The sequence below is a fragment of the Variovorax sp. OK605 genome, assembly GCF_900115445.1.
Lineage (GTDB): Bacteria > Pseudomonadota > Gammaproteobacteria > Burkholderiales > Burkholderiaceae_C > Variovorax.
Map to the genome: position 1 here is coordinate 192170 of NZ_FOWL01000003.1, position 57671 is coordinate 249840.

Annotated in this window: 46 protein-coding genes (2 of these 46 running past the window's edge); 20 read left to right on the forward strand and 26 right to left on the reverse strand. The window is 65.5% G+C overall.

The window, feature by feature from the left end; translation table 11 throughout:
- The 8 genes from yjfF to BM013_RS09165 form a co-directional block, all read right to left on the reverse strand.
- Positions 1-13, reverse strand: the beginning of a protein-coding gene (gene yjfF, locus BM013_RS09130; protein WP_093125673.1) for a galactofuranose ABC transporter, permease protein YjfF. Its footprint begins 1034 nt before the window's first position; 13 of the gene's 1047 nt are visible here — the first part of the coding sequence; its start codon is at positions 11-13; its stop codon lies off the left edge, out of view.
- Positions 10-1044, reverse strand: a complete 1035-nt coding sequence (locus tag BM013_RS09135; protein ID WP_093126755.1) for an ABC transporter permease — start codon at positions 1042-1044, stop codon at positions 10-12. Before BM013_RS09135 ends, yjfF begins: the two co-directional genes overlap by 4 nt.
- Before the next feature lie 649 nt (positions 1045-1693).
- A complete protein-coding gene (locus BM013_RS09140) occupies positions 1694-3217 on the reverse strand; it encodes a sugar ABC transporter ATP-binding protein (protein ID WP_093125675.1) in 1524 nt (507 codons plus the stop codon).
- Between the two features lie 6 nt (positions 3218-3223).
- Positions 3224-4444 (reverse strand): multiple monosaccharide ABC transporter permease, encoded by a 1221-nt coding sequence (gene mmsB / locus BM013_RS09145; RefSeq protein WP_093125678.1) that lies wholly within the window; start codon positions 4442-4444, stop codon positions 3224-3226.
- Positions 4431-5957 (reverse strand): multiple monosaccharide ABC transporter ATP-binding protein, encoded by a 1527-nt coding sequence (gene mmsA, locus BM013_RS09150; protein ID WP_093126758.1) that lies wholly within the window; start codon positions 5955-5957, stop codon positions 4431-4433. Before mmsA ends, mmsB begins: the two co-directional genes overlap by 14 nt.
- Before the next feature lie 41 nt (positions 5958-5998).
- Entirely contained in the window at positions 5999-7069 is a 1071-nt protein-coding gene (gene chvE, locus BM013_RS09155) for a multiple monosaccharide ABC transporter substrate-binding protein (RefSeq protein WP_093125680.1), read from the reverse strand.
- A 12-nt stretch (positions 7070-7081) separates the two neighbouring features.
- Entirely contained in the window at positions 7082-8047 is a 966-nt protein-coding gene (locus tag BM013_RS09160; RefSeq protein ID WP_093125683.1) for an ABC transporter substrate-binding protein, read from the reverse strand.
- Between the two features lie 59 nt (positions 8048-8106).
- On the reverse strand, positions 8107-9573 hold the full coding sequence (locus tag BM013_RS09165) for an aldehyde dehydrogenase family protein (protein ID WP_093126760.1): 1467 nt from the start codon (positions 9571-9573) through the stop codon (positions 8107-8109).
- Positions 9574-9716: 143 nt separating this feature from the next.
- On the opposite strand from BM013_RS09165, the gene BM013_RS09170 reads away from it, so the two are divergent.
- A complete protein-coding gene (locus BM013_RS09170; protein ID WP_093125685.1) occupies positions 9717-10676 on the forward strand; it encodes a LysR family transcriptional regulator in 960 nt (319 codons plus the stop codon).
- Between the two features lie 47 nt (positions 10677-10723).
- The gene (locus tag BM013_RS09175; protein WP_093125688.1) at positions 10724-11230 is read left to right on the forward strand and encodes a DUF4274 domain-containing protein; all 507 of its coding nucleotides are present in this window, start codon (positions 10724-10726) and stop codon (positions 11228-11230) included.
- A gap of 30 nt (positions 11231-11260) precedes the next feature.
- Here BM013_RS09175 and BM013_RS09180 read toward each other — a convergent pair whose 3' ends face one another.
- Complete coding sequence (locus BM013_RS09180; RefSeq protein WP_093125690.1) at positions 11261-12034, reverse strand: SDR family NAD(P)-dependent oxidoreductase; 774 nt, start codon at positions 12032-12034, stop codon at positions 11261-11263.
- Positions 12035-12194: 160 nt separating this feature from the next.
- Here BM013_RS09180 and BM013_RS09185 point away from each other — a divergent pair, with 160 nt between their 5' ends.
- Positions 12195-13160, forward strand: a complete 966-nt coding sequence (locus BM013_RS09185) for an SMP-30/gluconolactonase/LRE family protein (RefSeq protein ID WP_093125693.1) — start codon at positions 12195-12197, stop codon at positions 13158-13160.
- 118 nt (positions 13161-13278) lie between these two features.
- A complete protein-coding gene (locus BM013_RS09190; RefSeq protein ID WP_093125695.1) occupies positions 13279-14268 on the forward strand; it encodes an AraC family transcriptional regulator in 990 nt (329 codons plus the stop codon).
- Here BM013_RS09190 and BM013_RS09195 read toward each other — a convergent pair.
- From BM013_RS09195 to BM013_RS09215, 5 genes are all read right to left on the reverse strand, one after another.
- Complete coding sequence (locus tag BM013_RS09195) at positions 14252-15331, reverse strand: aldose epimerase family protein (protein ID WP_093125697.1); 1080 nt, start codon at positions 15329-15331, stop codon at positions 14252-14254. The two genes, BM013_RS09190 and BM013_RS09195, sit on opposite strands and share 17 nt — an antisense overlap.
- Positions 15332-15417: 86 nt before the next feature.
- Positions 15418-16359, reverse strand: coding sequence for an alpha/beta hydrolase family protein (locus tag BM013_RS09200; protein ID WP_256219754.1), 942 nt, complete (start codon positions 16357-16359; stop codon positions 15418-15420).
- Positions 16356-21200, reverse strand: a complete 4845-nt coding sequence (locus BM013_RS09205) for a CapA family protein (protein ID WP_093125700.1) — start codon at positions 21198-21200, stop codon at positions 16356-16358. Before BM013_RS09205 ends, BM013_RS09200 begins: the two co-directional genes overlap by 4 nt.
- A 74-nt stretch (positions 21201-21274) precedes the next feature.
- The gene (locus tag BM013_RS09210) at positions 21275-22093 is read right to left on the reverse strand and encodes a HoxN/HupN/NixA family nickel/cobalt transporter (RefSeq protein WP_093125703.1); all 819 of its coding nucleotides are present in this window, start codon (positions 22091-22093) and stop codon (positions 21275-21277) included.
- Between the two features lie 134 nt (positions 22094-22227).
- Positions 22228-23106: a LysR family transcriptional regulator gene (locus BM013_RS09215; protein ID WP_093125705.1), complete on the reverse strand. Its 879-nt coding sequence runs from the start codon at positions 23104-23106 to the stop codon at positions 22228-22230.
- A gap of 150 nt (positions 23107-23256) precedes the next feature.
- Between BM013_RS09215 and BM013_RS09220 the strand changes: the two genes are divergently transcribed.
- From BM013_RS09220 to BM013_RS09230, 3 genes are all read left to right on the forward strand, one after another.
- Positions 23257-24249, forward strand: coding sequence for a DMT family transporter (locus BM013_RS09220; RefSeq protein WP_256221436.1), 993 nt, complete (start codon positions 23257-23259; stop codon positions 24247-24249).
- Entirely contained in the window at positions 24246-25403 is a 1158-nt protein-coding gene (locus BM013_RS09225) for an NADH:flavin oxidoreductase/NADH oxidase (protein ID WP_093125708.1), read from the forward strand. The genes BM013_RS09220 and BM013_RS09225 overlap by 4 nt, the downstream gene beginning before the upstream one ends.
- Positions 25404-25518: 115 nt before the next feature.
- Positions 25519-26166, forward strand: coding sequence for a CPBP family intramembrane glutamic endopeptidase (locus BM013_RS09230; RefSeq protein WP_218153641.1), 648 nt, complete (start codon positions 25519-25521; stop codon positions 26164-26166).
- 40 nt (positions 26167-26206) lie between these two features.
- Here the strand turns inward: BM013_RS09230 and BM013_RS09235 are convergent, their stop codons facing one another.
- Both BM013_RS09235 and BM013_RS09240 read right to left on the reverse strand, forming a co-directional pair.
- A complete protein-coding gene (locus tag BM013_RS09235; protein ID WP_093126771.1) occupies positions 26207-26743 on the reverse strand; it encodes a GNAT family N-acetyltransferase in 537 nt (178 codons plus the stop codon).
- 32 nt (positions 26744-26775) lie between these two features.
- Entirely contained in the window at positions 26776-27363 is a 588-nt protein-coding gene (locus BM013_RS09240; protein WP_093125710.1) for a helix-turn-helix domain-containing protein, read from the reverse strand.
- A gap of 182 nt (positions 27364-27545) precedes the next feature.
- Between BM013_RS09240 and putA the strand changes: the two genes are divergently transcribed.
- Positions 27546-31286, forward strand: a complete 3741-nt coding sequence (gene putA, locus BM013_RS09245; RefSeq protein ID WP_093125712.1) for a trifunctional transcriptional regulator/proline dehydrogenase/L-glutamate gamma-semialdehyde dehydrogenase — start codon at positions 27546-27548, stop codon at positions 31284-31286.
- A 15-nt stretch (positions 31287-31301) separates the two neighbouring features.
- Here putA and BM013_RS09250 read toward each other — a convergent pair whose 3' ends face one another.
- Both BM013_RS09250 and BM013_RS09255 read right to left on the reverse strand, forming a co-directional pair.
- Positions 31302-31694, reverse strand: coding sequence for a carboxymuconolactone decarboxylase family protein (locus BM013_RS09250; protein WP_093125714.1), 393 nt, complete (start codon positions 31692-31694; stop codon positions 31302-31304).
- 66 nt (positions 31695-31760) lie between these two features.
- A complete protein-coding gene (locus BM013_RS09255) occupies positions 31761-32948 on the reverse strand; it encodes an MFS transporter (RefSeq protein WP_093125717.1) in 1188 nt (395 codons plus the stop codon).
- 129 nt (positions 32949-33077) lie between these two features.
- Between BM013_RS09255 and BM013_RS09260 the strand changes: the two genes are divergently transcribed.
- Positions 33078-33503: an ArsR/SmtB family transcription factor gene (locus BM013_RS09260; RefSeq protein WP_218153642.1), complete on the forward strand. Its 426-nt coding sequence runs from the start codon at positions 33078-33080 to the stop codon at positions 33501-33503.
- 30 nt (positions 33504-33533) lie between these two features.
- Here BM013_RS09260 and BM013_RS41740 read toward each other — a convergent pair whose 3' ends face one another.
- The gene (locus BM013_RS41740; RefSeq protein WP_256221469.1) at positions 33534-33851 is read right to left on the reverse strand and encodes a hypothetical protein; all 318 of its coding nucleotides are present in this window, start codon (positions 33849-33851) and stop codon (positions 33534-33536) included.
- Here BM013_RS41740 and BM013_RS41180 point away from each other — a divergent pair.
- Complete coding sequence (locus BM013_RS41180; RefSeq protein WP_256221464.1) at positions 33744-34325, forward strand: MarR family transcriptional regulator; 582 nt, start codon at positions 33744-33746, stop codon at positions 34323-34325. The two genes, BM013_RS41740 and BM013_RS41180, sit on opposite strands and share 108 nt — an antisense overlap.
- Here the strand turns inward: BM013_RS41180 and BM013_RS09270 are convergent.
- Complete coding sequence (locus tag BM013_RS09270) at positions 34315-35208, reverse strand: LysR family transcriptional regulator (protein WP_093125720.1); 894 nt, start codon at positions 35206-35208, stop codon at positions 34315-34317. The two genes, BM013_RS41180 and BM013_RS09270, sit on opposite strands and share 11 nt — an antisense overlap.
- A 102-nt stretch (positions 35209-35310) precedes the next feature.
- On the opposite strand from BM013_RS09270, the gene BM013_RS09275 reads away from it, so the two are divergent.
- Both BM013_RS09275 and BM013_RS42185 read left to right on the forward strand, forming a co-directional pair.
- Positions 35311-36327 (forward strand): tripartite tricarboxylate transporter substrate-binding protein, encoded by a 1017-nt coding sequence (locus BM013_RS09275; RefSeq protein WP_093125724.1) that lies wholly within the window; start codon positions 35311-35313, stop codon positions 36325-36327.
- 267 nt (positions 36328-36594) lie between these two features.
- On the forward strand, positions 36595-37482 hold the full coding sequence (locus tag BM013_RS42185; RefSeq protein WP_093125727.1) for a TniQ family protein: 888 nt from the start codon (positions 36595-36597) through the stop codon (positions 37480-37482).
- Here BM013_RS42185 and BM013_RS09285 read toward each other — a convergent pair.
- A complete protein-coding gene (locus tag BM013_RS09285) occupies positions 37456-37851 on the reverse strand; it encodes a hypothetical protein (RefSeq protein ID WP_093125729.1) in 396 nt (131 codons plus the stop codon). The genes BM013_RS42185 and BM013_RS09285 overlap by 27 nt on opposite strands.
- A gap of 395 nt (positions 37852-38246) precedes the next feature.
- Between BM013_RS09285 and BM013_RS09290 the strand changes: the two genes are divergently transcribed.
- The 4 genes from BM013_RS09290 (at position 38247) to BM013_RS09305 (ending at position 43302) form a co-directional block, all read left to right on the forward strand.
- Positions 38247-38507 carry a DNA-binding protein gene (locus BM013_RS09290; RefSeq protein ID WP_093125732.1) on the forward strand — a complete coding sequence of 87 codons (261 nt, stop codon included), beginning with the start codon at positions 38247-38249 and terminating at the stop codon, positions 38505-38507.
- A 322-nt stretch (positions 38508-38829) separates the two neighbouring features.
- Positions 38830-39738 carry a PDDEXK family nuclease gene (locus BM013_RS09295; RefSeq protein WP_093125735.1) on the forward strand — a complete coding sequence of 303 codons (909 nt, stop codon included), beginning with the start codon at positions 38830-38832 and terminating at the stop codon, positions 39736-39738.
- Complete coding sequence (locus BM013_RS09300) at positions 39726-42014, forward strand: transposase (protein WP_177225445.1); 2289 nt, start codon at positions 39726-39728, stop codon at positions 42012-42014. The genes BM013_RS09295 and BM013_RS09300 overlap by 13 nt, the downstream gene beginning before the upstream one ends.
- Entirely contained in the window at positions 42004-43302 is a 1299-nt protein-coding gene (locus BM013_RS09305) for an AAA family ATPase (RefSeq protein ID WP_093125740.1), read from the forward strand. Before BM013_RS09300 ends, BM013_RS09305 begins: the two co-directional genes overlap by 11 nt.
- Here BM013_RS09305 and BM013_RS09310 read toward each other — a convergent pair.
- The 4 genes from BM013_RS09310 to BM013_RS09325 all read right to left on the reverse strand — a co-directional run bounded on the left by BM013_RS09310 (position 43299) and on the right by BM013_RS09325 (position 49111).
- Positions 43299-45065: a TnsD family Tn7-like transposition protein gene (locus BM013_RS09310; protein ID WP_093125743.1), complete on the reverse strand. Its 1767-nt coding sequence runs from the start codon at positions 45063-45065 to the stop codon at positions 43299-43301. The genes BM013_RS09305 and BM013_RS09310 overlap by 4 nt on opposite strands.
- Positions 45066-45774: 709 nt before the next feature.
- Positions 45775-46239 (reverse strand): gamma-glutamylcyclotransferase family protein, encoded by a 465-nt coding sequence (locus BM013_RS09315; RefSeq protein ID WP_093125745.1) that lies wholly within the window; start codon positions 46237-46239, stop codon positions 45775-45777.
- A 444-nt stretch (positions 46240-46683) separates the two neighbouring features.
- Positions 46684-46983: a hypothetical protein gene (locus tag BM013_RS09320; RefSeq protein WP_256221437.1), complete on the reverse strand. Its 300-nt coding sequence runs from the start codon at positions 46981-46983 to the stop codon at positions 46684-46686.
- Positions 46970-49111, reverse strand: a complete 2142-nt coding sequence (locus BM013_RS09325; RefSeq protein ID WP_143098249.1) for a PHP domain-containing protein — start codon at positions 49109-49111, stop codon at positions 46970-46972. The genes BM013_RS09320 and BM013_RS09325 overlap by 14 nt, the downstream gene beginning before the upstream one ends.
- A 623-nt stretch (positions 49112-49734) precedes the next feature.
- Between BM013_RS09325 and BM013_RS09335 the strand changes: the two genes are divergently transcribed.
- Positions 49735-50133: a hypothetical protein gene (locus BM013_RS09335; RefSeq protein ID WP_093125751.1), complete on the forward strand. Its 399-nt coding sequence runs from the start codon at positions 49735-49737 to the stop codon at positions 50131-50133.
- A 132-nt stretch (positions 50134-50265) separates the two neighbouring features.
- On the opposite strand, the gene dsr1 is transcribed toward BM013_RS09335, so the two are convergent.
- Entirely contained in the window at positions 50266-54063 is a 3798-nt protein-coding gene (dsr1, locus tag BM013_RS09340) for an anti-phage defense-associated sirtuin Dsr1 (RefSeq protein ID WP_093125753.1), read from the reverse strand.
- Positions 54064-54664: 601 nt separating this feature from the next.
- Between dsr1 and BM013_RS09345 the strand changes: the two genes are divergently transcribed.
- The 3 genes in view from BM013_RS09345 to BM013_RS09355 are tightly spaced (each overlapping or abutting the next) and all read left to right on the forward strand, a layout consistent with a single transcriptional unit that may run on beyond the window.
- Complete coding sequence (locus BM013_RS09345) at positions 54665-55741, forward strand: ABC-three component system protein (RefSeq protein ID WP_093125755.1); 1077 nt, start codon at positions 54665-54667, stop codon at positions 55739-55741.
- Entirely contained in the window at positions 55738-56232 is a 495-nt protein-coding gene (locus BM013_RS09350; RefSeq protein WP_093125758.1) for an ABC-three component system middle component 2, read from the forward strand. The genes BM013_RS09345 and BM013_RS09350 overlap by 4 nt, the downstream gene beginning before the upstream one ends.
- Positions 56223-57671, forward strand: the 5' portion of a protein-coding gene (locus tag BM013_RS09355) for a hypothetical protein (RefSeq protein ID WP_143098250.1). The gene runs 423 nt beyond the window's last position; the window shows 1449 of its 1872 coding nt (coding positions 1-1449); the start codon lies at positions 56223-56225; its stop codon lies off the right edge, out of view. Before BM013_RS09350 ends, BM013_RS09355 begins: the two co-directional genes overlap by 10 nt.

Sequence of the window (57671 nt, forward strand, 5' to 3'; positions counted from 1 at the left end):
TCACCGCGCTCATGCCCGTCCCCCTTCATGCGCCGGCCGCTGCACCAGCGACCTTACCTCCGCCCTGAACTCCGGCGACTGCAGCAGCATCACCGCGAACACCACGCCCGCCTTCACGACCAGGTTGATCTCCGGCGGCACGCCCAATGAATAGATCGCATAGGTCAGCGTCTGGATGATCAGCGCGCCGATCACGCTGCCCACCAGGCTGAAGCGCCCGCCGGTCAGCGCCGTGCCGCCCAGCGTCACGGCCAGGATCGCGTCGAGCTCGATGAGCTGGCCCGCGTTGTTGCCGTCCGCGCTCTTCACGTTGGAGCTGATCAGCAGCCCCGCCACGCCGGCGCACGCACCGCAGAACGCATAGGCCCCGACGACCAGCCGCCGCGCCTGCACGCCCGCCACGCGCGCGGCCGTCGGGTTGATGCCCACCGCCTGGATGAACAGGCCCAGCGCCGTGCGCGTGATCGCCAGGTACAGCAGCACGAACACCGCCGCCACGATGAACAGCGAGAACGGCAGGCCCAGCAGGTAGCCGCTGCCGAGGAAGAAGAAGGGCTTGTAGTAGATCGTGATGATCTGCCCGTCGGCAATGAGCTGCGCGATGCCGCGGCCGGCCACCATCAGGATCAGCGTCGCGATGATCGGCTGCATGCCCACCTTGGCCACTAGCAGGCCGTTCCACAGGCCGCACAGCAGCGCGATGCCGATGGCCGCGAGGATGGCGAGCGGCATCGGGAAGCGGCTCACGTCGTTGGCCACCGAGCCGCCGATCATCCAGGCCGCGAGTGCCGCCGCGATGGCCACCACGGCACCCACCGAGATGTCGATGCCGCGCGTGGCGATCACCAGTGTCATGCCCAGCGACACCAGCACCAGCGGCGCCGCGCGGTTGAGGATGTCGATCAGGCTGCCGTAGAGATGGCCGTCTCGCCATTCGAGGTGCAGGAAGCTGGCGTTGAAGGCGGTGTTGACCGCGAGCAGGAGCAGCAGCGTGACGATGGGCCAGGCGAGCCGATGGCTCATGAGCGATGAGATGCGTGTCATGGATTTGCTCCTTCCCCTTCCGGGGGAAGGCTGGGATGGGGGCAAGCGGCCTTCACCGCCGCGCAATGTTGGAGGCCGCGCGCCCCCACCCCGACCCTCCCCCGGGAGGGGAGGGGGAAAGACAGGGACAGGCGGTGACCCATGAGCAATGAGATGCGTGTCATGTTTTCGGCCTTGCTCCTTCCCCTTCCGGGGGAAGGCTGGGATGGGGGCAAGCGGCCTTCACCCCCGCGCAATGTTGGAGGCCGCGCGCCCCCACCCCGACCCTCCCCCGGGAGGGGAGGGGGAAAGACAGGGACAGGCGGTGACCCATGAGCAATGAGATGCATGTCATGTCTTCGGCCTTGCTCCTTCCCCTTCCGGGGGAAGGCTGGGATGGGGGCAAGCGGCCTTCATCGCCGCGCGGCGTTGGAGGCCGCGCGCCCCCACCCCGACCCTCCCCCGGGAGGGGAGGGGGAAAGACAGGGACAGGCGGTGACCCATGAGCAATGAGATGCGTGTCATGTCTTCGGCCTTGCTCCTTCCCCTTCCGGGGGAAGGCTGGGATGGGGGCAAGCGGCCTTCACCGCCGCGCAATGTTGGAGGCCGCGCCCCCACACCCCGCCACTCCCCCGGGAGGGGAGGGAGACAGACAGGAAGACGGCGCGTTTCATGCGGCTGCAATCATTTCGTAGACCTCGTCCTCCGAACTGCCGCCCGGCAGCTCGCCCACCTTCTTCCGGTCGCGCAGCACCACGATGCGGTGCGCCACGCGCACCACTTCGCTCATTTCCGACGAGATGAAGATCACCGCCATGCCCGCCTTCGCGAGCCGCAGGATCTCTTCCATGATTTCCTGCTTGGCTGCCACGTCGATGCCGCGCGTGGGCTCGTCCAGGATCAGCAGGCGCGGCTCGGTCGCGAGCCAGCGCGCGATCATGGCCTTCTGCTGGTTGCCGCCCGAGAGCAGGCCGATGGGCGTTTCGACGCTCGCGGTCTTGATGCCCAGCGACTTGACGAAGCGCTCGGCCATCTCGGTCTGCTCGGCATGCGACAGGAAGCGCCTGGTGCCAAGGCGCGCCTGCAGTGCCAGCGCGATGTTCTCGCGCACCGACAGTTCGGAGACGATGCCGTCGGTCTTGCGCTCTTCGGGGCACAGCGCCAGGCCTTCACGAATGGCGTCGGCGGGGTTCGAGAAACCGACCGAACGGCCGTCGACCTTCAGCACGCCGCGGTCCGGTGTTTCGAGGCCGAACAGCAACCGTGCCAACTCCGTGCGGCCCGCGCCCAGCAGGCCGGCGATGCCGACGACCTCGCCCGCGCGCACACGCAGGTCGGTCGCCTGCAGCTGGCCGGCCTGGCCCAGGCCTTCGGCCTGAAGCAATGCCGGCGCCGCTTCATCGAACGCGGGCAATGCCGCCGGGCGTGCCGACTGCGCCGCCAGCTCGCGCCCGAGCATCGCCGCGATCAACGCCTGCGGCCCCAGGTCCGCCGCGCGCCATTCGCCGATCCAGCTGCCGTTGCGCAACACCGTGATGCGGTCCGACACCGCGTACATCTGGTTGAGAAAGTGCGTCACGAAGACGATGGCCAGCCCTTCGCCGCGCAAGCGCCGCAGCACCTCGAACAGCTTCTCCACCTCGTCGTCGTCCAGGCTCGAGGTCGGCTCGTCGAGGATCAGCACCTTCGACGACACGCCCAGCGCGCGCGCAATGGCCACCATCTGCTGCACCGCCACCGAGTAGCTCGACAGCAGCCGCGTCACGTCGATGTCCAGGCCGATGCGCGCCAGCAGCTCCTCGGCGCGCCGGTTCACCGCGGCCCAGTCGATGCGAAACCCCTGCGCCACGCCGCGGCGCGGATAGCGCCCTGCGAACACGTTCTCCGCCACCGACAAATTGGGGCACAGGTTCACCTCCTGGTAGACCGTGCTGATGCCCAGCTTCTGCGCATCGAGCGGCGAGGCCGGGTGGATCGGCCGGCCGTCCAGGGCGATCTCGCCGCCGCTGGACGGCAGCACGCCCGTCAACACCTTGATGAGCGTCGACTTGCCGGCGCCGTTCTGCCCCATCAGCGCGTGGATCTCGCCGGGGTACAGGTTCAGCTGCACGTCGCGCAGCACCGGGATGCCGCCGAACTGCTTGTGGATGCCCCGAAGCGCGAGCACGGGGCGGTTGGCGGTGCCGTCGGTCATGCGCTGCTACTTGTTCTTGTTGTAGACGTCGATGAACACCGCCGCCAGCAGCACCAGGCCCTTGATGACCTGCTGGTAGTCGATGCCGATGCCCAGGATCGACATGCCGTTGTTCATCACGCCCATGATGAAGGCGCCGATGACCGCGCCCATCACGCGGCCCACGCCGCCCGAGGCCGATGCGCCGCCGATGAAGCAGGCCGCGATCACGTCGAGCTCGAAGCCCAGGCCCGCCTTGGGCGTGGCCGTGTTGAGCCGCGCCGCGAACACCAGCCCGGCCAGCGCCGCGAGCGCGCCCATGTTCACGAAGGTGAGGAACGCGAGACGCTGCGTCTTCACGCCCGACAGCCGCGCCGCCTTCTCGTTGCCGCCCAGCGCATAGATGCGCCGGCCGATGGTGGTGCGGTTGGTGACGAAGTCGTACACCACGATCAGCACCGCCATCACGATGAGCACGTTGGGCAGGCCCTTGTAGGTCGAGAGCAGGTAGCTGAAGAACAGGATGATGGCCGCGAAGAACAGGTTCTTCACCAGGAAGAACGCATACGGCTCCTGCTCCATGCCGTGCGCCGCCAGCTTGGCGCGCCCGCGCAGCTTGAAGAACACCAGCGCCGCGGCGGCCAGCGCGCCGACGACCAGCGACGTGGTGCGCAGGCCGCCCGCACCGCCGCCGCCCAGCGGATCGGGAATGAAGCCCGAGCTCAGCCGCTGGAACGCCTCCGGAAACGGTCCCACCGACTGCCCCGCCAGCAGCGCCAGCGTGAGCCCCTTGAACACCAGCATGCCCGCGAGCGTGACGATGAACGACGGGATCTTGCGAAACGCCACGAACCAGCCCTGCGCCGCGCCGATGACGGCGCCCGCCAGGATGCTCACGATGGCCGTGGGCACGAAGTGCCACTCGTACTCCACCATCAGCACCGCCGCCAGCGCGCCGATGAAGCCGCACACCGAGCCCACCGACAGGTCGATGTGCCCGGCCACGATCACCAGCAGCATGCCCAGCGCCATGATGACCACGTAGCTGTTCTGCAGCAGCAGGTTGGTGAGGTTCAGCGGGCGCAGCAGCGTGCCGTCGGTCAGCACCTGGAACAGCACCATGATCGCGACCAGCGAGATCAGCATGCCGTACTCGCGCAGGTTGTTCTTCAGGAAGCCGGCATGCAGCTTCGGCGCATCGGTCAGTGGCACGGCGGCCTTCACCGCGTTGACTTCAGGCTGCTGCATGGACACTGCTCCCCGCGCTCACGATGGCGTGCATGATGCGTTCCTGCGAGGCTTCGGCCGCCGTGAACTCGGCCACGAAGCGCCCCTCGTTCATCACGTAGATGCGGTCGCACATGCCGAGCAGTTCCGGCAGTTCCGAAGAGATCATGAGAATGCCTTTGCCCTCGCTCGCGAGCTGGTCGATGATGGTGTAGATCTCGTACTTGGCGCCCACGTCGATGCCGCGCGTGGGCTCGTCGAGAATCAGCAGCTCGGGCTTGGTGAAGAGCCACTTGCTCAGCACCACCTTCTGCTGGTTGCCGCCCGACAGGTTGACCACCAGCTGCTCGACGCCCGAGCAGCGGATGTTGAGCGCCTTGCGGTACTCGTTGGCCACCTTGAACTCGCGGCCGCTGTCGATCACCGACGAATCGGCGATCGCGTCCAGGTTGGCCAGGCTGATGTTCTTGCGGATGTCTTCCTCCAGCACCAGCCCCAGGCCCTTGCGGTCTTCGGTCACGTAGGCAATGCCGTGGTCGATGGCCTTGCGCACGGTGCTCACGTCCACCGGCTTGCCGTGCATGTGCACCGAGCCGCTGATGCGCTGGCCGTAGGACTTGCCGAACACGCTCATGGCCAGCTCGGTGCGGCCCGCGCCCATGAGGCCAGCAATGCCCACGATCTCGCCCTGGCGCACGGTCAGGCTCACGCCCTTGATCTGTTCGCGGTCGGCGTGCAGCGCGTGGTGCACGCGCCAGTCGCGCACCTCGAACACGGTGGCGCCGATCTTCGGCGCGCGCTGCGGATAGCGGTGCGCCATGTCGCGCCCCACCATGCCGCGGATGATGCGGTCCTCGCTGATCGGCTGGCCGCGGCAGTCCATGGTCTCCACCGTGGCGCCGTCGCGCAGCACCGTCACCGAGTCGGCCACCTTGGCGATCTCGTTGAGCTTGTGCGAGATGAGGATCGACGCGATGCCCTGGCGCTTGAGCTCGAGCAGCAGCATGAGCAGCGCGTCGCTGTCGTTCTCGTTCAGGCTGGCGGTGGGCTCGTCCAGGATCAGCAGCTTCACCTCCTTGGCCAGCGCCTTGGCGATTTCCACCAGCTGCTGCTTGCCCACGCCCAGGTCGGTCACCAGCGTGGTGGGCGGCTCCTTCAGGCCCACCTTGGCGAGCAGCTCGCGCGTCTTCGCATAGGCGGCGAACCAGTCGATCACGCCGCCGCTGGCGATCTCGTTGCCCAGGAAGATGTTCTCGGCAATCGACAGCAGCGGCACCAGCGCCAGTTCCTGGTGAATGATGATGATGCCGAGCTTCTCGCTGTCCGCAATGCCCCGGAAGCGGCGCACCTCGCCCTCGAAGTGGATCTCTCCCTCGTACGAGTCGCACGGGTAGACGCCGCTCAGCACCTTCATGAGCGTCGACTTGCCCGCGCCGTTCTCGCCGACCACCGCGTGGATCTCCCCGGCGCGCACGCCGAGGTTGACGTTGCTCAGCGCCTTCACGCCGGGAAAGGTCTTGGTGATGCCGCGCATCTCGAGGATGGCGCCGGCACCCGCGCTGCTTCCTTCGTTGCTCACTTGATCTGGCTTTCCTTGTAGTAGCCGCTGTCGACCAGCACCGTCTTCCAGTTCGAGGCGTCCACGCTCACCGGCTTCAGCAGGTACGACGGCACCACCTTGATGCCGTTGTTGTAGGTCTTGGTGTCGTTCACCTCGGGCGTCTTGCCCGAGAGCATCGCGTCCACCATGGCCACCGTCACCTTCGCCAGCTCGCGCGTGTCCTTGAACACGGTGGAGGTCTGCTCCTTGCGCAGGATCGACTTCACCGAAGGCACCTCGGCGTCCTGCCCCGACACGATGGGCATCGGCTGCGAGGCCGAGCCGTAGCCCACGCCCTTGAGCGACGACAGGATGCCGATGGACAGCCCGTCGTAGGGCGACAGCACGGCATCCACGCGGTCCTTGGTGTAGTAGGCCGACAGCAGGTTGTCCATGCGCGCCTGCGCCACCGCGCCGTCCCAGCGCAAGGTGCCGACCTTCTCCATGCCCATCTGCTTGCTGCGCACCACCAGCTTGCCGCTGTCGATGTAGGGCTTGAGCACCGAGAGCGCGCCGTTGTAGAAGAAGAAGGCGTTGTTGTCGTCGGGCGAGCCGCCGAACAGCTCGATGTTGAACGGGCCCTTGCCGCTCTTGAGCCCCAGCGCGTTCTCGATCGACTGCGCCTGCAGCACGCCGACCTGGAAGTTGTCGAAGGTGGCGTAGTAGTCGACGTTCTTCGAGCCCTTGATGAGCCGGTCGTACGCGATGACCTTCACGCCCTTGTCGGCCGCCTTCTGCAGCACGTCGGACAGCGTGGTGCCGTCGATGGCCGCGATCACCAGCACCTTGGAGCCCTTGGTCACCATGTTCTCGATCTGCGCGAGCTGGTTCGGGATGTCGTCGTCGGCGTACTGCAGGTCGGTCTTGTAGCCCTTGTCCTTGAAGTACTTGGCCATGTTGGCGCCGTCGGCGATCCAGCGTGCCGACGACTTGGTAGGCATCGAGATGGCGATCAGGCCCTTGTCCTGCGCATTGGCCAGGGGCGTGAAGCCGACGATGGCCAGTGCCACGCCCGCGAGCGACGCCTTGAGGAAGTTGCGTTTCATGTCGGGTCTTCCTCAGTACTTGCGGTTGGGGAACTCTTTGGCAGCGACTTCCATGGGGAAGATGCTTTCCACCGTGACGATGCGCTTGGGCAGCGTCTTGCCGTCCTTGATGTCCTTCACCGCCTGCATCAGCTGCGGCCCGAGCAGCGGGCTGCATTCGACCGACACGTTGAGCTTGCCGGCGATCATGGCTTCGAAGGCGCCCTTCACCCCGTCGATCGAGATGATGGTGATGTCCTTGGCCGGCTTCAGGCCCGCTTCCTCGATGGCCTGGATCGCGCCGATGGCCATGTCGTCGTTGTGCGCGTAGAGCACGTTGATCTTCTTGCCCTCGGCCTTCAGGAAGGCTTCCATCACTTCCTTGCCCTTGGCGCGCGTGAAGTCGCCGGTCTGCGAGCGGATGATCTTGAACTTCGGGTCGGCCTTGATGATTTCCTCGAAGCCCTTCTTGCGGTCGATGGCCGGCGCCGAGCCCACGGTGCCCTGCAGCTCGACGATGTTCACCTCGCCCTTCTGGTCCTTCATCTTCTCGACCAGCCAGCGCCCGGCCTTGCGGCCTTCCTCGGTGAAGTCCGAACCCATGAAGGTCACGTACAGCGAGTCGTCCTTGGTGTTGACGGAGCGGTCGGTCAGCACCACCGGGATCTTGGCGGCCTTGGCCTCGCGCAGCACGGTTTCCCAGCCCGACTCGACCACGGGCGAGAAGGCGATCACGTCGACCTTCTGCGCGATGTACGAGCGGATGGCCTTGATCTGGTTTTCCTGCTTCTGCTGCGCGTCGGAGAACTTCAGCTCGATGCCCGCGTCCTTGGCGGACGACTTGATCGACTCGGTGTTGGCGGTGCGCCATTCGCTTTCGGCGCCGACCTGCGCGAAGCCCAGCACGAGCTTCTTCTGCGCGAGGGCGGACACGGGCAGCAGGCCGCTCAAGGCGGCAGCGGCGAGCGCGGTGTTGAGGGTGCGGCGATTCATGGTCATGGGATGTCTCCTTCTGTTGACTTGCTTGTTGAGAACCGATCGAGAACCGTTGTGGTGGGTCAGGCCAGCATGTAGCCGGTCTTCACCGTCGTGTAGAACTCCGCGGCGTGGCGACCTTGTTCGCGCGGCCCGTAGCCCGACCCCTTGCGTCCGCCGAAGGGCACGTGAAAGTCGACCCCCGCGGTCGGCAGGTTGACCATCGTCATGCCGACCACGGCATGGCGCCTGAAGTGCATGGCGTGCTTGAGCGAGTTGGTGCAGATGCCCGCGCACAGGCCGAAGGGCGTGTCGTTGCACAGTGCCAGCGCTTCGTCGTAGTCGTCGGCGCGCAGCACGCAGGCCAGCGGGCCGAAGATTTCCTCGCGCGCGATGCGGTGCGCGGGCTTGGCCAGGAACAGCGCGGGGCTCATGTAGTGGCCGGCGGTGGCGCGCTGCAGCGCCTCGCCGCCCCACACGTGCTCAGCGCCCTCTTCGCGCGCGATGCCGACCCAGGCCAGGTTCTGCGCCAGGCGCTCTTCGTCGGCCACCGGGCCGATGTCGACGCCGCGCTCCAGCGCGTGGCCGATCGTCAGCGTCTTCAGGCGCTGGCGCAGCCTGGCGACGAAGGCGTCGTGCACCGCGGCCTCGACGATGAGCCGGCTCGACGCCGTGCAGCGCTGGCCGGCGGAGAAGTAGGCGCCCTGCACCGCGCAGTCGACGGCGCGGTCGAGGTCGGCGTCGGCCAGCACCACCAAGGCGTTCTTGCCGCCGGTTTCGAGCTGCACCTTGGCGCGCCGCGCGGCGGCCGCCTGCAGCACGCGCTCGCCGTTGGCGGCCGAGCCGGTGAAGCTCAGGGCATCGACCAGCGCGCTGTCGACCAGCGCCTGCCCCACTTCGCGGCCGCTGCCCATGACCAGGTTGAACGCGCCGGCCGGCAAGGCGGCGCGGCTGATGATCTCGGCCAGCGCCCAGCCGCAGGCCGGCACCAGTTCGGCCGGCTTGAACACCACGCTGTTGCCATGGGCCAGCGCGGGCGCGATCTTCCAGGCGGGAATGACGAAGGGCGAGTTCCACGGCGTGATGAGCCCGACCACGCCCACCGGTTCGCGCGTGACGTCGACCTGCACGCCCGCGCGCGCCGAGGCCACGTTCTCGCTGCCTCCGCCGCCGGCGCCGCCGCGAAAGGCTTCGCCCGCGAAGAACTTGAAGATCTGGCCCGCGCGCGCCACCTCGGCCACGGCCTCGGGCAGTGTCTTGCCCTCCTCGCGTGCCAGCAGCAGGCCCAGGTCGTCCTTGCGGGCGAGCAACTCGGCGCCGATGCGGTCGAGCACGTCGGCGCGCCGCTGCGGCGTGCTGTGGCTCCAGTGCGGAAAGGCCTCGGTGGCGGCGCGAATGGCGAACTCGGCCTGGCGGCGGTCGGCGCGTGCGTACTCGGCCACCACTTCGCTGGTGTCCGAGGGATTGGCGCTCACACCGGTGGTCGCGCTGGTTTCCCAGCGGCCGTTGATGTACTGCCGCACGTTCTGATGGATCTCGCCGTGAATCACCGTGGCGTGGCCCTTGTCTCTGTTGTTCTGGATCTGAGGCAAGTCTAGGAACAGAATCGATATCGATCCAATCGTTTTTTCGACAAAATGCATATCGATCGCCGGATTCTGGAAAACCCGGTCAGACCTTCGTTTTCACAGAAATGACCAACTACAACCACTGGTTCATCCGCGCCCGGCTCAAGACCCGGCAACTGCTGTTGCTGGTCGCGCTGGCCGAGGAAGGCAACATCCACCGCGCCGCGCAGGTGCTCAACATGACGCAGCCCGCGGCCTCCAAGCTGCTGAAGGACCTGGAGGACGTGCTGGAGGTGCCGCTGTTCGACCGGCTGCCGCGCGGCATGCGTCCGACCTGGTACGGCGAGACCATGATCCGCCACGCCCGCGTGGCGCTGGCCAGCCTGAACCAGGCGCACGACGAGCTCACCGCGCTGAAGGCCGGGCGCTTCGGCCAGGTGAGCGTGGGCACCATCACCGCGCCGGGCCTCACGCTGATGCCGCCGGCCGTGGCCATGGTCAAGCGCGAGCAGCCCGACCTGCGCGTGTCGCTGGAGATCGAGACCAGCCCGGTGCTGATCGAGCGGCTCGAGCAGGGCAAGCTCGACATCCTGGTGGCGCGGCTGTTCGCCGAGCACGACAAGTCGCAGCTGCGCTACGAGGCGCTCACCGAGGAACCCGTGTGCGCGCTGGTGCGCCCCGGCCACCCGCTGCTGGGCGTGAGCAACCTCACGCTGCGCGACGTGGTGAGCGCCGGCTGGATCGTGCCGCCCGCGGGCAGCGTGCTGCGCCACCGCTTCGAGCTCATGTTCCAGGAAGAAGGCCTGGCGCCGCCGACCAACACCATCGAGAGCTCGGCGCTGCTGTTCATCACGCGCATGCTGCAGCAGAGCGACATGGTGGCCGTGCTGGCAACCGACGTGGCGCGCTACTACGCGTCGCACGGCATCGTGTCGCTGCTGCCGCTGGACATGCCCTGCCACATGGACGCCTTCGGCATCATCACGCGCACCGACCGGCTGCTGTCGCCGGCGGCCAAGGTGATGATGAAGGCGCTGAAGACCGCGAGCATGAGCGTGTACGGTCGCAAACTCGACATGAGCTGAACGTATAAATCGGCGCTCCACCCACCCACACCCGCAAGGACCGACCGATGACCGACGAAGAACGCGACCAGGCCATTCACGAACTGGTGCTGTCCTACCTGGAAAGCGCCACGCCCGAGCAATGGCACGTGTATGCCGCGCGCTCCAACTACGACGACAACCTGCCCATGCTGCGCTGGCTGGTCGACAACCCGAAGCTCGACCGCGGCACCGCGCTGCTGATCTACTGGTACCTGGGCGCGGCTTGGTACGTGCAGTACGCCTCGGACGAAGACATCGAGGACTACCAGCAGGAAGACTTCGAGGTGCTCAAGCTCATCGAGCAGCGCTATGCCGAGGGCTTCTATGCCGCGAGCCGCATCTGGTTCGCGCCGGAGCACTCCGAAGGCGGCGGCCCGGGCGACTACCCCGACCTGCCCAAACTGCGCCCCGTGCCGGCGCTCATGCTCGAAGAGGTGGGCACGGAGCCGGTCGACCTCGACCCCGAGCAGTACGACGACGGCATTCCGTTCGAGGTGGCCGAGAAGATCGAGGCGCTGTTCGACGACGCATGAGTGCCGCCGGGTGAACGGCGGGTGTGGCGCTCAGGTCCAGCCGGCGTCCACCGTGAACTCCTGCGCGGTGCACATCTTCGCGTCGTCCGACGCGAGGAACAGCACCATGCGCGCGATGTCTTCGGGCATCAGCTTGTCGGGCAGGCACTGGTTGCGCTTGAGCGACTTCTCGCCCTCGTCGTCCAGCCACAGCTTCACCTGCCGCTCGGTCATCACCCAGCCGGGCGACACGGTGTTGATGCGGATGCGGTCGCGGCCCAGGTCGACCGCCAGCCCGCGCGTGAGGCCGTTCACAGACGACTTGGCGATCGCGTAGCAGGGGTAGCCCGAGCCCTTGGTCTGCCAGCCCGTGGAGCCCAGGTTGACCACCGAGCCGAAGCCCAGGCGCTTCATGCCCGGCACCACCGACTGGATCGCGAACAGCGCGGGCCGCTCGTTGATGGCCATGCGGTTGTCGTAGTAGTCGGGCGTGACCGACTCGAGCGTGTGGCGGTCGTCGCTGGCCACGTTGTTGACCAGCACCGCGAAGTCGCCGAGCTCGGCGGCCGCGTCGGCAATGGCCTTCTGCAGCGCGCCGATGTCGCGCACGTCGCAGGCGCGCCACCACGGCGCGGCGTGACCGGCCCCGGTGATCTGCTGCGCGAGCGCCGCGCTGGCTTCGCCGGCGATATCGACGAAGGCCACGCGCGCGCCCTGCGCCGCGAACGCCGCGACGATGGCCGCGCCGATGCCGCTGCCGCCGCCGGTGACGAACACCGTGCGGCCCTTCAGGCTGGGATGGATGGAAAGCTGGGGGGAATTCAAGAAATGTCTCCGGATTGGCGAAAAGGCTGGACAACTGACATTGCAAATTGCATATCTATCGATGCCGATATTTTAAATTTCCGTTATCAATATGCCTTGATACGATCCGGCGCGTCAAGGAGACATGACGAGAAGAACGCCACAAGAAGGAAACCAAGCCATGAACAACCCAGAGACAAACACCCCTCCCCCGCTGCCTCTCACTCCCGCTCCTTCGCTCGCGGCCCCCGCGGTCGTGGGCGCGCTCGAATGCATCTGGCCCGCCGGTGCCAACCTCGGCGAAGGCACGCTGTGGTCGCAGCGCGAACAGGCGCTCTACTGGATCGACATCCTCACGCCGCGCCTGTTCCGCTACGACCCCGCCACCGGCGCGCAGCGGACCTGGACCTTCGGCGAAGAGATCACCGCCATCGCCGAGCGCGCCACCGAGCCGGGCCTGTTCATCACGCTGCGCCGCGGCTTCGCGCTGTTCGACACCACCGCGCCGGGCGACGGCGCCCAGCCGCGCTACCTGCACCAGCCCGAACCCGAGCGCACCGGCAACCGCTTCAACGACGGCAAGTGCGACAGCCGCGGCCGCTTCTGGGCCGGCAGCATGGACTTCGACTGCAAGGCGCCCACCGGCGCGCTGTACCGCTACGACGCCGACGGCCGCTGCACCAGGCACGACGACGGCTTCGAGGTGACCAACGGGCCGACGTGGTCGGGCGACGGCCGCACCATGTACTTCAACAACACGGTGCTCAACCGCCTCTACGCCTACGACTTCGACATGGACGCGGGCAGCGTGTCGAACCGCCGCGTGTGGCACCGCTTTCCCAAGCCCGACGGACTGCCCGACGGCATGACCACCGACGCGGCCGGCCGGCTGTGGATCGCGCACTGGGGCGGCGCCTGCGTCACCTGCCACGACCCGGTGAGCGCGGTGGAGCTGTGCCGCATCGCGCTGCCCGCGAGCCATGTCACCGACTGCGCCTTCGGTGACGCCGACCTCTGCACGCTGTACATCACGACCGCGCGCAACGGCCTCACGCCCGAACAGCAGGCCGCCGAGCCGCTGGCGGGCGGGCTCTTCAAGGTGCGCATCGGCAGCCCGGGCGTGCCGGCGGCGCTGTTCGCGGGCTGAGCGCTTCGGTCCCGCAGCGAGGGCCGAGCGGCCCTCGGCGTTGCGTCGGATCAGGGTAAAACCTTATGAGCAAACGTTTGCGCAAACGTTTTCTTTTTTGGAATAATCCGATCCGCCGATGTTCCAGCGACAGACCCCCACCACACCCTCCGCACCGCAGCCACCGCAGCTGCCCAGCCCGCGCAGCGCCGAATACGAAGACGACACGCTGCGCGGCCCCGAGCCCGGGCCGGCGTGCGCGCATGCGAACCTGGTGCGCTGCGTGGCCCACGGCTCGCCCTCGCCGCACGAGCGCTGGCACTACCACGACGACCACGAGCTGCACCTGGTCGTGGCAACGCACGGCAAGGCCTACATCGGCGACGACATCGCGGGCTTTGCGCCGGGCTTCCTGGTGCTCATCGGGCCGCGGGTGCCGCACAACCTGGTGTCCACCGACGCGCCCGAGGGCGGCGTGGCGGTGCGCAGCCTCGCGATCCAGTTCAAGGAAGACACGCTGCGCGAGGCGACGCAGCTGTTCCCCGAGCTGCAGGAGGCGATGGCGTTCCTGGGCCGCGCGCGGCACGGCATCGAGTTTCTCGGCGCCAGCGAAGACATCCGCCGGCGCATGCACCGCGTGCAGGCCGAATCGGGACTCGCGCGCTTCGCGGAGTTCGCGCGGCTGCTGAACGACCTGGCGCACTGGCCGTCATGCCGCGCGCTGTCGTCGACCGACACCGCGCTGCACCACGCCGGCTCGCCGCGCAAGATCGAGAAGGTGCTCGCGCACATCCACGCGCACTGCGCGCAGGAGCTCTCGCTGGAAAGCGTCAGCAGCCACGCGGGCATGAGCAAGGGCGCGTTCTCGCGCTTCTTCCGCCGCGCCACGGGCCACACCTTCACCGAGTTCGTGACGCGCGCGCGCATCACCGAGGCATGCCGCATGCTGCGCGACGGGCGCGAGCAGATCGCCAGCATCTGCTACCTGGTCGGGTTCAACAACGTGTCGAACTTCAACCGGCACTTTCGCCGCCTCAAGGGCGTGACGCCCGGCGAGTACCGCAGCGACACCGCCTACCGCAGGCCCCGTGGCGCCACGATGCACGCCGGCGTCACGCACGCACGCTGAAGCGGTGCTCGGTCGCGCTGTGGAAGCGCTCGCCGGGCCGCAGCACGGTCGACGGAAAGCCCGGCTGGTTCGGTGAATCGGGGAAGTGCTGCGTTTCCAGGCACAGCCCGTCGCCCTGGCGCAGGCTGGCGCCCTCGCTGCCGAACAGGCTGCCGTCGAGGAAATTGCCCGAATAGAACTGCACGCCCGGCTGGCTGGTGTGCACCTCCATCACGCGGCCCGAGGCGTCGTGCTCCAGGCGCGCCGCAAGCGCGAGGCCGTGGGGCGCGTCGCCGCGGTCGAGCACCCAGTTGTGGTCGTAGCCGTGCGCGCGCAGCAGCTGCTCGTGCCCTTCGCGGATGCGCTCGCCGATGCGCGTCGGCGTGCGGAAGTCGAAGGGCGTGGCGGCCACGTCGGCCAGCCCGAGCGGAATCAGCGTGGCGTCGACCGGGCAGTAGCGGCTCGCCGCAATCGTCAGCCGGTGGTCGAGCACCGAGCCGCCGCCGGCCAGGTTGAAGTAGTCGTGGTGGCTCAGGTTGAGCACCGTGGGCCGGTCGGTGGTGGCGCTGTAGTCGATGCGCCAGGTGTCGCTGCCCGCGGGCAGCGTGTAGCGCAGCGCGAGCTGCACTTCGCCGGGGTAGCCCTCCTCGCCGTCGGCGCTGGTGTAGCGCAGCTCGATGGCAACGTCGCCGCCGTTCTCCTGCGCCGGCAGCGGCGCCATGTCCCAGTAGCGCTTGCCGAAGCCCGTGGCGCCGCCGTGCAGCGAGTTCACGCCGTTGTTCAGGCCCAGCTGGTGCGCCGTGCCGTCGAGCGTGAAGCGCCCGCCCGCGACGCGGTTCGCATAGCGCCCGACGACGGTGCCGAAGTGCGGATGCGGCTTCAGGTACTCGGCCAGCGAGGGCAGGCCCAGCACCACGTTCGCGCTGCGCCCGTGGCGGTCGGGCACGCGCAGCGCGGTGACGATGCCGCCCAGGTTGATGGCGCTCAGGCTCAGGCCGCGGCCGTTGTCGAGGGTGTATTCGGTCACGGGCCGGCCGTCGGGCATGTGGCCGTATTCGCGCGCGGTGATGGTGCTGCTGCTCATGCGTGGGCTGTCTCCAGGGTCTGTTGTGGTTGCTCTTGTCGCTGTGTCGCTGCGTCGATGTCGCGTGCTCCGCGTTCCTTGCCGCCCTACTGCGGCGCTGCCTCGCGCGCGCACTGCGACGCGGTGCGCAGGCCGATGCCGTCGGTGAGGTCGTGGTACAGCGGCGGCTCCGCCGCGTGCGTCTGCACCTCGATGCGGTGGCCGGCCTTGGCCACCGCGTCGCCGAAGCGCTCCTGCAGCGCGAAGGGCGTGTTGCGGTCTTCGCGGCTGCCGATCAGCACGATGCGCCGCGCCGGGTCGCGCACGATGCCCGGCACGTGGTCCAGCGGGTCGTAGAACTGCGTGCTGCCCGTGGTGTCGGTGCGCCCGCCCTTCGACTGGCCCAGCAGGCGCGCACGCTCCAGCAGGCCGTAGGCGCCCGAGGTCAGCACCGCGCAGGCGATGCGCGTGCGCCCCATGGTCAGCAGCGCGGCGCCCGCGGTGGCGCCGCCGCTGTGGCCGAGGATCACGATGCGCTGCAGCCGGTGGCGCTGCATCAGCGCGTCGAGCGCGGCGTCGAGCGCATGGAACTCCACCGGCTCGCGCCGCCTGCGGTGATCGCCCGAAGAGCCGTAGGTGCCGGGCCGCGCCATGAAGATCCACGGCACGCCCGCGCGATCGCGGCTGCGTTGCGCGTCGAGCGTGCGAAGGGCTTCGGTGTTGCCGGAGATGCGCGTGGGCGCCTGGTTCATCACGCTGTCGCGGTCGCCCGAGAACTGCACGATGGCCACGCGCGCGCCGTCGATGTCGTTGCTCGCGAAGTAGCGGATGCAGGCCGGGCCTTCGGCGGGTTGCACCCAGAGGTAGCCGCGGCGGTCGGGGCAACTCGCGCGGTCGGCCGGCTGGTTCCAGTGCAGCACCTCGTCGTTGCTGGCGGCGAAGGGCCGCGGCACGTCGGGGCCGGTGCGTTGCGCGCACGCCGTTTGCACCAGCGCCAGCACCACGAGGGCGCAGCGCGCGTGCCGCAGGAAGAAGGCCGATGCGCTCACAGCTGCTCCAGCAGGCCGGGGATGTGGCCGAAGTCCGACCGGTCGCGGTCGCCCTTCACCAGCACCAGGTCGCCGTCGCGCAGGATGCCGCCGAGGTAGCCCGCAAGCTGCGCGGCGTCGTCGAAGTGCGGGCCGAGCAGGCCGGCCGGCATTTCCTCGCGCAGCCAGCGCATTTCCTCGCCGTGCGTCACCAGGTGCTCGATGCCCGACGCGAGCACCGGCGCGGCCAGGCTGCGGTGCATGGCCTCGGCCTCGTTGTCGAGGTTGACGATGCGCCCCAGCACGCCGATCCTGCGCACCACCGGCCCGTGCGGCGCGCGCTGGTAGGTGCGCACGAACTCCATGGCATTGCGCATCGACATGACCTCGGCGTTCCAGCTGTCGTCGATCAGCGTGGCCTGCACGCCGGCCCGGGTGCGCAGCGCGCGCACCTGCATCACGGAGGCGGGCAGCCGTACCTGCGGCATGCGCGCGCAGGCGGCTTCGGCGTCGAAGCCCATGGCCATCAGCGCGGCGAAGGCCAGCGCCGAATTGCGCACCAGCCCCGCGCTGTCCACCGGGAAGATGTACTCGTGCGTGCGCCCCGGCACGGCGATGCGCACGCGGCAACCGCCACCGGTCTCGGGCCGGGTGTCGAGCACGCGCACGTTGGCGTCCGGCCCGGTGCCCACCACCCAGATGGCGCCCGCGGTGCAGGCCGCGGCGTCCACCACCTGCCGCAGGCAGGCCATGTGATCGGGCACGATGGCCACGCCGCCGGGCTCCAGCCCCAGGAAGATGCGCGACTTGTACTCGGCCGTGAGCGCCAGCGTGGACGCCTGGCGGGTCTGCGACAGGCCGATCTCGGTGATGACGGCCACGTGCGGCCGCGCCATCAGCGAGATGGGGCCGCGGTCCATCCACAGGCCGCTTTGCGCCATCTCGAGGATGCACACGTCGGTGTCGGGCGCCAGGCCGGCCAGGGTGGCCGGCACGCCCACGCGCGAGTTGTAGTTGCCGACGGTGGTGTGCACGCGCGCGCGCTCGGGCAACAGGTCGCGCAGCATGGCGATGGTGGACGACTTGCCGACCGTGCCGGTCACGCCCACCACGAAGCCCCGGTAACGCTCGCGCGCGGCGGCGCCCATGGCGATCAGGGCGGCGATCGGGTCGGCCACCTGCAGCAGCGGGAACGCCGGGTCGAGCCCGTCGACCGGGTGCGCGACGACCGCACCGGCCAGCGCGCCGCTCAATGCACCATGCAGCGCGGGCAACTCGCGGTGGCTGTCCCATCGGTCCGGGCGCGGCTTGCTGTAGTTCTCGTGCGCGGCCAGCGTGGGGAAGTCCGAGGCGATGAACAGCGCGGGCCTGGGCAGCAGGCCCATCTGCACCGGGCCGCGCACCACTGAATTGGCGAGCCAGCCGGGCGGCGGTGCGACCAGCCACTGCCCGCCCGTGGCCTGCTGCAGCTGCGCGGCGGTCCAGGCCGGCTCGGGGGTTGCGCCCGCACCGGGCCGGTCGGCCGCGAGGGTGGGCGCGCCGCGCTGCGGCAGCGGCGTGGGCAGCGCCGGCACGCGCAGCCCGCACCACAGCGCCAGGCGGCGCGGCGGCGGCTCGGCCATGCCGGGCGAACCGGTGCGCAGGCGCACTTCGAGCTGCAGCACGTCGCTGCTCATCAGGCTGGCGCGCGGCGGACGCAGGCCGTAGCGGTCGCGGTAGATGCGCCCCGGCTCCCAGCGGCTGGTGGGCCACATCCAGTCGCAGGGGTCGTGGTCCATGCCCGTGCCCCACGAGGGCATGCGGGTGCTGCGCATCGGCAGCGCGCGGAACTGGATGCGCAGGTCGTGCGTCACCGGTGCGTCGGCGCTCCAGAAGGACTCGACCCACAGCAGCCGCCGTCCGGCGATCTGCCGGGGCGCGCAGCGCAGGCCCAGGAGCCGCAGCGGGCCCAGTTGCAGCGGCGTGATGCGTGCATCGTCGGGCACCGCGTCGACCGTCCATTCGGGGCGCGGCACCGGCACCGGGCCGATGACGGGGGCCGGGGGCAACGCCGGCGGCGTGTCGTCCGCGCGGACGGCGAGGCGCCCGGGCTGCAGTTCGGGCGGTGAGAGGCGCACCGCGCAGCGCCCGTTCGGCAGCAACGTCATCTCGGTGCCGAGCGCACGGCACTGCGCGGCGAAGCGTTCGCAGAGCGCGCTGGCCTCGTCGCCCTCGCGCTGCCGCGAGAACCCGAAGCCGACGCCGATGGGTGTGAACACCACCTCCTCGACGCCGCGCAATCCCAGCGTGAGCGAGAACACGCCGCCGTCGCCCAGGTCGTCGCGCACGGAGTCGAACAGCAGGTCGCCCGCGTCGTGCAGGATCGGCCGGCCGCGGTAGACCTCGATGCCCTGCAGCACGTGCGCCGAGGTGCCGAGCACCGCGTCGGCGCCTGCATCGACAAGCGCGTGGCCGACCGCGATCTCGGCCTTCGAGGGCACCGTCTCGAGGTTGTCGCCCCAGTGCACTGCCACCAGCACCACGTCGGCCTCGCGGCGCGCGGCCTCGATGCGCGGCGCCAGCGTGGCGGTCCACGCGCCGGGGTCGTCCAGCGGCAGCCAGGCGGCACCCGGGCGCTCGACGCTCGCAACGAAGCGCGGCTGCGTGGCGTCGAGCGAGAACAGCGCCACGCGCACGCCGCCCGCGCGGCGCAACGCGGGGCGCAGCGCGGCCTCCAGCGTGGGGCCGGTGCCGGCGTGGGCGATGCCCGCGGCGTCGAGCAGGCCCTGCTGCTCCACGAGCGCCTCGGGTCCGTAGTCGCCGCTGTGGTTGTTGGCGGTGGCCACCATGCCGATGCCGGCCTCGGTGAGCACCGCGAGCATCTCGGGCCGCGCGCGGTAGTAGTACGGCGCGGTCTCGTCCTTGTCCACGCCCTGCTCGCCCGCGGTCGCCACCACGCATTCGAGGTTGACGATGCGCAGATCGGCCTCGCGCAGCGCGGGAATGTCGCCAAGCATCCGGTGCGCGCCGCCCAGCTCGTGCAGGCGGTAGTGCTGGCGGCGCGCCAGGTTCACGTCGCCGCCCCAGGCCACCACGCCGGTGGCGGCCATCGGGCTTGCAGGGGCCGCCACCGGCGCGGTGGCGGCGCGCTGTGCCTCGCCTTCCTTCAGCATCCGGTGGTAGGCCACATACCCCGAGAGGTAATGCTCCACGTCGTCGATGCGCACGCGAAAGCTGTGGTGCTTGATGAAGAACGAACCGGCGATGCGCGCGGGGTTGCGGAAGAACATCGCCAGCTCGGGCCAGAAGTGGCCGTTGGCGAGGTAGCGCGCGCGGTACGCCAGCGCGCGGTCGAACTTGGCGCGGTCGAGCCCGGCCAGCAGCGGCCGCAGCGCGGGGTCGGCCTCCAGCCGCAGCACCATCTCGCGCGCGGCCATCATCAGCTCGAGCAGCGTGGGGAAGGTGGTGATGCGCTCGAGCACGAAGTCGAGGTAGCCCGCCACGTTGCGCAGGCCGAACTGGTAGTAGCGCGTTTCGGGCCGGTAGCGCGTGAGCTCGTTCACGCAGTAGCTCAGCCAGTGGTCGTGCGCGCGCCAGTGCTCCGCGGCAATGAAGTGCTCGAAGGCCTTCTCGACGATCGCGAGCCAGCGCGCGTCGCGCGTGAGGCCGTACAGCCGCATCAGGCCGAAGGCGGCCTCGCCGTCGTAGTAGATGACGCGGAACTTCGCCTTCACGTCGAGCGCCGGCGCGTTGAGCACGTGCACGAAGCTGCCGGTCTGCGGGTCCTGCATGTGGCGGATGCCCAGCGCCAGCTGCTCCATGAGCGGCAGGTGCCGGCGGTCGCCCGTGAGCTCGGTGTACTTCACCAGCGCCAGCAGGCACACGGCGTTGCCGCCGAGCTTGACCTCGTTGCCGACGTCCAGCAGGTAGGCCGCGCGCGTGCCGTCGGGCAGGTGGGCGGGGCGGATCAGCGTGCCGGTCAGGAAGGCCAGCGAGCGGTCGATGGCGGCCTTGAGCTTGTCGTCTGTCGCGTCGGCGGCGCTGCCGCCGCGCGTGACCTCCCAGGCCTCGAGCATCGCGTAGGTCGAGCTCGCATGGCGCAGCGTGTTGTAGGTGGGAATGGCGCGGTCGAAGCACGGGAACCAGCCGTACGCGAACTCGCCCGTGGGCTTGACCTGCGCGGCGAGGTAGGCGCTGGCGTCTTCGACCATCGCGTGCACCTGCGGCGCGTTCCAGTCGTGCAGCGCGCGAAAGCCCGCCGCCTGCCCTTCGGCCTCGATCGGCCACGCGCCCTTGGCATCGGCGTACACGGCGCGCGTGGTGAAGCACCACACGGGCGTGCCGTCGTCCGACGGAAAGTCGATCTCGCGGCCGAAGCGGCGCTTGCCGTGCAGGCGCAGGTTGCCGGTGTTGGGCTCGGCATGGTCGACGTCGCCGTTGTAGAGGATGGCGCTGCCGTGCATTTCCTGCGCGAGCAGCGCAAGCTCGAACTGCGCGTCGAGCGCGATGCCCAGGTTGAAGTAGTTGCGCTTGGTTTGCGCCAACTTCGCTTTCAGCGCGCCCCAGGTCATGGGCGTCACCTGGTCGACCACCTCGGCGCGCAGGCGCTGCGGCGGCCGGGCGGCGCGGCGGACCTGCGCATCGGCCGCCTTCGCGGCGGCCTGCCATGCGGCCTCGATGTCGGTGCCGCGGCCCGAGACCACCCGCGCCCGGCTGCCGTCTTCGCCGACGGCGATCAGCACGACGTACCCGGCTTCGGCCGTGGCCGGCGACTCATCCTTCCGTGCGCCCCGCCATGCGCCCGAGGGATCCGACAGCGCTTGCCTGGCGCGGCGCAGGAGATCGGCGAGGGGCGTGGGGCCTTGGGTGGGGTCTTGGTTCATTCAGCGGCGAATGATGACAGCGAGCACGTGCCCGTGCCACCCCCGAAACCCAGGGTTTTCAGCCCGCCGGAATCTCAGCGCCGGTGGCCGGCGCGGGCGCGTGCCCGGGCGCGGGCGATCCAGCTCCACAGCGCGAGCATCACGGCCACCAGCGCGAAGCCGGCCCACGAGAACGCGATGTCGCTGAGCTCGACCTGCGGGAACCATGCCTTGGCCAGGTTGTAGGCGGCCACGGCGTACGAGATGAAGACGATCAGCCAGCCCAGGATGCGCCGCGCCTTGCGCCCGGCCTCGGGCCCTTCGGCGCTGCGGCTGATGCGGCACACGAGGCGGCCGTCGAGCGTGTCGGTGATCACCATGCCGCCGGTGAAGGTGAGGCCCGCCGCCAGCGCCGCCCAGGCGCCGCCGTCGCGGTTGCTCGCCACGTAGCCCCAGGCCGCGGCCTGCGTGGCGGTGTCGAACACGGTGGCGAACAGCACGCCGATGACCACGATGGCCCACGCGCTCGACCGCGTGCGCAGGCCGCTGGGGATCAGGCTCATCTTCCAGCCCATGGGCGCGTAGGCCTCGTTGCGGCTCAGCAGCAGCCGCAGGTTGAGCGTGCCCACCAGCAACAGCAGCGCGGTGGGAATCCACTCGAACACCTGCACCGCCACGGCCGGCGGATCGACGTGCAGCGTGAGGCGGCTCACCACCACCGCGATGGCCGTCACCAGCAGGCCGTGGCCGACCGCGAACAGCGTGCCCACCCAGCCCGCGTGGCGGTGCCTGTGCGACAGCGCGCGCCATGTGAGGCCGTCGATGCAGGCGATGTGATCGGGGTCCAGGCCGTGCCGCAGCCCGAGCACGAACATCAACAGGAGGCCAGGCAGGGGAGCGATTTCAGCGGTCATGAAGAGCGGGGCGTGGAGAAGCGGCGGGGATCGTACCGCGCGGCAACGGCCGGTGCCGGTCGGCTCCAGATCGGCTCCGGACCGGCTTCAGATCAGCTTCCGGTCAGTCTTGCGCGGACCGAATTCGCGCGCGCTCAGGCCCACGCCTCCATCACCGCGCTGCGCACGGCCTCGACCGCCACGGGCTTCTTGCCGCCCGCCGGCGCCACCCAGCACAGCCAGGTGTGCGAGCGCCACCCTTTCCAGATCGCCAGCTCGCCGTTGCGCTCGCCCTGCTCCGCGTAGTCGCTGCGCAGCAGGCCCGCGCCCATGCCGCTCGCGACCATGCTGCGGATGGCGCTCTCGCCGTCGGCGGTGCGGCCCTGGCGGTACTCGCGGCCGGCGCCGGCGAACAGCTTGTCCAGGTGCACGCGCAGGATGCACGAGGGCGGCGTGCCGACCCACGGCATCTCGGTGAGCTGCTCGATCGACAGGTCGGGCTGCGCCTGCGCCACCGCCAGCGGCAGCGTCACGACCAGGTCCACCGGGCTCAGCCGGACCATCTCCAGCCCGTCGATCTGCGGGCTGTCGCTGAGCACGTAGGCGCAGTCGAGCTCGCCGCGCTGCACGGCCGCGAGCGTCTCGAAAGACAGCCCCTGCCTGAGCTGCAGCGTGACCTGCGGATGGCGCTCGGCCAGCGCCACCAGCACCTCGCCCAGCCGCAGCGCGACCGGGTCGACCACCGTGCCGAAGCGCACCACGCCCTGCGCCGCGCCGCGCAGCTGCTCGGCGGCCGAGCGCATGCGCGTGGCCGAGTCGAGCGTGCGTTCGGCCTCCTCGAGCAGGCTGACGCCGGCTTCGGTGAGCGACATGCCGCGCGGCGTGCGCTCGAACAGCTTCACGCCCAGCTCGTCCTCCAGCGCCTTGAGCTGCGCGCTGACCGCGGGCGCGCTGGTGAACACGCGCTCGGCGGCGCGGGTCAGGCTGCCTTCGCGGGCGATGGCCACGAAGGTCTTCAGTTGGTAGAGCTCCATGGCACGGATTGTGGGCTTGCGGGGCGTGGCGGTCTGTTCGCTTTTTTGGAGACCCCCGTCCAAAGAAGCGAATGGCATTCGGAGGCGCCAACCCCGATTCTTGGGGCATCGATCGACCGGCCCGCCCACCCCATTCCCAGAGGTTTTTCCATGCTTCCCATGTCCCCTCGCCATCGCCTGCCCGGCATTGCCGCGCTGCTGCTCGCCACCTCCGGGTGGGGCTCCCTGTTCCTCGTGAGCAAGGGCGTGCTCCACCATGTCGAACCCGTGTGGTTCACGCTGATCCGCTACAGCCTGTCGGCGCTGCTGTTCGTGCTGCTGGTGCTGCCGCGCGGCGCGGCGCCCTGGCGCAAGCTGCGCCGGCATGCGGGACCGCTGGCGTTGCGCGGCGCCGCCGGCTTCGGCGTGTTCAGCGTGATGCTGCTGGTCGGCCTGGCGCACTCGGTGCCCTCGCACGGCGCGGTGATCATCGCCACCACGCCCATGACCACGCAGCTGGTGCGCTGGGCGCTCGACGGCGTGCGCCCCTCGCGTGCCGCGCTGCTCACCACGGCGCTGGCGCTGCTGGGCGTGGCGACCGTCTCGGGCTTGCTGTTCGGCCATGGCGCCTTGGCCGGCTCCACGCTGTTCGGCGACGCCATCGCCTTCGCCGGCACGCTGGGCTGGGTCTGGTACACGCGGGGCACCACGCGCTTTCCGGAGCTCGACGTGATCGAGTACACCGCGCTCACGGTGCTGGCCTCGTGGCCGGTGCTGCTGGCCGCGGCCGTCGGCGCCACCTGGCTCGGCTGGTCGGCGGCGCCCAGCCTGGAGGGCCTGCGGCTGTCGTGGCAGGCGCTGCTCTTCGTGGGCGTGATGCCTTCGGCCATCTCGGTGCTGGCCTTCAACTACGGCGTGCGCGCGCTCGGCGCGGTCACGGGCACGGCGTTTTTGAACTTCGTGCCGGTGTCGGCCTTGCTGATGAGCGCGGCGCTGGGCAGGATGCCCACGGCGAACGAAGCGGCGGGCATGGCGATGGTGGTGGCGGCGCTGCTGATCCATACCGCCCTGAACCGAAAGGCCAACGCATCGCCCGCGGCAAGGATCGCGCGGACCCCGCAGAATCCGCGCAACTACAGCACCTGCGGAGCGACCCCCTCATGAGCAACGACACCGGCTTGTCTTCTTCCGAGCCCAGGCCCAGGCCCCGCCTGTTCGAGCCGCTGCAGATCGGCGGGCTGCGCATCGACAACCGCATCGTGATCGCGCCGATGTGCCAGTACTCCGCCACCGAGGGCACGCCGGGCGACTGGCACATGATCCACCTCGGCCACCTGGCGCTGTCGGGCGCGGGCTTGCTGATCATCGAGGCGACGGCGGTGGAGGCCGAGGGCCGCATCTCGCCCGGCGACCTGGGCCTGTATTCCGACGAGAACGAGCAAGGCCTGGCGCGCGTGCTGCAGGCGATGCGGGCGCATTCGCCGATCAAGATTGCGATGCAGCTCGGCCATGCGGGGCGCAAGGCGTCGAGCCGCGCGCCGTGGCAGGGCGGCAAGCAGATCCGCCCCGGCGAGCCCACCGGCTGGAAGGCGTACGCGCCCTCGGCCGTGCCGCACGCGCCCGGCGAAGACGTGCCGATCGCGCTCGACGCGGCAGGCCTGGCCCGTGTGCGCGACGCCTTCGTGGCGGCGGCCCGGCGCGCGGCGCGGCTGGGCCTGGACGGCCTGGAGATCCACGCGGCGCACGGCTACCTGCTGCACCAGTTCCTGTCGCCCATTGCCAACCACCGCACCGACGCCTGCGGCGGCAGCCTGGAGAACCGCATGCGCTTTCCGCTCGAGGTGTTCGACGCGGTGCGCGCCGAGTTCCCGGCCGACCGGCCCGTGTGGGTGCGCGTGTCGGCCAGCGACTGGGTGCCGGGCGGCTGGGACCTCGACGGCACCGTGGCGTTCTCGCAGGCGCTCAAGGCGCGCGGCTGCGCGGCGATTCATGTGTCCAGCGGCGGCGTGTCGCCGCAGCAGGCGATCACGCTGGGCGCGGGCTACCAGGTGCCATTCGCGGAGCGCGTGAAGGCCGAGGTTGGCCTGCCGACCATCGCGGTGGGCCTCATCACCGAGCCGCGGCATGCCGAAGCCATCGTTGCCGACGGGCAGGCCGACGCGGTGTCGCTGGCCCGCGCGATGCTCTACGACCCGCGCTGGCCGTGGCACGCCGCGGCCGAGCTGGGCGCGCACGTGAACGCGCCCGAGCAGTACTGGCGCTCGCAGCCGCGCGAGTTCAAGGACCTGTTCGAGAACGCGAGCTTCGGCGCGCGCTGACCCCGGGGCGCGGCGCCGCGCGCGCCGCCCTGCCTGCGGACATTGCCCTTAACATCCCGGCCGGCGCCGCATGCCTGCCGGGATGCGCGCATGTCCCGAACTCCTTCCCACGCGCATGAAACCACCCACCGCCGCCCCGAACGCCACGCCGCTGGAAGCCCTGGGCATGGTGGCCCTGTGCTTCGGCTGGTTCATCGCCGGCTCGCTGTGGTCGGTCAGCGCGGGCTTCAGGAACGGCACGATCAGCGACGCGTCGCTGATCGGCCTCGTGGGCTTCGAACTGTTCGTGGGGCCGATCGCCCTGCTGATCCTGCGCAGCCGCGGCCATGCGATGCGCGACCTGCTGCCGTCGCCGTCATGGCGGGGCTGCGGCGTGGGTGCGTTGCTGTACATCGCATGCATCCTGGCCAGCGCCGTCGCGCTGTCGCCGTTCGCGGTCGATGCGGCGCAACCGATCGACCGCATGATGGAAGCGGCCCGCCCCTCGCTGGCGGTGGTCGTTGCGATGTCGGTGGTCAACGGGCTGTACGAAGAGGTCTTTCTGCTGGGCTACCTGCAGAAGGGATTTCGCCACTGCGGCGCTTCGTTCGCGCTGGGGCTGAGCCTGCTGGTGCGGGTGCTGTACCACCTGTACCAGGGGCCGCACGGCGCGCTGTCCGTGGCGGTGATCGGGCTGGTGTTCGGCACGTTCTACCTTCGCACCGGCTGGCTCTGGCCCGTGGTGTTCGCGCACATGCTCGCGGACACGATTCCGTTTCTCTGAACGCGCACGGGTCGCCGGACCCGAGCGCGTCACCGGCCACTCAGGGCGCCAGTTCCCGATAGAAGAAGGTGGTGGCGCACGGCTCTCCGTGCGGCAGCAGCGCGAAGCCGGGAATGCTGCCCACGCGCGTCCAGCCCACGCGCGCATAGAGCCGCTCGGCCTCCGCGCTCGAGGTGTCGAGCACCAGCAGCGTCTTGCCGTGTTCGCGCGCGGCCGCTTCGGCCGCCTGCATCAGCAGCGCGCCGATGCCACGGCGCCGCGCGCGGCGGTGCACGAGCATCTTGGCGACTTCGGCGCGGTGCGGCTGGTTCTCGGGCTGCGCCAGCACCACCTGCACGGTGCCCACGATGCCTTCTGCGTCCTCGGCCACGAGCAATGCGCGCTCGCCGCTCGCCGCGCCCTCGGCCACGTGGCGCCAGAAGGCGATCGCACGCTCCGCGGCCAGCGGATGCATGAAGCTCACCGAGGCGCCGCCCTCGACGCAGTCGGCCAGCACCTGGGCGAGGCCTTCGATCTCCGCATCGGTCACGGAACGGAGAAGGCGGATGCGCGGGGCATCGTCGGAGATGGTGGTCATGGTGGAGGTGGTGGAGGTGGTGGTCATGTCGTTCATTTCCGCAAAGGCAGCGTCGCGATCACGACGGCGTAGCGCGTGGGTTTGCGCGAGGGGTTGTGGTAACTCATGGGCCGGTCGAGCACCATCGCGAGGCAGTCGCCGGTCTCGAGGCGGTGCTGCTCTTCGCCCAGCGTGATGTCGATGACGCCCTCGAGCACCCACACCTGCTGGTGAATGGCGGGCTCGCGCGCCGCCGTCTCGTAGGCCACGCGGGCCTTGGGCGGGAACAGCACCTCGACGATCTGGATCGGCGACTCGAAGCCGCCGGGCGACACGTTTCTTCGCAGGTAGCCGGAGTGCGGGTCGCGCCACTGCAGCTGATCGGCCGCGCGGGCCACGGGGTCGGCCGCGGGCGCGGGTTCGTCGAACAGCGAGGCGAGCGACACGCCCAGGCCGGTCGCGAGCTTTTCGAGCAGCACGGCGGTCGGGCTGCTCTCGCCGCGCTCGATCAGCGAGATCATCGAGCGGCTGACGCCGCAGTGCACGGCCAGCGCGTCGAGCGAGAGACCGCGATCGGCACGCAGGTCGCGCACGCGTTGCGCGATGCGGTCGTTCAGGGAGGCGGGTGTTTTTTCTTTCATATTGGATGAAATATCCAATACAAAGGAATTTTGGTCAAGCCTGGATGCAGTCGGGCGACCTGCTCATGTGCGCGGGCGATGCACTGCTTGTAGATATTTGTTCTGCGATACACGTATCTTTCGAACACATATTCATCGATATAGCGCAGATCATCCAACATATCACCAGCTCGAGCCTTTCCATGAACCCCACCTGCGACGCCCCCCTGCCCTCTTCCTTCGCGCATTTCGCGGACGGACTCGCGGCGCCCTCGGCCCTGCGCGCGGCCATCACCGCCGCCTGCCGCCGCCCCGAGCCGCAGGCGCTGGCGCCGCTGCTCGCGCAGGCCCGCCTGCCGGACGGCCAGGCACAAGAAGCGCATGAACTCGCGCACCGCATCGCCCAGCAACTGCGCAACCGCAAGAACGCGAGCGGTCGCGCCGGGCTCGTGCAGGGGCTGCTGCAGGAATACGCGCTGTCGTCGCAGGAAGGCGTGGCGCTGATGTGCCTGGCCGAAGCGCTGCTGCGCATTCCCGATGCCGAGACGCGCAACGCGCTCATCCGCGACAAGATCGCGCATGGCCAGTGGCAGTCGCATGCGGGGCGCAGCCCGTCGGTGTTCGTCAACGCCGCCACCTGGGGCCTGCTGCTCACGGGCAAGCTGGTGGCCACGCACAGCGAGACCGGCCTGTCGGCCGTGCTCACGCGGCTCATCGGCAAGGGCGGCGAGCCGCTGATCCGCAAGGGCGTGGACATGGCGATGCGCATGATGGGCGAGCAGTTCGTCACCGGCGAGACCATCGCGCAGGCGCTGGGCAACGCGCGCGAACTCGAGGCGCAGGGCTTTCGCTATTCGTACGACATGCTCGGCGAAGCGGCGCTCACCGCCGCCGATGCGAAGCGCTACCGCGTGGCATATGAAGAAGCGATTCACGCGATCGGCAAAGCCTCGGCCGGACGCGGCGTGTACGAAGGGCCGGGCATTTCCATCAAGCTCTCGGCGCTGCACCCGCGCTACAGCCGTGCGCAGCATGCGCGCGTGATGGCCGAGCTGTACCCGGTGCTGCGCGAGCTCACGCTGCTGGCGCAGCAGTACGACATCGGCCTGAACATCGACGCCGAAGAAGCCGACCGGCTCGAGCTGTCGCTCGACCTGCTGGAGCGCCTGTGCTTCGAGCCCGCGCTGGCGGGCTGGAACGGCATCGGCTTCGTGATCCAGGCGTACCAGAAGCGCTGCCCGTTCGTCATCGACTTCGTGGTCGACCTGGCGCGCCGCAGCCGCCACCGGCTCATGGTGCGGCTGGTGAAGGGCGCGTACTGGGACAGCGAGATCAAGCGCGCGCAGGTCGACGGGCTCGACGGCTACCCGGTCTACACGCGCAAGGCCTACACCGACGTGTCTTACCTGGCCTGCGCGCGCCGGCTGCTCGACGCGCCCGAACAGGTGTACCCGCAGTTCGCCACGCACAACGCGCACACGCTGGCCGCCATCTACACGATGGCCGATCCGTCGCGCCATGCGCCGGGGCAGTACGAGTTCCAGTGCCTGCACGGCATGGGCGAGCCGCTGTACGAGCAGGTGGTGGGGCCGCTGGGCCGGCCCTGCCGCATCTACGCGCCGGTGGGCACGCACGAGACGCTGCTGGCCTACCTGGTGCGCCGCCTGCTGGAGAACGGCGCCAACACCTCGTTCGTGAACCGCATCGCCGACCCGACGATTCCGCTCGAAGTGCTGGTCGAAGACCCCGTGGCGACGGTGGAGCGCATGGGCGCGCAGGAAGGCAAAGGCACGCTGGGCCTGCCGCACCCGGCGATTGCGCTGCCCGCCGCGCTGTACGGCGCGCAGCGCATCAACTCGCACGGGCTCGACCTGGCGAACGACGACAGCCTGCGTGCGCTGGGCAACGCCTTGCACGAAAGCGCGCACGCCGACTGGCGCGCCTCGCCGCTGCTGGCGCAGGCCGGCGACGGCGACGCCAATTCGAACCCATGGGCCGACGTGCGCAACCCCGCGGACCTGCGCGACATCGTCGGCCGCGTGCAGGAGGCGACGCCGGCCGATGTCGAATCGGCCATCGCCCACGCGCAAGGCGCCGCCGCCGAATGGGCCGCGACACCGCCCGCCGGGCGCGCCGCCTTGCTGGAACGCGCGGGCGACCTGCTCGAGGCGCGCATGCCGCAACTGCTCGGGCTGCTGGCGCGCGAGGCCGGCAAGACCTACCCCAACGCCATCGCCGAAGTGCGCGAGGCTGTCGACTTCCTGCGCTTCTACGCGGCGCAGGCGCGCGACGATTTCTCGAACGACACGCACCGCGCGCTGGGCCCGATGGTGTGCATCAGCCCGTGGAATTTTCCGCTGGCGATCTTCACCGGCCAGGTGGCCGCCGCGCTGGCGGCCGGCAACCCGGTGCTGGCCAAGCCCGCCGAGCAGACGCCGCTGGTGGCGGCCGAAGCGGTGCGCGCGCTGTGGGAGGCCGGCGTGCCGCGCGCCGCGGTGCAACTGCTGCCCGGCCGCGGCGAAACCGTGGGCGCCGCGCTGGTGGCCGATGCGCGCGTGCAGGGCGTGATGTTCACCGGCTCGACGGAGGTGGCGCGGCTGCTGCAGAAGACGCTCTCGCAGCGCCTGGGCGCCGGCGGCGCGCCCGTGCCGCTGATCGCGGAGACCGGCGGGCAGAACGCGATGATCGTCGACTCGTCCGCGCTGGTGGAGCAGGTGGTGATCGACGTGATGTCCTCGGCCTTCGACAGCGCGGGCCAACGCTGCTCGGCCTTGCGCGTGCTGTGCGTGCAGGAGGAAGCGGCCGACCGGCTGGTGGAGATGCTCAAGGGCGCGATGGCCGAGGCCTGCATCGGCAACCCCGCGCGGCTGGCCGTGGACGTGGGCCCGGTGATCGACGCCGAGGCGCGCGACGGCATCGAGCGCCACATCGCGGCCATGCGCGCGAAGGGCCGCAAGGTGTTCCGCCAGGGCCGCGAGTACGCGCACGACACGCGCGAGGGCACCTACGTGATGCCGACGCTCATCGAGCTCGACGGCATCGCCGAGCTGCAGCGCGAGGTGTTCGGCCCCGTGCTGCACCTGGTGCGCTACCGCCGCCGCGACCTCGGCGCGCTGGTCGGGCAGATCAACAGCACCGGCTACGGCCTCACGCTGGGCGTGCACACGCGCATCGACGAGACCATCGCGCAGGTGGTGGCGCATGCCAAGGCGGGCAACGTCTATGTGAACCGCAACATCGTCGGCGCGGTGGTGGGCGTGCAGCCCTTCGGCGGCGAAGGCCTGTCGGGCACGGGGCCGAAGGCGGGCGGGCCGCTGTACATGCTGCGCATGCTGTCGAAGCGGCCGGACGACGCGATGGCGCGCGCGGTGGCGAACGATGCGGCCGCGCCGCGCAGCGCCCTGTCGGCGTTGTCGCGCTGGGCGGCGTCGAACGGCCGCGCGGCGCTGGCCGCGCAATGCACGCGCTTCGCCGCGCAGTCGCGCGCGGGCAGCTCGTGCACGCTGGCGGGCCCGACCGGCGAGCGCAACGTCTACACGCTGGTGCCGCGCGACGCGGTGCTGTGCCTGGCCGGCGACGAGGCGGACCGCCTCACGCAGCTGGCCGCGGTGCTGTCGGTGGGCAGCACGGCGATCTGGCCGGCCGACGCGGCGGCGCAGGCCCTGCGCGCCTCGCTGCCGGCGGAGGTGCAGCCATGCGTGGCCATGGCGAACGACTGGGCGTCGGACACCGTGGTCTTCGACGCCGCGCTGCACCACGGCGACGCGAGCGCGCTTGCGAACGTGATGCAACGCCTGGCGGTGCGGCCGGGGCCGATCGTCGGCGTGCGGGCCTTCGCGCCGGGCGATGTCGCCATTCCGCTCGAAAGCCTGGTGGTGGAGCGCGCGCTGAGCATCAACACGGCCGCGGCCGGCGGCAACGCGAGCCTGATGACGATCGGCTGAGCGCCGCGCCGATCGTTATTTGTCGAACGCCGGATCGATCGGCACGCGGTAGCCGTTCACGAGCCGGTTGGTCTCGTTGGCCATGCCGACCACGGCCATGAGCTCGGCGAACATCGCGGGTGTCATGCCGGCCTTCTCGGCGCCGGCGTGATGGCTCGCGATGCAGTAGCCGCAGTTGTTGGTGACGCTCACCGCGAGGTAGACCATTTCCTTCACCACCGGGTCGAGCGTGCCCGGTGCCATCACTTCCTTCAGGCTGCCCCAGGTGCGCTTGAGCGTGGCCGGGTCGTTGGCGAGGTACTTCCAGAAGTTGTTGACGTCGGGCACGTTGCGCGAGGTCTTGATGTCGTCGAACACGGCCTTGACGTCGTCGGAGGCGGCGGCGTACTCGATGGGTTGGGGCTTCACGAGGGGCTCCTTGGGTGCGATGCGGCCATGCGGCCGGGGAGACCCGATTGTCCGCCGCCCGCCTGCTCAGGCCGCGTCCGCCAGCGGCCGCACCGCCACCGTCCTGCGCCGGGCCGCCAGCGACACCAGCAGCAGCGCGACCGCTTCGCACGCCGCGCCGACGAAGCCGACGCGCTCGATGTGCCCCGACGCCACCGCGAACGAGCCCAGCACCGCGCCCACCGACACGCCCAGGTAGATCGCCGAGCTGTTCAGCGACAGCACCACCGGCGCCAGCGTGGGCGCGCTGCGCACCAGGTTCAGCTGCTGCGCGGGCGGGAACGACCAGCCGACCACGCCCCAGCCCGCGATGACGGCCAGCATGGCGAACGTTGCCACCGGCTGCGGCACCCACATGGCGATCACCGAGACCAGGCAGAACAGCGCGATCACGCCGCGCAGCGCGCGCCGCACCACGCGCACCGGGCCCAGCGCATCGGCGGCGTGGCCGCCCCACAGGTTGCCGATGGCGCTGCCCACGCCGAACAGCATCAGCACCAACGCCACCTGCGTGTCGCCGTAGCCGCTGACCTGCGCCAGCAGCGGCGACAGGTAGGTGTAGATGGCGAAGACGCCGGCCATGCAGGTCGTGGTGGTGAGCAGGCCCAGCAGGATGTCGGGGCGCCGCGCGATCGCGATGCGCTCCTTCAGCGAGACCACGGCCTGCAGCGGCTGCGGCGTGCGCGGCAGGCACAGCCCCACCCATGCGACGGCCGAGAGCGCCGCCACGCCGAGGAAGGTGGCGCGCCACCCGAACAGGTGGCCGACCAGCGTGCCCAGCGGCACGCCCACCACGGTGGCCACGGTCAGGCCGAGGTACACCAGCGCCATGGCGCGGCCGCGCTGCTCGGGCTTGACCGACGAGGCCGCATAGCCGCCCGCGGTGGCCATGAAGAGCCCCGCGCAGGCGGCCAGCAGGATGCGGCCGGCCACGAGCCAGCCGTAGGTGGGCGCAGCCGCGGCGGCCACGTTGGCCAGCGCGAAGGCCCCCATGGCCACGCGCAGCACGCGCTCGCGCGGCCATGCGGCCGTGGTCACGGCCAGCAGTGGCGTGGCGACGGCATAGGTGAGCGAGAACGCCGTCACCAACTGACCGGCGCGCCACAGCGAAACCCCGAGATCCGCCGACAGCGAAGGCAGCAGGCCCGAGACGACGAAGCTCTCGGTGCCGATGGCGAAAGCACCGAGCGTGAGCCAGAAAAGATTGCGGAACATGGCGGATCGATGAAGTTCAAAGAGCGTTGAACTATCTACCGAACACGCACCGTCGTCAATGCTTGTTCAAAATATATTGAACAACCGGACAAGCGCTGTGGGCAAGGCTTGCTGCGCTATGCTCGCGCGATGGTTCGTGAACTTGACCACCCTCCCGCCGAGCAGATCGGACTCTCCGGCATCTACGACGCGCTGAGCGATCCGGTGCGGCGCGAAATGGTGCTGGCGCTGGCCGAAATGGGCGAGCAGAACTGCTCCAGCTTTCTGGGCCTGGGCTCCAAGACCAACCTGTCGTACCACTTCGCGCGGCTGCGCGGATCGGGCCTCACGCTCACGCGCATGGAAGGCACGTCGCGCTACATGCAACTGCGGCGGGACGATCTGGCGGCGCGCTTTCCGGGGCTGCTCGATGCGGTGGTTGCGGCGGCGCGCGAAGAGAAGCGTGTGAAGACCGAGGCCGTGATGCCCGTGGCTGCTGCGAAGAAACGGCCTGCAGCAGCAAAGAAACCCGCCGCGAAAAAGCCCGCCGCAAAGAAGGCCGCACGGCGCGCCTGACGGCAAGGCATGCCCAAGCCCCGGCCTCAATCAGGCGACGCGCCCAACCCGGCATTCGAGTTGCCGCGCGTCGCGCGCGCCGGCATGCGCGAACTCCATCCGCAGGACGGCGCGCTGCTGCTCATGCACTTCGCGTTCCGCGGCCTCGTGGTCAAGGCCGACGCCTTCCTGGCGGAGCAGGGCCTCTCGCGCGTCCACCATCGCCTGCTCTACGCGGTGGCACGCGCCGAGGGCATCTCGATCGGGCAGCTGATCGAACTCCTGGGCGTGACCAAGCAGGCCATGCACCGGCCGCTCAAGTTCCTGCAGGACGAAGGCTACGTCGTGGCCGAGCGCGATGCAAACCACAAGCTGGACGATCCTCCTGAGCCTGAACATCCTGTGGTTCGGGATGGGCGCGTTTCATTTCTCGTGGCGCTCCGAGGCCGCGGCGCGCATGCTCGTTCCACGCGACCAACGGGCGAGTCCGCTGTTCCATACCCTGGGCGGCGCCATCCGCTTCCTGGGTGGGCTCAACCTGGGCTTCATGGTGCTGTGCGCGCTGCTCCTGCTGTTCGCAGGCCTGTTCCCCGAGCGCCGTCAGCTGGCGCTGTTCGCCGCGGCGGTGGCCGTGGCGCATGCGAGCCAGTTCGCGGTGAACATTCCGATGATCGGCAAGCGCCGCCGCAACGAGCCTGGTGCGTGGAGCGTGCTCGAGGGGCCGATGCTTTTCATCTTCGCGACGGACTGCGCGCTGATGGTGGCCAACGGCGCGTTCGCTGTGTGGAACGCGCGTTGATTCCAGCCGCAACACCGGCGGACACCGCGGCCGCTAGCCAGTGATGATCGGCTTCAGCGCTTCTATCTCGGCCACCATGAAATCGAAGAAGGCACAGACACGCGCCGTCTTGCGGATCTCGGGCATCGCAAGGAGCCGCCAGTCCCTGGACAGGGCGGGCACGGGGCCGAATGCCCGGACCAGCTCCGCTTCCGAATCGCCGAGGGCGGTCGGCAAAGGGCCGATGCCTACGCCCGCCTTCACCGACAGCAGAAGGCCGAGCACGCTGTCGTTGCGCGCCACCACGGTCGCGGTCGGTGCCACCTGGCGCAGCCATTGGCTCGCGCGATGGCTGGCCATGTTCTCCTCGAAACCGACCAGCGGGTGGCCTGCAAGCTCCTCCACGCACGCGGGCACTCCGTTGCGCTGCGCATAGTCCGTGCTCGCATAGACGGCCCACAGCGAATCTCCGACCTTGCGGCCCACCAGCACGTTGTCGTCGGTGTCGCCGGAACGCAGCGCGACGTCGGCCTCGCCGGTGCGCAGGTCGATGTACTTGTCGCTCATCACGAACTCCACGTGCAGGCCCGGATGCAGCGCGTGGAAGCGGTCCAGCAACCCGGAGTTCGTCAGGCGATTGACCAGCGGCTCCGGACAGGTGAGCCGGATGACGCCCGACGCATTGCGCCTCGACACCACAAGCGACTGTTCGAACGCGAGCGCGGCCTGCGCCACCTGTTGGGCCGCTTCGAGCATCTCCACGCCGAAATCGGTCAGGCGATAACCGTTGGTGTGGCGCTGGACGAGCGCGCGTCCGATGTGGCGCTCCAGTGCCGTCAGTCTTCGCTGCACCGTGGACGGATCGACCTGGAGCGCCCGACCCGCAGCCAGCGTGCTGCCGTGCCGTGCCACCGCGACGAAGTACTTCAGGTCGTTCCAGTCGAGCATGGCGCGTTATGCACTATTGCGGCCCCGTTCTGCAAGTTCGCGGCTTGTGAGGGGGAAGGCGCAGGCATAGGCTCGACGCCACCATCACTCGAGGACCGCCCCATGACGACACGTTCTCTGTCCTTGTTCGGCGGACGCCGGCGGCGCTTGATGCTGACGGGTGCGGCGGCTGCGATCCTGAGCCCCGCCGCGTTTGCGCAAACCTCCGCCGCACCGATGCACGAGCGGCTGCGGTTGATCTGCACCGGCCCCGCCGGCAGCGTGCCCGACATCCTGGCGCGGCGATTCGGCGAAGAACTCACCGGCACCTTTGCCCGGCAGGTGGTGATCGACAACCGGCCCGGCGCGTCGGGGCAGATCGCCGTGCAGGCGCTCAGGTCGGCGCCAGCCGATGGCACGACCTGGTTGCTGGCGCAAGGCGCGCTCGCCAGCCTTTATCCGACGTTGTACGAGAAGCTGGGCTATGACCCTGCGCGAGACCTCCGCTCGGTGTCGGTCGCGGCGGAGATGACCCTCGGCGTGGCCGTCGGCCCGGCGGTGCCGGCCGACGTCACCGGCGTGCGCGCGCTGGTCGACTGGATGCGAAGCCACCCGGCCTCCGCCAATGCGGCGTCGCCCGGCGCGGGCACCCTGCCCCACATCCTGGAAGCCATGGTCTTCGACCAACCCGGCTTGAGCTGGCGCCATGTGCCGTACCCCGGGGGGCCGCCTGCCATGGTGGCGCTGCTCGGCGGCCAGGTGGCAGTGCTGGTGCTGCCCGAGGGCCTCCTGCTCGCACAGCTGGCTGGGGGCCGGCTCCGGATGCTGGCTACCTCCGGCAGCGAGCGCAGTCCTTTCTCGCCCTCGGTGCCCACCCTGACGGAACAGGGCTACGCGCGATCGGCGATGCGCGAGTGGTTTGCGTTCTTCCTGCCCGGCGGCGCCTCTGAAGCCAGCGCGAACGAAGCGTCGGAGGCCGTGCGCACCGTGGTCGCGCGCGGCGACCTCGCACGGAGTCTGCAGGACGCGGCCATGGTTGCGGCGCACAGCACGCCGGCGCAACTTGCCGCGAGGATCGAGGACGAACGCCGAGCCTGGGCGCCGCTGCTGGTCAGCGCCGGCATTCGGGGCGACTCGTGAGGCGCGGCTGGCCGAAACCCGTCTTGCCTGGTCTTCGGGATCGGTGGTGAACAACAGCCGATGATCCGCGCTAATAAAGTCGAGAACTGCACCTCAGCATCCTTGCGGTCTATCGGAGCAACGGAATGGTCGGCCAGAGTCTTAATGTCGTAAACGCCACCGTAGGGACTGCAGCAGCGGTTCTCCAGTCGTAAACGAGGCACTCGCGAGCTGGAAAAATGTCTTTCTCTCCATGTTCGCCGGAAATTTTTTCAATCCGTACCTTCGATGCTTGTCGCTCCAAAGATTCTCCCGGATGAATTTGCTCCCGCTTACATCAAGGTCTTCGCCCGATTCAATCACCCGAGACCCCGGCGCCTTAGGGAATTTCATCTCCCCGGCGCACTCCGAAAGTGGTATGTCGGAAACTGCTCCATTGGGGATCTTGCACTGATCGGAGACATCCGAGTTCGCGACCTCCTCAAGGAACACACACTCCAGCACTTCCTGCGTGATTTCATTCTGCCTAACGGGCGGCACTGGAAAGCGATACACGATTCGACACACGCGTCCTCTCCTGTGATGCTTTCAGCGCGCGAACAGGCCTTCTTATGTCCCTGTTGCGTAGAGAGCGATATTGATAAATTTGGTCGAAGCTATTGGCATACTGATCATCAATTGCCCGGTGTCTACGAATGCCCGACGCACAACGGCACGCCCTTGAGAGCAGTACACAACTGGGAACACCTGGAATTTTGGCGCACACCTAGAGAAATGAACTTCAAATCATCCGTGCAGAAGAGCTGGCTGCGATGGATGAAGAATGACGTCGTTCGCCGCTACGTGGAACTTGCTCTCTTCATGGCGCGTTGGGAAGGCAACCTTAACCGCCACGACCTTGTGTCACTGTTCAAAAGTAGACGGAGTGAACTTCGTATCGTTGTGACTACGCTGCCGTACTTTGTGATGTCAAGGTCTCCCGAAGGCTGGCTTGAAAACTTAGTTGCCCCTCGGAACAACGCCTCCACATCACCGGCTTACGGATTGAATGCCCTGTGCGACATGGTCGCGGCCCCTCGTCCACGCCGAGTTTTCGTATGCGCTGCAACTGCAGTTCTCTGGCCAACGGCATCTGAGGGTATTGCGGCTCTAACCGCTCTGGATGTCACTTCCTGACTGTTCAAGCGTAACCCCTGCGTAATCGAACGGTGGCATGGCCGTCATGGCCGAGACAGTGACTGTCAAAGGATTGAGCGGTTCGTCTTCGATCGGTGTCGCCTTGCTGTAGGCCAGTACGTTCGCGTCAGAGTCCAATGGCAGGTAAGTGCCATAGGCCAGAGGCATATGGTCAGCGCCGGAGCCTTGCTCATCGACGAAGCCAAACCCGCTCGCCGGGAAAACCATGCTGCGCTTGACTGCGTTGCCGCTGGCATCGATCTCCGTCATCAAGCGGTCCAGCGGCTGGAAGAACATCAGCTCCATACGCTTGAGCGGCGCGTCAACGCGACCAATCATCGAGAAGGTGCTGCCCGAGACGGTCCGCACGGTCTACATACGACAGGTCACCGCTGCCGGAATAGCTTTTTAGCACGTGCCCTCCCGACCTGCGCTCGCCCGCCGCACGGAACGACGCTTTGCTGTCCGACGCCAACGAGAGGTTCCAGGTGTTTGAGCGGATGGACCCATCGACTTCCGTGCGACCCGCATGCGCATCTCCGCGCAGATGAAATTCGATCTCGACCTTGTTGTAAAGCGTTCCCTCGCCCCCTTCGGATGCCAGGTCCTCGTAGAGGTAGGTAAGCCGATTCGATCCAACGCTCAAAAGACAGCTCGATCGCCAAGTTTCGAGCGATTTTCAATTCTTTTGTGCCAATACATGAATAAGATGCTAAGTCATTGATTTCAAAGGATTTTTTTCGCACTTATGGCAGAATATTGACATGCATCACGAGCGCCTCAACCGTGTACCGACCAACCCTTCAGTCCAACTTCTGACATCGGATAAGGCGCGGTTGGACGGCGGCGGTAGCGCGAATCAAGCTTGGAAACGACTTCGCAGCACGGGCACTACAGCAGCGGGCTGGGCAGATGCAAACGGCTTCAGCCGCGCCTTGGTGTACGCAGTGCTGCGCGGTGAGCGAAAGTGCCTGCGAGGACAGTCTCACGCCATCGCAGTCGCGCTCGGGCTCAAGCACGCCTGACTTGCCACTTCCAGAAGGACCGATCCGCCATATGACATAGCCGAACACTCGACTCGCCATGAAAAAAGCAGACGCAACTGGTGGAACAGCTGCGTCTGCATGTCTGCGCCCCGAAAGATCCTCGTCGCATCTTCGGGTGAATCGTTGGAGCAACCCAATCGGGTTCAGTATTGACGCCTAAATTTTAGCCTCGCTTCCGTGAGGCAGGGTTGCTTCGTTTGTTCATTTTTGTTCACTCGGCGACGGGCTCGCCGAGGGATGAAGCTCGCTCCGAAAGCGCAGCCATGAAAAATATGCTCCCTTCCTTTTCTCGAGGTCTGTCATGAGGACGACCAAGAGATTCACTCCTAAAGTTCTTGCCCGCTTCATGGCCCAAGGTCGAAGCACTGGCACCCTCGAAGATTTCACTCCGTGGCACCGCGTCTCCCGCGGCGATCCCTCCAGTAAGGGGCGATCACACCTTCTCTACTGGCGCGATCGATTCCGCGAACTTCTCAGCGACGGCGAATGGAAGGGCGAACTGTTCATCATTCTGATGTCGAATGTCTTCGACAGTCGCGAGCAATTCAAGCTGTCACGCAACGCTGCTCCGCATGAACTGAAAAGCTATGACGTCGCGGCGCCAGGCGGTCTCTTCGATGGCACGCTGAAAATTGCAGCAGAGCTCGGCTTCAGACACCCGAGAGTCTCGGGCGACGGTGAAATCTGTGATTGGGAATTCACCACTGACAACCTGCTTACTTTGATGTCCTACAACGGCGTCAAGTATCTTCTGGCGGTCTCCTTCAAGTACGGAAAATTCGATGCGCTGAAACCTCGAGAGCGGCAACTGCTCTCGATCGAGCGCGAGTACTGGCGCCGGCGCGGCGTTGAGTGGCTTCTGATCACGCCCCAGGAGTACGACAGCACTGTTGCAAACTGCCTTCGATGCAGTTCCGGCTGGGGCTTCATATCCGAGCCGCTTCCAGCCTTGGTCTTGATCAAGGCTTCAGCGGTCGCCAAGGCCATGGTCGGTGCGTCGTTGACGCGCACGCTGGAGGAGATATGCGCACGTCTCCAGGTGAACCTGGAGACCGCTCAGCATGCGTTCTGGCAAGCCGCGTGGAAAGGTCAACTGCTGCTAGACCTTCGCCGCAGTTGGCGGCCTTCCACACCGGTGCACTTCCTCAGCCAAGCGGATTTCAACGCTCTCAATCCACTGGTCTCCAGGAGGTCAGCATGGAAGGAATGAGTCTCGGCCTGGCCTTCAATGCCGCCATCAAGATCGACGACGCAAGCGGAATCGGTGGGCTTTATCGAGTTGTCTTCGCCGACAAGCTGCTTGATGAGATTGCGCTCGCGCGCCTGGACATGCCCACCGAAGAGGAAAAACCCTCACGCGGCGGGCGCCGCAAGGCGGAGAAAACCAAGACGCCGCGCAAGAAACCTCCAGCACCTCTGGTGGGAAAACTCAAGTGGGAGTCGTTCGAGAAAATCTCCCGATTACTTGACGCTGACCTCGCAAGGATCGTACACATCGAATCCGATCGGATCGATCTGCCCATCGCCGGAACCGGCGATCACAAGATCTTCGTCGAGCGGTGCGGTGCGATGGAGCCCTTCCTCGATTTCGACAATTTCAGAACTGAAATTCTTGCCTCTCGCGGCATTTCCTCGCTGGTGCGAGACGCCTGCGAAAAGTCGGGACTCTCTGAGCCCGCAATCTATAAGTACTTCTCTCTTCTTTGTCGGCATGGGTTCGTCGACCTCAGCCTAGTGAGTCGCAGGGATCGCTGCGGCGCGCCTGGGAAGGTTCGCCGTGTGGATCCTGATACTGCCGAAAAGAAGGGGCGAGAAAAGGCGGGGCGCAAGACCAACGGGCAACGAATCGAGAAACTCATCAGTGGGATCGACATGAAGCCAGAACAACCGGGCATGAGCACCCAATGGGCAAACATGATCCTGGCGGCCGACGACGAGATTACCTGCCCGAAACCGGCCATGCCGCAGCGCTGCCAGATGATTCTTGAGAAACGCTTTGTCACCAAGTTCAAGGAGGTGGACGGCACCTATACCCCGCTCAATCCCGAGAAAGGAACTTACCCCACGCTAAAACAGATCAGGCGAGTTCTCGTGGAGACAAAGTCGCTGTTGCTGCGCGCCCTCGAACGTACGACCAAAGGGCACTATCAGCGCAGCATGCGCAGCATGACAGGCAAGAGTTGGCAAGGCGTTGCCGGGCCCGGTCACACGTGGGCAGTGGACTCCACCATAGCGGACATGTACCTGCGCTCCACCGTCAATCGCGCCTGGATCATTGGTCGCGCAATCGTTTATATCTTTGTCGATATATGGTCGACTTCCATTGTCGGATTTTTGGTATGTCTTGAGGGGCCGAGTTGGGCAATGGCCAAGCAAGGCCTCTTCAGTTGCCTTGCACAACCCAGCCTGATGAACTCGATACGCGGCTTCGAAGCCATTCCGTCGCTGGCGCCCCATCCTTCGTTGCCCGTGTATCTTCTTTGCGATCGCGGGGAATACCTCTCGAAGGGCGCATCGGAGACTGCGTTCGGCTTGAAGCTCAACATGCAATACGCGCCGCCCTACCGCCCGGATCTGAAAGGCCTCGTCGAAGTCCTTCACCGCATCCAGAAGGACCAACAGTTCCTCTTTGTCCCAGGTGCAATCGACGCGCGGCGCGCAGAACTCGAGCTTCGCAAGTTCGACATGAGCAAGGCCGTATACACGCTTCCTGAATACGTGAACTACCTGAGCATCTGCTTTGCCAACTACAACCTGACTGCCAATCGCACCTCCCGTCTCGACGTTGAGATGATCGCAGAGGGTGTGCAACCTTCACCAGGAGGGCTTTGGAACTACGGCCACAGCGTGGGAATCGGCACTACCCGCGCAATAAACCAATCCGACCTGATCAAGAAGCTGCTGCCTTCGAGCAACGCGATCGTCACTCGCAACGGCATCAAATTCGGCGGTTTGGAGTACGTATCTTCCATCGCAACGGAACTGGAGTGGACGGGTCTTGCGCGGAACTTCGGCGCGTGGGATATGAATGCGCACCACTACACCGGGAGCGTTTCCCGCATCTGGACCCCAAACCCTCTGGAGCACGGGATGATGGAAATGCAACTCTCCGACTACACACGCGCAACGCCAGAAAATTCGTGGGATGAAGTCCGCGATGCTTTTGTGTATCACACCCTCTCCAATCATGATCGCCAGCACAAGATCACGATGAAGAATCTGGACATGAGGCGCCGGATGCAGGCCCTCATTGATGACGCGACGGCACGAACCCGCGAGGCACTTGCAAAACACAGCGGCCCTGTTCCGAGCCCGACCGAGGCCAGGTCCTTGGAGCACAGCAACACGCCGGCGCCCGTTGTTCCAGCCGCTCGCAATGGACTCGGCAAGAACGACGCTGCGCAGGGACTTTTCGACACCCAGAACAACATGGCAGAAAAGCTTCTTGACCTCATGAACATGGCGGAGGACGAGCATGTCGTATGAGGATCCCTATCCCAACAACTGCCTGAATGCGGCCATGGGTCCCTACCTGTCGGCGGAGCAGATTCTTCGTTCCCACCTGAAACGGTTGCCAAGAATCCCCGCCGCAATCGCAGAAATTCCGCGGCACGTGCGCATGCACTTTCTGATGCCATTGAGCGAAGCGCACTTTCCTTCGTCCCATGACGTTGAATTCTTTACCACCATGGATTTGGCCCTTCGGGCCAGCTACGGCCGACGCAACCCCGGCGACCCCCGAACGTGGGCGGTTATCGGAAAGGAACGGCCTCGCTTGGATGGAGGGCACTCGGCAAAGCTGATCGGTGTCGTTGGCGTTCCAGGGGCTGGAAAGAGTCAACTCATCTTTGCTGCACGCTCGGTTTATCCCTCCCAGGTCATCACGCATCAGGACTTTCCCAACATCAATGGCCCATTTGCGCAGCTGGCCCACCTGTCGATCAATATCCCAGCATCCGGCAAGCTCGGTGATCTTGCGCGCACGCTGATGCTCGCATCGGACAGGGCAATGGGCACCGATCGATTCGCAGAAGTACTCGGTCGCATCAGAACCGATGCGTCCGCGCTGTTCGATGAATGGCTGCAGTTCGCCGAGTCTCGTTTCCTTGGCATCCTTCATCTCGATGAGGTGCAGAACCTTTTCAAGTTCGAGACACTCAAGAAGCGATCGAAGAAGAGTGATGGTGACAAGCCGAAGCTGCGCATCGCCGACGACACTACACTCAAGCGGATCCTGACGCTTTCCAATACGTCAGATTTCGTCCTGGTGCTGTCTGGGTCGCCAGACGGCATGGCGGCGTTGCAGACGCGTTTGAGCACTGCCAGTCGTTTCGTCGTGGGCGGGTGGCATGAGTTGCACATCTTCGATGATCCGAACGATCAGCGTTTTCGCGGCACATTCTTGAAGCCGCTGCTTCGGTACCAGTATGTGCGAGACAAGCTGGTCGATTCCGATGGACTGGCCACCACCATCATCGAACTCACCGCAGGAGTTCCTCGGTTCATCATCGCGCTCTGGACTGCAGCCCATCGGGTCGCGTTTGCCCGACATGCCTCATCCGGTCTCCAGGTCGACGACCTTCAGATCGATGACCTGAAGGTCGCGGCCAGCCTCTACTTCACCCCGATCGCACCCGCCATCCAAGCGCTTCGGAGTCGTGATCCAGCACTCATGCGCCGGTACGAGGATCTTTTGCCGGACGACACCATGTTCTGGTCGGGGTTTTGGACCCGGATGAGCACAGGCGAGCCACCCAAGCCTCAAGCGACTTAGCTTCCCAGCAATGCGCGCTCGATCGCGCGCCGCGTCAGCGGCAGACGATCGAGTGCGCGCAGCTTCGCTTTCAGATCAGGCAGTTCTTGAAGCAGATCCGGGAGCCGCAACGGCCGATGGCCCGATTTCCTCTCGAACAAGCGCAGTGCGGCGAGCTGGACCGCCTCGGAGAACTCGAGATCGCGCTGATCCCAACGGATTGAACTGTTGTTTCCTTGCGTCCTGGCCGCCGGAGCAGGCAGGTTTGCATCCAGCCATGCTCTCTCGTTGCGATACAGATAGGCATACGCAGCCGGTTCCATTGCCCGGGCCAGTTTGATCCCGATTCCAGGGTGCTCCTGGATACAACGCAGCCAGGCGGCTTGAGCTTTGCCAGACGCTTGCTTCCGGCGCGCGGCATGCCAGGCGAGATGAAGACCGGTTTCGGTTCTCAATAGCTTGGTAATCGCGACCTCGGAGACGTTCGCAGCTCGAGCGACGCTTTGCTTATCTTCGCCAGCGAGGAGCCTTGCAATCGCCAACACGCGGATGTCGTCTTTCAATCGCTTGGGGCGGCGCTTGACGTGCAAGCCCATCTCGCTCGCCCAAGCCATTGCCGTTTCCGTCTGAACGCCGAGTTGCGTGGCCGCTGCTCGCATCGACAAGTCCTGACGCTGGACGAGCTCGGCCAGTTTCAGCCTGGCTGCTTGCCTCGCGTTTTCTTGGCTTGCTGCTTGAGGCTGCGACCCAGGATGCGCCTCTTCGAGGTTGTCTTCCAGCAAGGCGGCGTCATTCAATTGACGGTAGGCATCAAGGAACCGGTCGCCGTCGCCGTACAACCAGACGATGATCGCAACATGGCGCAGAGGGTGCGTTCCCTCTATCGGGGTGCGAAGCAACGCCGGAAGCTGCACCTGAGCCTCGGAGGCCGTTGCAGCGAAGGCTCGCAGTTCCGCGCATTCGCGCGCCGGTTTGATGAAGCTCACAAAATCGGGTGCCAGTTCCTTCAATCGAAGGGATCCACCAAGCGAGATCCAACCTCGGCGAGCGATCTCATGGCGATAGAGAAGATGGAGGCGATCTGGAGAGAGATAGCCATCCGCCGCACTCCGGACCAGCGCAAGCGAAGTGGTCGTGAACTGCGTCAATCGATCAATCGTGGCATCCGTCCAAAATGGCGGCGTGACCTGTCTGAACTGGGCTGCATCCGGAAGGTGCCATTGAAAGCGCTCGATGCCGGTGGCCTTCAGCAAGGACTCCCGGAGCGGCTGCTCGTGATCCGGGCAGATCCAGACCCCGGGATACTGATGTTCGAGATGCCAATACGCCCAACCGGTCAGCTCTCGATCTCTCTGCATGCACGCAGGGCAGGCCTTCAAAGGGTGATTGGCGCGGAACCGGCTCGTCAAGATCCCAAGTCGCAATTTCAGATGCGCAACATTCTGGGATTTCATTCGCTCGACCGCCGCATTCGTTTCGGATGGTGCTGCGAATGCCCTGTAGTACGCGAGGAGAGTCCGCTCTCTTGCAATGCTGTCGGCCGATCCCAGCCTTCCCAAGATTCGCGCTTCGAAGCGGTCTAGCCCAGATGGTAGATCGTGACCACTACCGATGCGTTTCGCTCCGAATAGAACACGCGCGGTATCGCTTGCCAGGCGATATCCCCAGTAACGATGGTGTCGACTGCATAGGCTGAAGAAACTTTCGCCGGGCAACCACCCGAGCAACGGCTCCTCAAATCCCGGAAGCATTGGCTCCGGACGATCAAGCGGGCGACCACTCATACAGAACTCATTTTCATCGATCTGCCCTGCTCAGCCAGCGCAAAGTTGATCCACAGAAAAGCTCAAGAGGGTGCAGATTTCTGCCTTAACTTAGTCGATAGCTAAAAATTTTTATCAGTACCGCATGTTTGATCGGGGAAACAGATGGACGAGAAGGCGGGACTCGCTTCCGGGGGTACTGAAACTAGCCGAGAAATCTCCAAGAGTATCGACAATGATGCCTTGATGCCTTGATGCCTTTGGTCGAAGCTAATAGTGGTCGAAGCTAATAGAGTTCAAAACAAACTAATAGAGTTCAAAAAAATGTCAGGTACTTTACCGGTCATCAAATAATAGGGTTCAAAACATTTAGGAGGTGCCAGGTAAGGGAAGATCTGAACAGCTCACCAATTGGCCTTCGATGAGGGCCAACGATGCGCATGGCGATGAATCGCATCGCCAGATACCCCAATTCAATGAGGCCTGCGTGTGATCCAGCACCCTCAGGCTGTTTGCAAACGTGCCTGTCCCATCATCGCCATCAGTTTCTTGCGCGCCAGCGGACAGGCCATCGGCCAGGCGTTGAACGAATCAATCAAGCAGGCCGGCGCAAAGTAGCCCGCCCCCCCCCCCCGCTCTGGCTTCGGCTGGCGCGGAGGATTTTGTTGTTTGTGGGTGAGTCGAGCCTAGAGTTTGCAAGGCAGATGCCCTTCTGGCCGCATCTTGCCGCTCACCGTTCAGATTGGCCCTCGAAGCTTCTCAGTGCCTCTCGGTAGGCCTGTGGCAGGTCCCACTTCCGAGCACCATCGAGAATGAGGCCAAGGTACCCCACACTTGGGGCATGCTCGGAGGCCGCCTTGTCGAGGACCTCATAAGTGATTGCATCAAGAGAGCAGCCATCTGCAGCAGTGACCTGCACTTGAACACGCACATAGGCTGGCGGGCTCAAGTGGGTTCCCTCGTGCCGGTCAAGGGCGGCTAAATCCTCGCCGCTCACTTCGAACACCGCGCCCCACACAGACTGCCCTGGCGCTGGGACGATGTCAGCGACGCCGCACTCGCGCTTGCGTGAGTACCTGGTGAATGCCAACTTGTAGCCGAGCAGTTCGGCGGCGCAGATGAATTTGTGGGACGGGCAACGTGCACGGATCTGGTCATGCGACATGTTGGACCCATAGGCGAAGTAGTTCGGCATACGTTCAGTTTCTGCGAATCGCTGCGACCCAGCTCGTTCGAATTTTGCCGCGGATGCGGGTGACCGATCTTGACTGGATTCTGCCGCTCCAGCCTAGGCTTGGCCACGATGAACAGCCATGGCGATCTTGTACGCAGCGTTCTCAGCCTGCGCACGACGAGGCTGACTCCACTGGCCAGTACACCACCGCAGTGGCGCTACCTCTCTGAAGCTCGATACGAACGTCGCGAATCGGCCTCTTGGCTTCGGGCTGCACATCGAGCGCGATAAAGGCTGGCGCCGGCAACTTGGGAACCTCGAGCGCCTCCGGTGCAGCCGCCTTGATTGACCCGCATCTGCGTATCGATGCAGCGGGCTGCAGTCGTGCGCTCCGAAGTATGGGCAGGGTCAGGCGCCAGCAGAAACGTGGATCATGTCTGCGCGGAAATCAACAGTCAGAAGTCACTACGCTTGCTCCACCTTGATCAAGCCATATTCCTGCATCTGACTACGCACCTCTTGAATCTCACGATTCAGTTGGACGAGATATTCGTTGGCAACCATAGAGAACAGGTCTTCACCAACTTTATCCAGCTTGACGATGAACTCCCCGATCCCGATTCGCTGTATGAGCTTGTTGAAAGCACTCTTGACCGCATTCGGATTGTCGTCGGACAGCGGGATCGTGACAGGGCCTTGCTCTATGTTGATCTTGAGGAAGTACTTCTCCTCAACGCACTCCACTGCTGCATCAAGTGTGACCATAGATTTTCCCTCTCTCTCCAAATGCATCCTTGCCGCCTTCGAGTGTGCGCATGCTGACCATCTTCCAGTCACGCTCCTCAGGCTTCTCCACGTTCACCAGGTTGTTCGTGAAGGGATTGCCAACGAACGTGCTATATCCCTCCGGCCCATGAGTGCGGTAGATCGAGCAGTACGGCAACGTTCGCACGGCAATGTTGGCATCGTGCGTTGAGATGAACACTTTACGACCTGACTTCGCTCGCTCTTTGATGAGCGGAACGATTACATCGTTGATGTATTCGTTGCCAAGGCTCTTCTCGGGCTCATCAAGAATGTAGACCTCCTTGTCGATCCCCAGCTCCTTTTGCAGCATCACCATCGACGCCTCGCCACTTGAAGGCGCATAGGGCAGGCCGTCGAGCGTGAAGTACCTCTTGAACAGAAGCAATTCATGGACCGTTTTGATCTCATCGACGCCCTCGGTGGCATTGAGCTCAGAGACATAGTGGAACAGGTTGTCCTGGAACACATGCTTGCCCACCGCATGGAGAGCATTGACAAACTTCTTCTGGACACCCTTCTTTACGCTCGTCAGGCTCAGCGTCTCTCCGTCCGTGACGCTGCCATCCTGAAAGAGGAACTGGGTCACGAACTTCAACTCGCCCTTGCCTGAGCCGAGGTCGCCGACGATCTCCTCTTCATTCTCGATCACAGAATTCAGGCTCTTATCGATCGCGCGGATACTGGCGGCGATCTTCAGGCGGTTCATTGCATAGTCACGAAAGCCCGTCGTGGTGGGCTTCGCGGGCGAGCCTGTTTTGCGCTCTACTTCAATCCGGAAGGTCTTGATCGCCGAATTGAGCAATGAGAGTTCCTTCCAGTCTACAAACCCGGACCACTCCTTCCCAATGAGGCGATCGAGCAGCAGCCCGAGGATACGCCGCAGCTCTGTGAACTCGTCGTCCGCTAGCTCCTTCTTCACGAGAGGATCTTCTTCCATAAAAGCAAAAAATGCATCGATCTTTGAGGCAGTCTCGTGGTACTTGGAGAAATTTCGCTCGGCGTCACCTTCCTCCTGCGTGTCGATGTCTTTGAGCAGGATCAGCTTCGCATTCTTGTTCGAGACCGTGGACTCAAAGAACGCCTTGAACTTGGTCACGCTTGTGACGTCCACTTCGATTGCGGTAAGCACCACCTGAATATCGTCCTGGCAATAGCTAATGCCATGGTTGTTGAGATTGATGCTCAATCCCTTGCCCTTGATGTCAAAGATATCGTTGAGACGGCCGCTGGCGGACTCGTAGACCTTGGCATCGATTCCGTTCTTCATGTAGTGCTTCGCAATAGCGTGGAGGATGCAAGACTTCCCAGTCCCCTTCGGCCCAAAGATGATGTTGATATCGTTGAACACCCTGATGGTTAGCTTCTTCCCGTCTTCGAAGGGCGCCAATGTGAGTTCTTCAGACGTCTTGCGATCCATTACCGTGTTAATGGTCGTGGGGTCCTTTTGCAGGAGCAGGCAGAAGTGCTCGAAGCCATCGATAGGCAGACGTAGATCGGGCAACTCGTGAGCACCCTCGACATACTTCCCCCAATCATGGATGTCGGAGCCGTAGATCGAAGACCGGCCATGCGAGATGTGGATGCCCGCGGAGATGGCATTGCTTACCTCCTTCAGGATGCTCCACTTGTTCTGCGCTCCCGATTCAAGCGCTGCCAGCATTTCGTCCGATACGCTCGGCCGCTTCTGCTTGTAGTGGGCAACATAGAGCGGCTCCATCGCATCGAACGTCGCGAGAACGTCCGGAATCGTCACCTTGAACGAGTCCGGCGTGTAGCCCTTTGTTAGATCAACTACCGCGGCGAAGAACTGTGCCGCTAGCTTGGGCGAGACAATAACCAGCAGGTGACCTTTGCCACGATCGTCGTAAACATCAAGTTCCACGCCAGGCCATACCTGCGCGTCCGTTCCGATGCGTGCCTGGATAGCCTGGAACTGAGAGAGATCAAAAACGTTGTGATTTGTGATCGCAACAACCCGGACTTCTGTCGATAGGATCGCGTCACAAAAGTCCTCCGGCGAAATCTCTCGCGTCTGCGCATCACCAGATTTGCATTTCCTAGTGTGCGTGTGGATATCGATTTTCACAGATTGCATCTCCCCATACGAGTCTCAGGCGGTGTGTTGGAGTGCTGTGATTACTTGTGGCTCCCATACTGGTCACGGGTTTTGTTGTTCCGGTAAGTGCCGCCGCGATGCGAACTACCTTGCCCACCCGAATAAGTACCGCCGTGACTGACAGTGTGATGCCCTCCTCCATACGCAACGCGGCCGCCCCCACTACCTTTGGCAACAGCCAACGGCGCAGCGAACATGGCAATGGACCAGACCGCAAGCAGAAATGCTCTCTTCATGGCGTCCCCTCCTGTGAAAATTTCCCAACATGTGGCAAGGCCGTGCATTGGTCGCACAGAAATTGACGCCTTAGGGCAGGGTTATCCAAAGCGGCCCAAGCTGCAATCCCGCGTTCATGGGATGAGCACCTCACGCCCGCGCCGCCACTGCTCGACATCTTCCGCATCGCGCTCTAGTTCCACACCCAGCCTGTAAACAACGCGGAAGATGCGAATGCTCGCCATTGCTGCCATCAATTGCGAATTCGAATCATCGCAACATGCTGGTAGTGCCGATGCAATCTTGACCAGCTAAACCGCAAAGGCTGATCACGATTGCACTGGCGCTAGCACAACATGCCATGACCGCTGTCCGAGTTGCAGCAGCTCGAGCAATCGGGTGACCTGATCATTGCGCATCATGCGCCGTCGATGCTTGCTGACCGACTGTGTGATGCCATCGTTCAGCAATGGGCGAACGAGTTCTTCGATGAACCACCGCCCGAAGTGGTCATTGAGACCTGCTTGCGTTCATCGGCGCGCCACCTGTCTGAGCGCTTCGGAATGGACGAAGCAGATGCGTGCGCTGTTGCGAAGGGGTTCATGGACTGGTTAGCATCAACGCGAACGCTTCGAGAAGTGGCAGAGCTTGTCACTCACCAGGGAGCGAAAGAGGTTGCGGATGGCGCCTATTTCTGCGTCCATCTTGATAAGGGTGAGTACTACGGCCCGGACTACCTGGATTGGCGAAAAGCACAGTACGATGGCCGCACATGAGCGAGTCGTAGGGAAGTCGGAGTACGGCCATAAGCCGCCCCTGACCATCGTCCGCTTTCGGCCGCGTTGGAGCAAATGCAACTGCTTTGTCTGCTGCTTGCCTGCGGCTACACGGCTAGCTTTTGGGCACGCTTAGTGGCCGCACCGTCGCACGAGCTCTTCCAGGCGCTTGAACTCTACAGTCGCCGTCAACCTCTCCTCCCCTTTGCGAATCTGGTCTAGACAAGTCTTCAACTCGTCCGCAACCCATGTTGCATCATTTTTCGTCACTACGTTCAGCAGTGCAAGGATCTCGCGGGGATGATGGACACCGAGGGCGCCTTCCGATGCCTGGTGATAGATGCTGCCGGGGTGTTGCACTGGCGTCAGCCAGGCCCCAAGCTCGCTGAAGGCGTCTGCGATTTGTCCCTCTGCCCAGATGCATAGCTTAGCGAAGGCCGTGCTGATCCCTTGTGAGTGCCGGCTGGCGTCCTTGGGCCATGCTGCGCGGATGAACGGCTGCACCCGGTTGCGCCAGTAGGCCGCAGGATCGCCCGCGTTCCTGACACTTCGCGCCAAGAGGGTTGCCGCGTGGTCCAGTCCCGCTTGCGGCAGCGCTGCGAGCGCTCGCACTAGTTCGTCCCGCGTGAAAAGATCCTCCGCCTCGAGTGCTGCGGACAGCAGGAGATCGACGAACTGGTTGCTATGGCTGCCGAGCGCTTTGTACCGGCCAGCCGTTTCGAGGAAGCTGACCTTGATTGCCTCGAGCAGTGCGCGATGGAGTCGAGGCGACCACAGAAAGCCTTCCCAAACCGCTTGTGCTTGCGTTGCACTTTTGTGCCAGTCAAAGAAGTGGAGGAAATGCTTCTTTACCCAGTCGCGGTCGGCACGGTACAGCGAAACGATGTTCGACGCGATAAGAACCCGGCCATGGACGAGGTTCGCTGCCTCACCACCTGAAATATCCGCAAGGAACTCGGCCACCTTAAGCGGCAGTGTCTGGTCGTCCTTCGGTTTTGCGGTGTACCACAGACGGAGAATTGCGTCGGTAACCTTTCCAATGGGATGATTGATTGCATCATCGACTGGATGACTTTCGCTCTTTGGCTCATCTTCGGGGCACACCGCGATCACTCTGGCGCAGAGTTCAAAAAAAATCGACTCGTTGGTTGTCAGACCCGCCACCATCGCGCGCAGCCAGTCGCTCACGGTATGTCGTGTCTCCACGAGGTCTTCGTCCGGCATGCCAAGAAGCGTTGAACTCAGCAAGTCCCACGTCAAGGGCTGCGCCTCTGGAAAGGCCCAAGCGGAAAGCGCCGTCTGCCAGCGAGACGAAGGCCATACGCCGTCCCTTGCCAGCGCGATCAACGCCCGGCTAGCCAGATCGATGTCTTGGACGCAAAGCTCACGCCAGTCATCGGACTGCCAGAATCCGTCAGGAGTGCCGCCTCGCAGTGCCTCGACGAGATCCGCGAGATCTCGAGGAAGCGGGGAATGCCGCATGTCCTCCGACATGGCGCTATTGCCCGCAGACATCCACGAGGTGAATTCCTCCCGGTGGTTCTCTGTGAGCTTCAAGTCCGGGTGTCTGGTGGCGAGATCGTCATACCGTTGTTGCGCTGCTGATGCCAGGGGCATCCCGCCAACGACGAGATTCATCAAGGCCAAGAATTCGATTTCATCGTAGTGCTCGCTGAGGGCTTCCGGATTGCTCCACCCAGTCGTCAAGGTAGCAGGCGGTCCCGCGAGAATTAGGAGTTGCAGGGCTACAGCGGCTTCCGCATCGAGGTGCGGTGCCCCCGAGCGCAGCCATGGCATCACCTCGCGTCGCGCTTCTTCGCTCCAGAGCCATCCGCTGTCATCACTTTGGATCCAGCCAAAGACTACCGCTGGCCTGACCGCCGAGGGGTAACTTGCTGCGAACAGCGCTAATCGCTTGAACAGCCGGTAGGGGGTCGCCCACCAGCTACGTGCTACGGCGCCCGCCTGTTCAGGATCTACCTTGACGGTCTCAAGCCACGCGTCGTGGAGCAAATCGATCAGAACTGTCCATTCGTTGTGATTCGTGTTTTGCTGATGCTCTGCAATGGAAGGCCGAAAATAGTGCGTAGGTGAGTCATATCCGTTGTCGTCCTTGAGCAGTTCGGTCAGGCTCACCGCATCCATGAGCAGGCTCGTGAAATTGGGCAACAGTGACGGAAGCGCAGCTCGCCACTCGGGCTTTTCCCTGAGCTCCTTCAAAACCAGCGAAACATACTCTGCCGTGAGCGTCAGCTCCCAGCCAACAATTTCAGATCGCCTCTGGGCGCCCGTGAGGCTTGCTGAACCCCAATACGGCTTATGCAGAGTCAGCTTCGGAGCAAGATACTTTTGAAGTTGATGCCTCACAATCCACGACATCCCTTGGGACTCGAATAGCTGCAGCCACCCATAGAAGTTGTAGGCGGCGCCCTCGGCTTGCACACGATCGGTGAGAAGCAGATCCCAGAAGGGGCGCAAAAGCGGTCCGGGCACGGCGGACGGTGACGCCTCGAGCTCTGCCTTGTAGGCCTCTGGCTGGGTCTTCTTGAGCACCTCCAGTCGACGTAAGTGTTGCTCGATGCTGGTTTGCCAGACAGCGTGCAAGCGACCGCCTCTCTCAGCTATCCAAATGACCAAGTCCGGGCTGTCGAGGTGCCGCAGAAGCCAGCGTGACAGCTGGAACATCACTTGGTCTAAGTTACCGTTCGCGCTCGTATCACCCCGGTGGGCTAGGCGCATCGGGGGCGCCACCCTGGCCGGCGTTGGCCGGGACAGTACGCTGAACGTTGGCGAGTCGGCGTTTACGGCAGTCGCAGGCAGGTCGAAGCGGGACACATCGTTGACTCCGAACCGCGCGCCGGAGAGCGGCTCCAACCACGAAAGAGGGGGTGGAGGGGTCAGTTCGGCAAAGCGTCGGGCTGGCATCCCGGAGGGGTGGCAGATCGCCCAGACAACACGCCCAACATAGTCGTCTTCTTTGGTGCTCTGCTGCGGTGGGTAGCTGGCGTACTTACTGACGAGCGCTTCCTTGCCGAGCGCGCCGTCGCGATGCATATCTGCCCACGCGATGAGCGTCTGATGAAGCGCTGCGTGACCGTCATCGCCGTTCTTCGATTCGTACAAGACCGGCTCGACCCCCTTTGCGCTCCAGTTCTCACGTGCTCTTGCTTGCTGTCCCGCCTTGTAATCACCGAAGGCATAGGCCTGAGGGGTCGCTTCACCTAGCCGCCGATCGGCGGCCAAGGCATCCATCATGTACCGCAGGATAGGGTCGTTGAGGCTGTATCCGACGAAGCACACGACGAAGTTTCGAAACAATTCGCCTACGAAGCGGGCAGCCCATCTCTCTGTCAGGTAGGCCAGACCGAAGTCGCCGCTCGTGACGATCAGTCGCTGCAAGGCAGATTCGCTAGGGCTTTCGGGCAGCAGGCCGTGGAGATACACGATGCCATCCCATCGGCTGGGCTTGGGCACTGGCAGCATCGGCGCCGCGTACGATTCCACGCCGAGTTGATCTCGGCTGACAACGTGCTCGAAGATTCGGTCGAAGTTCGTGGTGACCAGGCGGCGTTGCCCTTTCGCGCTCTTGGCCAGTTGCAGAAGCGCGGCGTGCGTTTGCGTGGCTTCGGGGCGAGAGAGGTCGGTCGTGAGAACCTTGGCCAGCGCTTTGCGCACGCCAATGCGGCCCGACGTCAGCCGCCACTCCATGGAGTCGAGCGTTCGGTCGTACTGCCACGACTTAAACAGTGCTGATTCCGCTGCACTGAAATCGGCACCGAGCTCGTCACGGATTTTGATCACGAGATCCGCGAAGCCAGGCAGCTTTGCCGGGTACGAAATACCGGCGCCGCAGAAGAAGACAACACGGCCTTCCTCATGCGCCTCGAGGAGCGAGTCGGGGACATCCGGGCCATTGGTGATGAACTGCATGTTTCTTGGTTCTGGAAGCTATCGATTGGCTTGGCAAGACGTCGCGCGTTGCTACCGCGACTAGGGTACCCTCGATCCGGACGGCAGATTCGTACTCGATGCGGTTCTTGACGAGGCTCGTCTCGGTGATCGGCGGGCGCAAATCGGACTGGGCTCGATTGCAGAATACAGGGCGCCGATAGTTTCCGATTCTCTGTGCGAACGTTGACAGGCAACGTGATCGTCAGGTAGCGACGTCTGCTTTGCGGGGCGGATTCAACTGGTCGATGCAACGAAAAAGGCTCCCGTTAGCCGTGCTTGAGGAAGCAGCGCGAGTTGCCACACAGAAAGCGCCCGTCTCATTTCCAGAGCTGCCCGTTCACCATCGAGCGAACCTGATGGTAGATACTTTCTGGGAAGGCGATTTCATCAGGTTTGAGCTATACCTACCTCAGGAAACGCCGCGTCCAGAGTCACCAATGACGTGAATTGAGCTGGTGGAGATGCCGTAGGCGCGACGATCTACCTAGTCGACCGGAACGGTGATTGGACTCCGGGCTACCCCTCTACCTCCGTTGCTGCGCGATCACTGAGAATCCCGCGCAGGGACAAGTCCAAATCCATGCCACCAAAACCAGGTACAACCCGCAAACTGCGGAAGACCCAGCACATCGCCAAGGGCGGCGTCATCCAGCCGTCGTCGCAAATCCTTCTGCTGAATCCCGACCAATGGGAAGAGTTCATCCTAGCCGCCGCGCGCCAGCGCAATCTTTCCGGCGGCAGCCACTATGCGGTCGTCAAGCGCCTGGGCGGGGCCGGGGACGGTGGCCGCGACATTGAGGCGCGGTATGGCCAGGCGTTGGTGCGTGACGGCTGGGACCTGTACCAGGCCAAGCACTACGCGCAGGGGCTGACGCAGAGCGACGCCTTTCCGGAGATGGCGAAGTTCTTCAAGCAGTTGGCCTTGAAGACCTACCCCCGCCCGACTTACTACTATTTCTGCTGCCCGAGGGCGGTCGGCAACGAACTCCACAACACGATGGCGTCGGGCGCCGCAGCCTTCAAGGCAAAGTTCCTCGATGCTTGGAAGAACGAGCATACCGGCATGAAAGGCAGGGCGGCCGAGCTGACGCAAGTCGTTCAGGCTGCCATCGACGATTTCGATTTCGCCCGCTTCATGGAGTGCCCTGTGCACAACCTGCTGGCCTGGCACGCGCTGGACAGGGTTGCCCACCATGACCTTTTCGGCATCGTGCCCGAACGCGGCGACGATGGTCCGATGCCTGTCCAGCCCGCCGGACACGAAGACGTATATCTCGACGAGCTTCTTCGCGTTTACACCGAGCACAAGGCTTCGCCCGTGACCTGGGTCGACGTGCCCGGCAGCGATTACGAGGAACACCTCACTGCTCAGCGGCAGACCTTCTACTGCGCCGAGGGCCTGCAGCGCTTCAGCCGTGACATCTACCCACACGAGCAGGAGTTTGAACGGCTGCTGGATATGGTTTACGTAGGCATCCGCCCCACGGTCGCCCAACTCCGTCTCAAAACGGGGATGGACCGTGTCGACGCGACCGTCGACAAGGCGTCGACGTTGCAAGTCCAGGAGAGCCGCCTGTCACCCCAGCTTCGTGGGGGTGACCTGCCTGGCACCTGCCATCACCTCGTCAACGGGGGTAGGCTCAAGTGGGTCAAATGAAGAAGTCCAAGCCCATCGCCGCCTTCAACTCGCCTTTTGAACTGGGCGTTCGGATGGTCTACCTGCTCAACTCCTTGCAGCCGGCCGGCGCCGACCTCCAGAAGCTCGTCCTGCTCGACTACGCCATCGTGTATTCCGACGATCTCGGCGGCCCCCCCAGCCTTCACACCCCGGTGCCCTACCGCGGGAGCGAGTACCTGAGCCGCCGCGACCTCATCGCCCAAGGGCTCTACCTGATGAGCACCCGCGGCCTCGTCGCCGTTGCCATGGACGAGACCGGCATTACCTACTTCGCCGGTGACAGCGCCAGGACCATGGTCGGCGCGCTAACGTCACCCTACTTGCGCGAACTGGAAGGCCGGTGTCGGTGGGCGGCCGCGACCTTCACCACGCTCAGCTCGCGGGACATGACCGAACGATTTGCCCAACAAGGGCACCTGTGGGGTGCCGAATTTGAAGTTGCCAGCGCACGGGGGCAGCAATGGCAATAACGCTGAAGCACTTGTCGGTGCACGGTCCGGGCCTGTTGCCAGCCGTGGTGTCGTTCGGAGGGCATCGCACCCTCATCCGCGGCCCCAGCGAAACAGGCAAGTCGCACATCTGGGACTGCATCTGGTTTCTGCTGGGGGGTACAGGGACACTAGAACAGTTTCCAGAGTCAGAAGGCTACGACTCGCTGGAGCTCGCCTTCCTGCACGATGAGCATGAGTACCTTGTGCGCAAGGCAATGGCCGGCGGCGCCGCGCGCGTACTGGTGCGGCTGGACGAGATTTGGGTCGCGGACGGTGCGCCGAACCCGCTCGAAGACGTCGCGCAGGATCTCGGTGAGTTGCTCGTCAAACTGACTGGCGCAGAAGGCAAGAAGGTCCTTCGCACACGAAGTGAGAAGGGCGCCATCACCGGTGACGACCTAAGGCATTGGGCGCTGCTCTCCCAGCCCGGGATGATTTCCAGAGACGCGACCAAGGGCAAAGGTCATGGCTCGGACAGGCGCGTCTCTTCCTACTCGCTCTTCCTCAGCGGCCTCGACGACTCCGCGGTGGAGCTCTACAAGAGCAATTCCATCAAAGACCAAGCCAAAGGCAAGTTAGCGGCCGCCGAGTCGGAGATGGCGCGCCTGGAGGGCGGGATTCCTGATGACACAGATCGGGCATCAATCGTCGCCGCCCTGGCACAGGTCAACGAGCGTCTTGACATGTTCGCCACGCAGTTCCATGCGCGCTCGTCGGTTCTGAAGGAATTGCGACAGAAGATCGCCGCAGAAGGAGATGCTCTCACTACTGCATCGACACAGCTCGCCAGCGCCACATCGATGCACGAGCGCTTCGCGTTGCTGGACCTGAAGTATTCAAGCGACCTTGCCCGGCTCGGAGCCACGGACGAGGGCATCGCCTTCTTCCAGGCCTTGGAAGAGACGCCCTGCCCGCTCTGCGGCACGCCGGTTGAGCAGCACGTGGATCCCGGCAATCTGAAATCCAAGGCGCCAACAAGGTACCGAGATGCCATTGCCGCCGAAGCCGAGAAGATTCGCGAACTTCGGCGCGGCCTGCAGCCATCCCTGGCCCATGAGATGGCGCGCATCGCCACTGCCACCGCCGATGTACAACATCTGACGGCGTCGCTCGAGGTCCTGGAAGAGAAGGAGACGTGGGCCCTGCGGGCCGCGGGGCAGGAATTCGATGCGGACCCGCGTGAGCTTGCCGAGTCCCACACGCGGTTCTCGTCATTGATAGACGCCTTCGACGAAGTCGATCGGCTGAAGGGTGAGATCGCCCGTCTCGAGCAGGAAACGAAGCAAAAAAGGACAGCCCTCGTCCGCAACGTGGGGGCGCACGGCGATGAGGTCGGGGCGATTGCGCGCCAGATGCTCAACGACTGGGGATTCACGTCCATCAAATCGGTGTACGTTGACCCGGCTGCCTGCGACCTG

Excerpts from the sequence above, each read along its gene's own strand:
- BM013_RS09310 (WP_093125743.1), bottom strand. The coding sequence starts at position 45,065 with ATGAGTGGTCGCCCGCTTGATCGTCCGGAGCCAATGCTTCCGGGATTT.
- BM013_RS09270 (WP_093125720.1), bottom strand. The coding sequence starts at position 35,208 with ATGCTCGACTGGAACGACCTGAAGTACTTCGTCGCGGTGGCACGGCAC.
- BM013_RS09235 (WP_093126771.1), bottom strand. The coding sequence starts at position 26,743 with ATGACCACCATCTCCGACGATGCCCCGCGCATCCGCCTTCTCCGTTCC.
- BM013_RS09190 (WP_093125695.1), top strand. The coding sequence starts at position 13,279 with ATGTTCCAGCGACAGACCCCCACCACACCCTCCGCACCGCAGCCACCG.
- putA (WP_093125712.1), top strand. The coding sequence starts at position 27,546 with ATGAACCCCACCTGCGACGCCCCCCTGCCCTCTTCCTTCGCGCATTTC.
- BM013_RS09225 (WP_093125708.1), top strand. The coding sequence starts at position 24,246 with ATGAGCAACGACACCGGCTTGTCTTCTTCCGAGCCCAGGCCCAGGCCC.
- BM013_RS09295 (WP_093125735.1), top strand. The coding sequence starts at position 38,830 with ATGAGGACGACCAAGAGATTCACTCCTAAAGTTCTTGCCCGCTTCATG.
- mmsB (WP_093125678.1), bottom strand. The coding sequence starts at position 4,444 with ATGCAGCAGCCTGAAGTCAACGCGGTGAAGGCCGCCGTGCCACTGACC.
- BM013_RS09315 (WP_093125745.1), bottom strand. The coding sequence starts at position 46,239 with ATGCCGAACTACTTCGCCTATGGGTCCAACATGTCGCATGACCAGATC.
- BM013_RS09205 (WP_093125700.1), bottom strand. The coding sequence starts at position 21,200 with ATGAACCAAGACCCCACCCAAGGCCCCACGCCCCTCGCCGATCTCCTG.
- BM013_RS09210 (WP_093125703.1), bottom strand. The coding sequence starts at position 22,093 with ATGACCGCTGAAATCGCTCCCCTGCCTGGCCTCCTGTTGATGTTCGTG.
- BM013_RS42185 (WP_093125727.1), top strand. The coding sequence starts at position 36,595 with ATGCTTGTCGCTCCAAAGATTCTCCCGGATGAATTTGCTCCCGCTTAC.
- mmsA (WP_093126758.1), bottom strand. The coding sequence starts at position 5,957 with ATGCGCGGCATCACCAAGACCTTTCCCGGCGTGAAGGCGCTGAGCAAC.
- dsr1 (WP_093125753.1), bottom strand. The coding sequence starts at position 54,063 with ATGCAGTTCATCACCAATGGCCCGGATGTCCCCGACTCGCTCCTCGAG.
- BM013_RS09135 (WP_093126755.1), bottom strand. The coding sequence starts at position 1,044 with ATGACACGCATCTCATCGCTCATGAGCCATCGGCTCGCCTGGCCCATC.
- BM013_RS09305 (WP_093125740.1), top strand. The coding sequence starts at position 42,004 with ATGTCGTATGAGGATCCCTATCCCAACAACTGCCTGAATGCGGCCATG.
- BM013_RS09240 (WP_093125710.1), bottom strand. The coding sequence starts at position 27,363 with ATGAAAGAAAAAACACCCGCCTCCCTGAACGACCGCATCGCGCAACGC.
- BM013_RS09160 (WP_093125683.1), bottom strand. The coding sequence starts at position 8,047 with ATGACCATGAATCGCCGCACCCTCAACACCGCGCTCGCCGCTGCCGCC.
- BM013_RS09175 (WP_093125688.1), top strand. The coding sequence starts at position 10,724 with ATGACCGACGAAGAACGCGACCAGGCCATTCACGAACTGGTGCTGTCC.
- BM013_RS09275 (WP_093125724.1), top strand. The coding sequence starts at position 35,311 with ATGACGACACGTTCTCTGTCCTTGTTCGGCGGACGCCGGCGGCGCTTG.
- BM013_RS09300 (WP_177225445.1), top strand. The coding sequence starts at position 39,726 with ATGGAAGGAATGAGTCTCGGCCTGGCCTTCAATGCCGCCATCAAGATC.
- BM013_RS09195 (WP_093125697.1), bottom strand. The coding sequence starts at position 15,331 with ATGAGCAGCAGCACCATCACCGCGCGCGAATACGGCCACATGCCCGAC.
- BM013_RS09170 (WP_093125685.1), top strand. The coding sequence starts at position 9,717 with ATGACCAACTACAACCACTGGTTCATCCGCGCCCGGCTCAAGACCCGG.
- BM013_RS09345 (WP_093125755.1), top strand. The coding sequence starts at position 54,665 with ATGCCACCAAAACCAGGTACAACCCGCAAACTGCGGAAGACCCAGCAC.
- chvE (WP_093125680.1), bottom strand. The coding sequence starts at position 7,069 with ATGAAACGCAACTTCCTCAAGGCGTCGCTCGCGGGCGTGGCACTGGCC.
- BM013_RS09185 (WP_093125693.1), top strand. The coding sequence starts at position 12,195 with ATGAACAACCCAGAGACAAACACCCCTCCCCCGCTGCCTCTCACTCCC.
- BM013_RS09220 (WP_256221436.1), top strand. The coding sequence starts at position 23,257 with ATGCTTCCCATGTCCCCTCGCCATCGCCTGCCCGGCATTGCCGCGCTG.
- BM013_RS09290 (WP_093125732.1), top strand. The coding sequence starts at position 38,247 with ATGCATCACGAGCGCCTCAACCGTGTACCGACCAACCCTTCAGTCCAA.
- BM013_RS09230 (WP_218153641.1), top strand. The coding sequence starts at position 25,519 with ATGAAACCACCCACCGCCGCCCCGAACGCCACGCCGCTGGAAGCCCTG.
- BM013_RS09215 (WP_093125705.1), bottom strand. The coding sequence starts at position 23,106 with ATGGAGCTCTACCAACTGAAGACCTTCGTGGCCATCGCCCGCGAAGGC.
- BM013_RS09320 (WP_256221437.1), bottom strand. The coding sequence starts at position 46,983 with ATGGTCACACTTGATGCAGCAGTGGAGTGCGTTGAGGAGAAGTACTTC.
- BM013_RS09255 (WP_093125717.1), bottom strand. The coding sequence starts at position 32,948 with ATGTTCCGCAATCTTTTCTGGCTCACGCTCGGTGCTTTCGCCATCGGC.
- BM013_RS09140 (WP_093125675.1), bottom strand. The coding sequence starts at position 3,217 with ATGACCGACGGCACCGCCAACCGCCCCGTGCTCGCGCTTCGGGGCATC.
- BM013_RS09260 (WP_218153642.1), top strand. The coding sequence starts at position 33,078 with ATGGTTCGTGAACTTGACCACCCTCCCGCCGAGCAGATCGGACTCTCC.
- BM013_RS09350 (WP_093125758.1), top strand. The coding sequence starts at position 55,738 with ATGAAGAAGTCCAAGCCCATCGCCGCCTTCAACTCGCCTTTTGAACTG.